Raw genomic sequence first — 56,624 nt, forward strand, 5'->3', positions numbered from 1 at the left:
AGTTTCTAAAGCTTCTTGATTTATTTTAATATTTTCTTTTTGTAAAACAATGATATCCTCTATTCCAATATCTTCCTTAATTTCCTCTTGATTAGAAAAAGGTTTTTCCATAAAAAGTGCAATAACTTTAAGTAAAATAGCAAAAAAAACAGCTTCCACAGAAACTAAAAAAGCTGTTTTAATACCTTCTATAAGCTGCGGTAAATTTTCTTCAATATTATTGGCATCAAAATTAGCAAGTCCTTTGGAAATACCATAAAAAGTGAAACATATACCTATGGTAATAAGCAGACTTGTGGAGGATTTATGAAGACTTTTTCTTTTATACAAAAGAAATAAAAATAGCAAGAAGAAAAAGATGATAATTATCGTTCCTTCTAAAATATGTCCTGATAAATTTTTATAGATGAGTATTGGTAATTCATACATAATCATACCTTATTACATTGAAAAACATAATTTGTTTGTTTTCCTAATTGCTTTAATTCCATATGCAACCTTTTAAATTTTACAGAATCTTTATTTATTTCATACATTTTAATTTAACTTTACAAAACTACCCAAAAAATGGATAACTTCTAAAAATTAAAAAAATGGAAATTTTAGTGTTCCACTAATTACAAATGCATTAATCAAATCAATAAAAAATGCTCCTACTAAAGGAACGATGATAAATGCCATATGGCTTGGTCCATAGTGTTGAGTAACTGTTTGCATATTTACCATTGCTGTTGGAGTTGCACCTAATCCAAAGCCACAATGTCCAGCTGCTAAAACAGCTGCATCATAATCTTTACCACAATATCTAAAAGTAATAAAAACCGCATAAAATACCATAATGACTACTTGAATAAGTAAAATTACTAACATTGGCAATGCCAAAGAAACAAGTTCCATAAGATTAATTGTCATTAAAGCAAATGCAAGGAATAAAGAAAGTGAAACATTTCCAAGCACTGCTACTTCTCTATCAAAAACTTGATGAATCTTAGTAGCTTGTAAAACATTTCGCAAAACTGCCCCTACAAGCAAACACCAAACAAAAGTTGGTAAAGTAAAAGAACTTCCTTGAAAGAATTTTGCCACCATTGTTCCTATAAGCAATGAAATTGCAATCAATGCTAGTGATTCAACAAAGGAAGTCGCTGTGATTAAGCGTTCTTTTCCAGGCTTTTCAAAAGCAATTTCTATTTCATCTTGTGAATGTTCATTAGGAAGTTTTAAATTGTATCTTTTTACCAAATAATGTGCCACAGGACCACCGATAATTCCACCTGCAATTAATCCAAAAGTCGCACAAGCCATCGCTACTTCTAAAGCAGCTGTGAAATTATAAGGTGAATTTTTAAATACCTCTGCCCAAGCAGCACCTGTCCCATGCCCACCACTCATTGTAATAGAACCGCCTAAAAGTCCTATAAGTGGATTAACACCCATAATTTTAGCCACTACAATTCCAGCAATGTTTTGTAAAATCAAAAGTCCTGCTACGATAAATAAAAATCCAAAAAGAATCTTTCCACCCTTTTTAAAAGAAGCAAAATCTGCACTTAATCCAATACTTGCATAAAAAGCTAACATTAAAGGATCTTTTAGAGAATTATCAAATTGAAATTTAATTCCACCATATTTTAAAAGAAAGAAAATAGCAATTGCAACGATAATTCCCCCTACAACAGGTTCAGGAATATTATAATCTTGCAAAAATTTACTCCGCGAAATAATCCATCTTCCAAGTAACAATACTGCTACTAATGCCACCAAAGTCGCATAAAAATTCAATGAAATTTCCATGATAAACCTTATTTGTATAAAATTAGTTAAACATTTTAATTAAAATAATATTATGCTTTTATAAATTTAAAAAATAATATTTTTAAAATTAATTTTTTAGATTTTTAAAAATATTTTCTAAACAATCTATAACATAACAAACTTGTTCTTTTGTAATAATATAAGGAGGCATAAAATAAATTGTATTCCCTAAAGGTCGTAATAATAAGCCTTTTTTTAATGCCAAATTAAAAATTTCCAAACCCTTTCTTTGTCCCTCAAAGCCTACTAAATCAAAGGCAAAAACCATACCACAATGCCTTAAATTTTTTACAAAAGTAAAGGATTCTAAAATTTGCATTTTTTCCCAAATAAATTGTGAGAGAATCTTATTTTTTGCAATGACATTTTCTTTTTCAAAAAGATCCAATACAGCATTTGCACAAGCACAAGCAAGGGGATTACCCGTATAAGAATGGGAATGCAAAAAAGACTTATTTTCTTCATAAGGAGCATAAAAAAGCTCATAAATTTCATTTGTTGTTACTACCACTGACAATGGTAAATATCCTCCAGTAATGCCTTTACTTAAACATAAAAAATCTGGCACCACATCACATTGTTCATAAGCAAACATACTTCCACTTCGTCCAAAACCAACTGCAATCTCATCAAAAATCACATAAATACCATTTTCTTGACATAATGTAATCGCCTCTTTGATAAATTTACTAGAATACATATTCATATTCCCTGCACATTGAATCAAAGGTTCTAACACAAAAGCTACAATTTCATCTTTTTTATCTGTTAAAACTTCTTTTAATTCTTTTAAAGATTCTTTATAATCTTCTCCAACAGGAGCTTTAATCTTTAGAGTTTGAAGTAAAATTGGCTGATAAACTTCTGTATAAATCCCAACATCTCCTATGCTTAAAGCACCAATAGTTTCGCCGTGATAGGCATTTTGCAAACATAAAAATTTATTTTTTGTTTTACCTTTAATCGCTTGAGCGTGAAATGCCATTTTTAAGGCTACTTCAATCGCACTAGAACCATTATCTGCATAAAAACATTTATTTAATTTAGAATCTAAAAGTTTAACCAAGCGATTTGATAAATCTATAATAGGTTTATGTGTGAATCCAGAAAAAATAATATGTTCTAAATTTTCTAATTGTTCTTTTAATTTTTGATTAATGTAAGGATTACAATGTCCAAAAAGATTAACCCACCAACTTGAAATACAATCTAAATATTGATTGCCATCAAAATCATACAAATACACACCTTTTGCAGATTGAATAGGGATTAGGGGAATGTTTTTTTCATGATCTTGCATTTGTGTGCAAGGATGCCAAATGTGTTTTAAATCTTGTTGTATGAGTGTTTGAGAATCCATAAAATACCTTTAGAAATTTTTGGTATTTTACCGCAAATTTTAAAGGTATAAAAAAATTTGAAGTTATTAAAAATTAATACGCCCTAGGCATACAATTCCATTCAATCTCTTTTGCAATGAGTTGCCCATCTTTTGGTAACCCTGTTGCAGGATTGATTGCTTGAGCATTATTAGCACTATAAGCATTATATCCACCATAAGGCACTGCTTCTACTTTAACATATTTACCTGGAGTTAAATCCTTAAAACTTCCATAGATATCTTGTCCAAATGGACCGCAATCATCACCCTTAATTTCTGTGTAAGGTAAAACTTTAATCACTAATTGTCCACCTGGTCCTGCTAAAGTAATAGTTTTATTTTTATCATCTACAGCTGAAATTTGTCCTTGCACATCAAAGTCAAAATCTGCCATTGCTGAAGTTGAAAATAACGCTGCTAAAGCTAAAGTTCCAAATAATTTTAAAGTTTTCATTTTTGCTCCTTTTAAAAATGAGTTTTAAATTTTAGATTCAAGTTTCCTTTCATCTGTAAGTGAAATTATAAAATTCATTTATCAAGAAAATGTGAAGATATTGCCAAATTTATATGAAGAGTTAAAATTAAAAAATAAATCTAATTATCAAAGAAAAACAAAAAATTAAAGAATTTTTTGCTCTTTTCTTTGAAATAAGCGAATAATATTGGGTATATGCTTATAAAAAATTATAAACATAATTAAAAGAAGAGGTGCATGTGTGTGAATATGTGGAATTTCTGGATGCAAAACAAAAGACATTAATCCAACAAATAAAACACCAATTAAAGAAGCTAAAGAAGAGATTTTTAGAATCTTTCCAACTAATCCCCAAACAACTAAACCTAAAATCGCTTCAATGGGTAAAAATACTGCAACAACGCCCACTCCTGTAGCTACTCCCTTACCTCCTTCAAACTTTAAAAAAGGACTAAAACAATGCCCAACTACTGCCAAAAAAGCTATCATCCATTGAGCTTCATAAGTAAGGTTAAAAAACTTTGCTATTAAAATAACTAAAGCTCCTTTTAGAGCATCACTTATCATTGTTAAAATCGCTACTTTTTTTGCAATTTTTGGATTTATTTCTTTTAAAGTTCTCAAAACATTTGTTGCACCAATACTGCCACTTCCAGTTTCTCGGATATTAACACCACCAAAAATTTTACCATAAATTAATCCAAAGGGGATTCCACCGACTAAATAAGCTAACAAATAAAAAAATCCATTAAGACTTGTAAAAAAATCAATTATTCCTGCTATTATCACCATTTTAAACCTTAAACATCTAAATGCTTAACATCTTTTGCGTGTGCTTGGATATATTCACGCCTTGGCTCTACCTCATCACCCATAAAAAGAGAAAAGACTTCACTTGCTTCTTCAATATCTTTAATTTCTACACGAATCAAACGACGATTTTCTGGTGTCATTGTTGTTTCCCAAAGTTGTTCTGGATTCATTTCTCCTAAACCTTTATACCTTTGGATATCCGCACCTTTTTTGCTACTTTCTTCTATTTTTTCTAGCATTTCTAAAGGATCGCTACCATTTAAAAATCCTAAATCTCTTTCTTTTAATTTACTGAATACAAAATGAGCTTCTTCAAAGAGTGGATGAGTAAATAAATCTTCATCAATCTTAATATCCACTAATCCAGAATCTGTTTGCACATAAAGGTGAATCCTTTGCTCTTCAATCACTTCATTTAAAATATTAAAATTTAAGCTTTGAATTTTCTCCTTAATTTTTGCATATAAATCTTGATTTTGCATACCAATTAAATCAGGATTTTCAATCAAATAACGCACAATTTCAATAAGTTGGAATCGCTTTTCTAATTCATTTAAAGTAGAACGATAATGAGCCACAATTTTAAAAAATTCCATTAAATCTTTTGTTCCAATGCCTTGAAACTCAAAATTTTCAATTCCATTTTCAATTAAATATTCACTTAAAGCCTTTTCATCTTTAAGATAAATTTCTTTTTTTCCTTTTTTAAAGCGATAAAGTGGAGGTTGTGCAATATATAAATAACCTGATTCAATAATGCCACGCAAATAACGAAAGAAAAAAGTCATTAAGAGAGTTTGAATATGACTACCATCTACATCCGCATCTGTCATAATAATAATTTTGTTATAACGAATTTTAGTAATATCAAAATCTTCTCCGATTCCACAGCCAAGAGCAGTGATAAGATTCTTAATTTCTTCACTTTTTAAAATCTTATCCAAACGGCTTTTTTCAACATTTAAAATTTTACCCCTTAAAGGTAAAATCGCTTGATAAACCCTATCACGCCCTTGTTTAGCACTACCTCCAGCTGAATCACCCTCCACAAGGTAAATTTCTGAAATGCTTGGATCTTTGCTTTGACAATCAGCAAGCTTACCAGGTAATGTTCCAACACTAAAAGTTTCTTTCTTGCGTGTTAATTCTCGTGCCTTTTTAGCTGCTTCTCTTCCTCTTGCTGCTAATAGAGCTTTTTGCATAATTGCTTTAGCTTCATTAGGATTTTCTTCAAAAAATTTAGCAAGTTTTTCATAAGTGAGTTTTTGGACAACTGGACGAACAAAAGCACTTCCTAATTTACCTTTTGTTTGTCCTTCAAATTGTGGATCAATAACTTTAACAGAAACAATGGCTACTAAGCCTTCTCTAATATCTTCTCCTGTGATTTTAGAATCTTTTTCTCTTGCATTAGCATTAGCTTCAATATAATTAGTAATTACCCTAGTTAATCCCATTCTAAAGCCTGATTCGTGAGTTCCCCCATCAATAGTCCGAATATTATTAACAAAGCTTAAAACCTTTTCTTCAAAACCTTCATTATAGGCTAGGGCAATTTGTATTTCTACATCGTTTTCAGTGCCTTCAAAATTAATAATTGTTGAGATTAATGGTTTTTTATTTAAATCACTCACAAATTGATTTAAACCACCTTCAAAATGATAAATTTCATTAAACCCATCGCGTTCATCTTTAAAGTGAATCGTAACTTGTTTATTCAAATAGGCAAGTTCTTTAAAGCGTTTTGATAAGATTTCTCTTTGAAATTCTGTGATTTCAAAAATGCTATCATCTGGAATAAATTCAATAATTGTTCCATTGTCTTTGCATTCTCCAATGACATTTAATTCATCTTGAGGAATTCCTTGAGCGAAGTTTTGGCGATAAATTTTTCCATTTTTATGAATTGTCATTTGAAGGGATTTAGAGAGAGCATTAACAACAGAAATACCAACTCCATGCAAACCACCTGAAACTTTATAAGAATCTTGATCAAACTTTCCACCAGCGTGAAGCACAGTTAAAACAACAGTTGCAGCAGGAATATTTTCTGTAGGGTGAATATCTACTGGGATTCCACGACCATTATCTTTAATAATCGCACTGCCTTGTTTTGTTAAAATAATAGAAATTTCATTACAATACCCAGCCATAGCCTCATCAATAGAGTTATCAACTACTTCATAAATTAAATGATGCAAACCATTTGTATTAGTGTCGCCAATATACATTCCTGGGCGTTTTCTAACGGCTTCTAAGCCTTTTAAAACTTTAATACTGCTACCTGAATATTGTTTGTTTTCCATTCTTTTCCTTGATATTTATAAAAATTTAAAGAATAATTGGCATCACGACTGTGGAGAAATTTTCACTTTTTAAAATAAAAGGTGCATTTTTTCCATTTAATCCCCAGATAAAATCTGTTGTTTCAATTTGACTTAAAAAGTCTAAAACATGTCGTGAATTGATTCCTATTTCAATTTCCTCTGTGATAGGTAAGTCTATTTCAATTTGTGTTTGTGCTTCAGAATTATCTTGACTTAAAGATTCAAATAGAATCTCACTAGGTCTAAAAGTAATTTTAACATCATTAGTAACAGAATTGATAACTTTGATTCCCTCAATGATTTTTGTTTTTGGAATAGTTAGTTTAGTTTGAATCTCTTTTGGTAAAATTTTCTCATAATCTGGAAATTTTCCATTAATAAGATGAGAGAAAAAGACATAATTTTGAGATTTAATGACAACATTTTTTTCATTATAGAAAAGTTCAATATGATCAAAAAACAATCTTTGAATTTCCGTAATTGCTTTTTTGGGAAAAATTAGGGCAAGATTATTTCCTGATGGATTCTCAAATTTAACCATTGCAAGGCGTTTAGTATCTGTTGCAACAAAGTTATAAGAATATTCTTTAATATCTAATAATGCACCATTAAGCTCTCGTTTTTGATTATTTGTATCAATAACAGGAAATATTTTTTTCATTGAATTAATGAGTTCTAAGGAATTAATTTCTAGTTTAGGCAGAGTTTCATATTCTGGAAAACTAGGAAATTCTTGTGCATTAAACATTGGAAGTTTAAAAGAGCTCTTATTTTGTTTAATATGGAGATTTTCATTATTTGTGTAAAGATTAATCTCACCTTCTTTTAATCTTTTAATAATGTCTAAAATTTGTTTTCCATTGACTGTGGCGATTCCTTGTTCATTAATTGTTAGAGAATTTGTAGTTGAACATAATCCCATTTCAAAATCAGTTGCTTTGCAGATTAATTGATTTTCTTTTGTTTCTAAATAGATATGAGAAGTGATTTGACTAGAATCTTTTTTATCTAAGAAAGGTTGTAGAGCAGTAAAGATATTATCTAAGACACTATTTTGAATGATGATGTTCATAAAATCTCCTTTTAATATAAATAAAATTTAGAAGTATTAGTAGAGAGATTGAAAAGTTGAATAACTACTAAAAATTCCTAAATTATCGTTGTTTTTGATGTGAATATTGAGTGCATTTATTTTCACATAATTTCACAATTTTATCAAAACTTTGTTTTAAAATAGATTATTTGATTTTGTTTTTTAGCTCTTCAATGATAGTTTTGAAGTTTGGATTCTTGTTGATTTCTTCTTGGATACTTTTCATTGCTTTACTAACAGTGCTGTGATCTTTCATATCAAAATAATCTGCTAAAGAAAGCATAGAATTTGGAGTAAGTGTGCGTGCTAAATAAATAACGATTTTTCTAGCTGTTACGATATTTTTGGAGCGACTTTTACTGCGAATTTCTGAAGGTTTGATATTGTAGTATTTTGCGACATTTTCTATGATTCTATCCATATTAATATTTTCTTTTGATTCTTTAATATATTCTTTGAGAATATCTCTTACAAAATCAATGGTTATTTCTTGAATATTTGTTACATTAATTGAAAAGTTAAGTTTAACCAAAACCCCTTCAATTTCACGGATATTATCATTAATATTTGCAGCAATAAAGTCAATGATTTTTGGGCTTAGGTGAATCCCATCTAATTCACATTTGGCATTAATAATATTGATTTTTGTTTCTAACTCTGGAGGTTGAATGTCTGCTAAAAGCCCTGAAGTGAATCGCGTTTTTAATCTTTCTTCTAATCCATTCATATCTTTTGGTGGTCTATCAGAAGTTAGCACAATTTGTTTGTCATTTTTTTTGAGTTCATTAAAGGTGTGAAAAAATTCTTCTTGGATTTGGTTTTTACCACTTAAAAATTGTATATCATCAATAAGTAAATAATCACAAGCGCGATATTTTTCTCGGAATCTATCCATAGTATTGTTGCGTATGTGAAGTAAATAATCATTTAAAAATTGTTCACTAGTAGTATAAATTACAGATTTTCCAACATTAGCATTTGCATTTCCAATGGCATTGAGTAAATGCGTTTTACCTAGTCCAGTGTTACCATAGATCACTAAGGGATTATAAATTGTGCTTTGATTTTGTGCCACAGCTTTTGCGACATTAAAAGCAAAACTATTAGAATTTCCAACAATAAAAGAATTAAAAGTTAAGGAAGGATTGAGATTAGTGGCATTTTGGATTTTTTTTATATTATTTTTACTTTCTTTTCTTTTATTAGGATTAAAAACTTCAATAATAATTTCGGGCTTATAACCACTTTGTTTTTCAAAAAGTTGGGCAATTTTACTAGAATATTTTGTTTTAATCCAGCTTGCAATGATATTATTTGGAGCATTAAAGATGATTCTATCATCGCGAGAATATTTTTCATTGAAATTAAGTTGAGTAATATAATTATCAAATTCAAAAGGCGTAATTTCTTTTTTTAGTTGTAATAAAACAGGATGCAAACTAACCTCACTTTTTATTTTTTAATTATTCACATTATGTGAATAGTATGTGAATAATAAATTTTGATTAATTTTATCCAAGAATTACTAAAATTTTTATATGATTACATTTTCTTAATTCATTAGAAGGAAAATTTTGAATATTTTAGGGATTGATCCAGGAAGTCGAAATTGCGGATATGCCATTATTCAAATAAATAAACAATCATTAATTTTATTAGAAGCAGGGTTAATAAAAATTAAAGAAAGAATTTTACAGCACCAAATTTTAGAATTTGTAGAGGGAATTGATTTGGTTTTAAAAAATCATCAGATTGATTCTGTGGCTATTGAAGATATTTTTTATGCTTATAATCCCAAAACGGTGATAAAGTTGGCTCAATTTCGTGGGGCTTTGAGTTTGAAAATTTTACAAGAGTTAGGTAATTTTACAGAATACACACCTTTGCAAGTTAAAAAGGCATTAACAGGAAATGGAAAAGCACAAAAAGAACAGGTTGCTTTTATGGTGAAGCGAATTTTAGGAATCAAGGGCGAAATTAAACCTTTAGATATTACTGATGCCATTGCTATTGCCATAACTCACGCCCAAAGGCTAAAGTTACAACATAAGGAATAAAATGAATATTACTTTATTAAACTATACTAATTTAAACATTTGCTCTCAAGCGATTCGAACTTGTTGGCAAAGTTTTGATAAAAGTGATAATGGTGGTGAAAAAGATAGAGAACTCATTGATAGGGTAGGGAATAAATATAAACATTCTAGCACTTTAGAACACCTTAGCTATACTTTTTATATTCAAGGTATTTCAAGAGCTTGTTTGCAAGAGTTAGCTAGACATAGAATGGCTTCTTTAAGTGTTAAGAGTAGTCGATATACATTAAAGGAATTAAAAGTAGAGGAAAGCTTTCTTCCTATAGATGAAACAAATTTACAAAGAGCAGAGAAATTTTTAGTTTTTACAGAAAATTTTCAAGTAAATGAATCTTCTATCAAAGCATTAGAAAATCTTAGGATTCTTTTAAAAGATAATATCAGTAATGATTTGGCAAAATTTGCAATGCCTGAATCTTACAAAACTGAATTAACTTGGAGTATTAATGCTAGAAGTTTGCAAAATTTCTTGCATTTAAGAAGTTCTAAAAGTGCATTATGGGAGATTAGGAATCTTGCTTTGGAAGTTTATAATCATATTCCTGAAGAACACAAGTTTATTTTTGAATCAATTTATAAAAACAAAGGAGAATTATGAAAATTTTTAAACTTTGGTTGATTGGAATTTGTTTGTTTAGTTTGCAAGCTTTGGCAAATGATTTAAAAGAAAATGTGGATTATATTGTTTTAAAAAAACCCATTTCTAATATGCAAAATAAGGTGATTGAAATTTTTAATATCGGTTGTCCGCATTGTGCATACTATAATACAAATTTTGTCCCTAATCTTTTAGAATTTTTACCAAAAGATGTAGAATTTTTACCTTATCATGTGGCAGCTGCGATTCCAATTCATGAAGAAACTTCTAATATTTTAGTTGTGGCATTAGCTAAAGATAAGGAAAAAAGTTTGGAATTAAAAGATAATGATTCTTTGTATAAAAAAATATTAAATCATTATTTCAACGCCATTCACAAAGAAAGGAAAAATTGGTCAAATAGACAAGAATTTTTAAAAGAGGGTTTAGAAATACTAGGAATTTCTGAAGCAGAATATAAAGAAGTTTTGAAGGCAAAAAATTCTAGAGAAGCTTTAAAGCAATGGCAAAGTATGTTAGAATACACAGAGATTCAAGGAGTTCCAAGTTTTATTATCAATGGAAAATATATGATTTTATCTAGTGGGATAAAGGGCGTGGAAGATTTTATTTATAAAGTTGATTATTTACTTACAAAATAACTAAATTTAAAAATTTAGTTATTTTAAAAATTCTTGGAATCTAATCTATAAAATCTTCTATAATTTCTTCTTGTAAAACAAATTGAATTTCTAAATTAAATTCCCCAGTAATTTTTTCTTTGATAATAAGAATAGGGGAAGTTAAAAATCCTTGTGGATATATTTTTTGTCGTAGGGATAATTGATAGGATTCATCTAAACCATTTTTTAGGAGCGATTCAAAATTGTCTTGTTGAATAAATTCTTTAAATTTTTCAAATTCTAAAAATAAAATTCCTTCTTTTGAAGCATAGCCAATTCCATCTTTCCAAAATTCAATTTTTGCTTTTGTGGGTTTATTAATTATAGAGTGATTACAAATAAAGCTAGGAATAGTTTTTGAATCTTGGGTTAAGATTCCTTTAAGAAGACAATATTTTTGAACTTTTCTTTTGATAATGTTATAGGGTTTATTGTTATTTTCTAAAGATTCTCGTATTTGAAAATTTCTTAGGCGCAAAAGGGGAAGATTTCTAGAATCTTTTGGGAGATTGAGTGCAGAAACAAGCTCTAATGGAATCTTTTGAGCTTTTTCTCGTTGCTTAGTGAGTGCAAAGAGGCAACCACAATAATTTTGGCGGTAAAGATTAGCTTCTTTGGCAAGTTCATTTTGAATTTTAGTTCCGCCATTTCCTCTCACATCTATGGGTAGAAAATCAAGTGAATGTTTTTTCGCCATCATTTCACCTTGTGAAAAGAGTTCATTTTGAGATTTCATAGGACTTGCAAGTAGAGTAGTAGTGAATTCCACACAATGTGTTTCTTTCGCAATTTGTGCTGTTCTCTCTAAACGATAATCAAAGCAATATGAACATCGTTCACCTTTTTCTGGCTCATCTTCTAATCCTCTTGTGCCACAAAGCCACGAATCTAAATCATATTCCCCTTCAATTAATGGAATTTTTAACATTTCACAGCTTCTTTTGACATCATTAAGACGCATAAGATATTCTTCATAGGGATGAATATTAGGATTATAAAAAAAGCCACAAAATTGTTTTTGTGGGTAGAGTTTTTGAAGTTGGGTTAGAAAATGATGACTATCCACGCTGCAACAAATATGCACTAAAGTAGTTTTTTGATTTGAAAAATTGTGGGGAATTTGAGACATTATAAACCTTTGAATCTTTGATTATTTTTTGTAGGCATAATACAAAAAAGTACCCATACCAATGATAAAAACAATAATCAAAAAAATAAGTAAAATAATATCCAAACTAGGCATTTGCAATTTCCTTTTCTCTTAATTGTCCACAAGCAGCGCTAATATCTAAGCCTTTAGATTCACGAATCGTGCATAAAAGTCCTTTTTTGAGTAAAAATTCTCTAAAAGCTTCAACTTTTTCTTTACTTGGTCGTTTGTAAGGACTTCCTTCGTGAGGATTAAAATAAATGAGATTGACTTTAGCTTTGATTTTATTAAGAAGCGCTACAAGTTTTTTAGCACATTCTAAACTATCATTGATTCCATCAATCATTAGATATTCAAACATTACTCTTTTGCGTGAATCAATAGGAAAAGCTGCCACTTCATCAATAATATTTTGAATATTATAGGCTTTGTTAATAGGCATTAATTTCGTGCGGAGTTCATCATCAACTGCATGGAGTGATATGGCTAGCTGCACTCCTAAATCTAATGCTCCAAGTTTTTTGATTTTAGGTGCAATTCCACTTGTAGAGATAGTTTGCCTTCTGCGAGAAATGCTTAATCCATCAAGTTCTGATAAGATTTGAATACATTTTGTAACATTTTCTAAATTATCAAGTGGTTCGCCCATTCCCATATACACTATATTTACAGCCTTATTATTTGGGATATTTTGATCTTTTTTGATAGCAAAAACTTGATACACCATTTCTCCTGCACTAAGGTTCCTTACAAATCCACCTTTAGCCGTAAGACAGAAACTACAACCCACTTTGCAACCCACTTGAGATGAAAGACAAAGTGTAAATTTATCTTCTTTCATTTTTAAAAAAACAGCTTCATAAGTGAGATTATCAGCGGTTTTAAAAAGATATTTCACACTACCATCGCTACTTTGTTCTTTTCTTGCGATTTCTACTGCATTGCTTGTAAAATTTTCTTTTAAAAATTCACGCAAATTTTTTGGGAGATTTTCCATTTGATTAAAATCATTTTCATAATGAACATAAAGCCAATGGTAGATTTGTTTGGCTCGGAATTTTGGAAAATCTTTTAGAGAATCACTTAAAGAATCTAGCGTGAATCCAAAGATATTTTGTTTATCCATTTTTTCTTGTCCTAATATAATCTTCTAAATTTTGCATCGCTTTTTTATGGTTAGAAAAAAATTCTTTTTGACTTTCTTTGTGAATATGATTTGTGCTACAAAAGATTCCTAAAGCGGGTATTTCATAATGTTTTGCAACTTGCAATACACTAAAAAATTCCATATTTTCGTATAAGATTCCAAGTTTTGTTAGTTTTTGCGCAAGACTAGAATTAGTCGTAATATAATTACTAGAATTAACAATATTTTTTAATGTTTCATGTGAAACATTTTCTAAAGAAATACAATTATCTAAGGGAGTATAAGAATCTTGCTGCAAAAAAGAAAGCTCAATATTAGTCGCACTTTGTGATTCAAAGATTTCTAATAAGGGTTTGGAATCATCATAACATCCACAAGTTCCTACAAAAACTATTTCATTTGGTTTTTCATAAAAAATAAGTTGTGTGAGATTCATTGCACTTTCTATGAGACCAACCCCAATACTTTTAGCAAAAGAAAAACTTTCAATTTTTCCAGCACAGCAAATCATCATAAAGCCTTATTTAATAATTTCTTTATAATACAAATGAGATTCATCTTTTTTGATTGTTTTTTGAGTGGGAATCTGCAGGACTTCAAAGAATCTTGATTTTTCTAAAAAGGCAATCTCAATAATATCTCCCACTTTCACATCTCGACTTGCTTTGACGCTAATTCCAGCGATTTTGACAACTCCATTTTCAATCATATCTTGAGCAATAGTGCGTCTTTTTGTAATATTAACAGCATTTAGGAATTTATCGATTCTCATTAGTTTAAGCCTAAAAATTTTTGTGAGTATTGTATCTAAAACTATATTAATTTATCATACTATATAATTGTAAAAATTAAAAGGAGTAAATTATGGAAAAAACAAAAGACATTAAAAAAGTAGTATTAGCCTATAGCGGTGGGCTTGATACAAGCGTGATTCTCAAATGGCTTGGGGATACTTATAATTGTGAAGTGGTAACCTTTACAGCAGACATTGGGCAAGGCGAAGAAGTAGAACCTGCACGAGCAAAAGCCTTGAAATTAGGCATAAAACCGCAAAATATTTTTATTGATGATTTGCGTGAAGAATTTATACGCGATTTTGTATTTCCTATGTTTAGGGCAAATACAATCTATGAAGGAGAATATCTCCTTGGCACGAGCATCGCAAGACCACTTATTGCTAAGCGACTTGTAGAGATCGCTAGAGAAGTGGGCGCTGATGCCATAGCACACGGCGCAACTGGCAAGGGCAATGACCAAGTGCGATTTGAGCTTGGAGCTTATGCGCTAAATCCTGATATAAAAGTCATCGCGCCTTGGAGAGAGTGGGATTTAAATAGTCGCGAAAAATTACTTGCTTACGCAGAATCTGCAGGCATTGAGATTGAAAAAAAGCAAAATAAATCGCCTTATTCAATGGACGCAAATCTCTTACATATAAGCTATGAAGGACAGATTCTAGAAGATCCAAATGTTGCACCTGAAGAGGATATGTGGCGATGGAGTGTAAGCCCCAAAAATGCCCCTGATAACCCAACTATCATTACCATTAGTTTTGAAAAAGGCGATGGCGTAGCAATCAATGGCGAGAAGCTAAGCCCTGCAGAGTTTTGGGCAAAACTTAACAAGCTTGGCGGAGAGAATGGCATTGGGCGACTTGATTTGGTAGAAAATCGCTATGTGGGTATGAAATCGCGTGGGTGCTATGAAACTCCGGGTGGAACAATCTATCTAAAAGCACATCGTGCTATAGAATCTCTATGTCTTGATAGAGAAGCAGCGCACCTAAAAGATTCGATAATGCCAAAATATGCCGAGCTTATTTATAATGGCTATTGGTTTAGCCCAGAGCGTGAGGCGTTGCAAGCATTGATTGATAAGACACAAGAAAAAGTCGAGGGTGTCGTGAGGCTAGAGCTATATAAAGGCAATGTAACCGTGTTGGGTAGAGAATCCAAAAACTCTCTCTTTAATGCGGCTTATAGTACCTTTGAAGAAGATTCTGTATATAACCAAAAAGATGCCGCAGGGTTTATTAAGCTCAATGCATTAAGATTTATCATCGCAGGGAAAGCAAGGAAGTAAAATTTTAATGAGCACGGAATTACTTAATGCAAAGATAAAGAATTTTTCTTATCAAAAGTGCTTACGAAAGGAATTAGAAAATCATATCTTTATAGATATTAATGATTTACCTAGTTCGAGCATTGTTTCATTTAGTGGTAAAGAGTTTGCTTTGAGTAAATGGGTTAGCCCAAAACGCACGTGATCCTATCCTTATGCAAGAGTGTATGATACTTTTGATTGTGATGTTTCTAAAGTTGTTACTATAATTCCCATCATTAAAGATGAGGGAAGTAGTGGCAATATGGATTACTTGCAGTGGGATACACTCTCTTTGATGAGCTTACTGAATGTTTATGTTATTTTGGCTTTTTATGATAAAGCAGAAATACATCGCATAAAACAAAATAAGATTACTAATCAAAAATTTCATAATGGATATATCAAACAAGAATTAGAAAAACTTTGTAATTATCATCAATCTGCTTTACATTGGAATCTTAATTAACTCAAACAAGAAAATCTATCATTGCTCATAGAATCTGCAAAACAATCTTATACAAATATTTCTAGAAGTCTAGGTTGCACTTTACATAATCCACAAAATATTGATAAATTTGTAACCAAAATAACACAAAGTAAAGATTCCTTTATGGAATTTTCACGAAGCAAAGCAAAAATGGCACAAAATAGAGAAATACATACCACACAACCCAAAGAATTTATTGGTATAGGGAAAAAGACAAAAATTATGATACAAAATTATTTGGGTGGGTAATACTTTTTTGCCATTGATGATGTATTATTTAAGGACAAATGTTTATATCTTTGTGAAAGCAAACATAGTAAAAATACAATTTTACCAAGTGAAGATGATATCAAAGATGGCTTACTTAAGCTTATGCTTTATAACAATATAGATTCTATACAAGGTTACAAGAATTTTAAAGTTGTTTTGCGCTTAACTTCTAATATTTTACAAGATAGTATTGCTCTGCCAAACAATAATCTAGAATTATTTCTAAACAGCAATCCATTTTCACCCAAAGAAAAGCAAATGCTTCTTTATCTTAATCTAGAATCTAACAAAAATCATTTTAGTGTATGGATTAATTATGACCTATAGTAAATCTCCATTAAGGTATCCTGGTGGAAAATCAAGAGCAATCAAGCTTTTAAGAGATTATTTTTTTAAACATTTTAAGGAATATAGAGAACCATTTTTTGGTGGTGGTAGTGTAGGTTTGTATTTATTGCAAAATACAAGTTACAAAGATGCTATGTACTATGCCAATGATTTGAATTATGATCTATATTGTTTTTGGCAGACTTTAAAAACTAGAAGTGCAGAGTTAATACAAGAAATTCAGAATATCAAGAATAGTTATGAATGTGGCAGGAATCTTTATGAAACACTAATAAAGCGCAGAGATAGCATAGATGACTTCCAAAGAGCAATTGATTTTTTCATACTTAATCGCATTACATTCTCTGGAGTTGTAGATAGTGGAGGATATTCACAAAAAGCATTTCAATCACGCTTTACACAAAGTTCTATAGAGAGATTAAAAGAAGCTGCTCGAGTGATTCAAGGTTTTCAATTTTCAAATAGCGATTATGCAGATCTAATTTTAAAAAATGGTAAAGATGTGTTTATATTTTTAGATCCGCCTTATTTTAGCGCCACAAAATCAAAGCTTTATGGTAAAAAAGGTAATTTGCATACAAGTTTTGATCACAAGAGATTGTGTGAAACCTTAAAAAGTACTTCACACACTTTTTTACTTACATATGACGATAATGAATTTATACGAGAGCTTTATCAAGATTTTTATATACAAGAGTTACAGATACAATATGGAATGAACAATTATAAACAAAAATATGCACCAAAGGGTAATGAAATTTTAATTAGCAACAGGAAAATTTGTAATTCTTTGTTTGATGAATTATAAAAAATCCTGTATTGTATGTCAAATATATTTTACAGATCTCATCACGCACAATTTGTGTGCTAAGACTTTCAAAAAACTCTAAAAAATTAATGTAATTTACTAACAAAAATTGATGAAATGTGTTTGCTTTAACAAAAGGTTTAATGGATTATATTTTGAAGACTAAAGGAAGCAGTTAAGGGGCAAAAGCCCCCCAAAAGTCCTAGAGGCTTATTTAGAGATTTTTTCCAAAGTAGCGTTGAAAGTTGCACTTGGGCGCATAATCGCATTGCATTTTGCATCATCAAATTTATAATAACCACCTAAATCTACTTTTACACCTTGAGCTTCTAGATATTCTTGGTGAATCTTACTTTCATTAGCATTGAATTCTTCGGCTATTCCTTTAAAGAAGTCTTGTAGATTTGTATCTTTATTTTGATTGGCTAGTGCATTTGCAAAATACATTGCCAAATAAAAATGACTAGTGCGGTTGTCATCTTCTTTGACTTTTCTCGATGGAGCTTTGTTGTTATCAAGCCATTTGGCGATTGCTTCATCAAGGCAGTTTGCTAGAATTTGAGCTTTAGCATTGTTAGTTTTTTGAGCAAAAAATTCTAGGCTTGCTTGCAAGGCTAAGAATTCTCCCAAGCTATCCCAACGCAAGTGATTCTCTTCAATAAGTTGTTCTACTTGTTTTGGAGCACTTCCTCCTGCTCCTGTCTCAAACATAGCTCCACCATTTAGCATTGGCACTACAGAGAGCATTTTCGCACTTGTTCCAAGCTCTAAAATAGGGAATAAATCTGTCAAATAATCTCGCAATACATTACCTGTAATTGAAATGCAGTCTTTTCCTGCGCGAATGAGTTTAAGTGATTCTAAACAAGCTTCTTTAGGAGCTAAAATCGCGATTTCTTTACCTTTTTCTTGCAATCTTTGTTTGACTAAGTCAATCATAATTTTGTTGCTAGGGCGTTTTTCATCAAGCCAAAAGATTGCAGTATTTCCAGTGATATCTGCTCTTTGGATTCCTAAATCAATCCAATTTGAAACGGCATCGTATTTAGCTTGATTAGCTCTATAAATATCACCTTTTTGCACTTTGTGTTCTAGGAGTGTGTTGCCATTTTCATCGGCAATTCTAAAGACACCATCTTCTTTTGCAACGAAAGTTTTGTCGTGAGAACCATATTCTTGAGCTTTTTTTGCCATTAAACCTACATTAGAAACACTTCCTAGAGTTTTTGGGTCAAGTGTGCCATTTTGGTGCAGATCTTCAATTACAGCTTCATAAATAGTTGCATAAGTTTTATCAGGAATTAGCGCATTAGTATCGCGTTCTTTGCCTTCTTTATCCCAAAGTTTTGCGCCATTTTTTAGCATTGCAGGCATAGAAGCATCTACAATCACATCGCTAGGAACATGTAGATTTGTTATCCCTTTGTCAGAATTAACCATAGAAAGTGGAGCATTTTTGGCAAGAATCTCATTGTATTTAGCAAGTATTTCTGCCTTTTTACTAGAATTTTCTATTTTGCTTAGAAGTTCTGAAATACCATTATTTGGGTTGATTCCAAGTGCTTCAAATTCCTCTTTAAAACTTTCAAACAATTCTTTAAAATATGCTTTGAGAGCATAGCCAAAGATAATAGGATCGCTTACTTTCATCATAGTGGCTTTTAAGTGCAAAGAAAGCAATAAATTTTTGTTTTTGCAGACTTCTATTTGTTCTTCATAAAATTTACTCAAATCTGCTACACTCATAAAGGTTGCATCTAGAATCTCATTTTTTTCTAGTTTTAAATTATCTTTTAAGATTTCAGTTCCTTTGCTTCCTGTGAATTCAATTTTTGCAGTAGTAGGGGCTTGGATTAGAATGGCTTTTTCATTATCAAAAAAGTCTCCTTTTTGCATATAAGAAACGCAACTTTTAGAATCTTTATTAAAAGGCACCACTTTGTAAGGATTTTTTTTGGCATATTCTTTAACAGCCTTGGTGCTTCTTCTATCAGAGTTTCCTTGGCGTAAAACTGGATTTACAGCACTTCCTAATACCTTTTGATATTTTTCTTTGATAGTTTTTTCTGCATCATTTTTTGGATCATCAGGGAAGTTTGGAATCTTAAATCCTTTTTGTTGCAATTCGGCAATAGCAGCTTTTAGCTGTGGAATGGAAGCAGAAATATTAGGCGTTTTGATGAGATTTGCATCAGGTTTTTCTACAAGATTGCCAAGTAAAGCTAGTTCATCTTTATAGCCATTTTCTGGAAATTGAGCTAGAATTCTAGCAGCCAGTGAAATATCAGAAGTTTCAACTTCAATTCCTGCCTTTTTTAAAAAGGCTTTAACGATTGGTAAAAAAGAATAAGTCGCTAATGCTGGGGATTCATCTGTAAGAGTGTAGGTAATTTTCATAAATGTCCTTTGCTAGAAATAATTTATTAGAGTATAGCAAAGAATTGCACATATTAAAATAATTTTAGGTAAGAATCTTTTTACTTTTTTATAGGCGTGAAATTCTGTGATACTTTTTGTCTCTAAAATCTCTACAAAAGACTTTTTATAAAGAATTTACAAGGGCAAATCCTAAATGATAGGGGCTTCTATTTGATTATTTTCTGGTGGTGTGAAATGCGTTTGTGTAGTTTGTGCGGTGGATTCATAGATGATTTCTAAGGCATTGCTTGAATCAGCAGAATCAACAAATCGTGTGCAATGTTTGTGAAAAGTAAGCTTAACAACACCTGTTGGTCCATTTCTTTGTTTTCCGATAATAATCTCTGCTTCCTCTTCGTTTTTAGGCACAAATGTAGATTTATAATCCTTACCTTCTTTTCTAGCTGCTTCTTCTTTTTCTTTTTCATCTTTTTGTTTATATACAGCATCACGATAAACAAACAAAATAATATCCGCATCTTGTTCAATAGATCCAGATTCACGCAAATCCGAAAGCATAGGGCGCCTATCACTTCGGGATTCTAAACTTCTATTAAGTTGAGAGAGTGCGATGATTGGAATTTCTAATTCTCTTGCAATCATTTTTAATCCCCTGCTTATCTCGCTTACTTCTTGGTGGCGATCTTTTTTGCCATCAGCACTACTCATTAGTTGCAAATAGTCAATTACAGCTAGTCCAATTTCGGGGTGCTTTGATTTTATTTTTCGCATTTTAGTGCGGAATTGATGGATAGTTAGGATACTATTATCATCAATAAAAAGTGGCGCATTTGCCATAATATCGGCTGCATGAGAGAGTTGTTCCCATTCTTCATCTTGTAAATTTCCTACGCGCAAATGTTGTAAGGCAATAGAAGTTTTAGCCGAAAGCATTCTTAGCATTAGTTGTTCAGCGGGCATTTCAAGACTAAAAAACGCAACTCCTCTGCCTGTATCGAGAGCTTTTTGTGCCATATTCAAAACAAGTGTGGTTTTACCCATTGCAGGACGTGCTGCGACAATAATCAAATCTCCTTTTCCAAAACCAGTGGTTTTTTCATTAAGCGAATGAAAGCCTGTATCTACACCAATAAGCACAGAATTTCCGCGTTTTTTTATTTCTTCAATGTAATGCAAAGTAGCGGTTGTTACTTCTCTAGAATCGCGAAATTCCTTATTTTCGTGAATATTGGTGATTTTATAAAGTTCGCTTTGAAGGTAATCTATAATATCTTTTGCGGGATTATCCGAATCATTACTAGCCTCATTGATTTTCATAGCCAAAGAGTGTAGCTTTCTTCTTGTAGAATCTTCTTTAATTTCTTGTGTATAGGCATGAATATCACTAATAGGGCTTGTGCTTAGAATATTTAGGATTTCTTCTTGGTCTATGGGGCGTGATTTTGTGGATTTTTTGAGAATAAACTCTTCATCAAGAGGCATATCAAGTCGCCTAAGTTCTAGCATGGCAGCAAAAATATTTTGATTAGGTGCGTATGAAAAATCTTCGGGTGCAAGTGTCTCAGAGACAAAATCTAGCTGTTCTGGATCAAAGAAAATAGAGCTTAAAACAGCGCGTTCAATTTGAATTTCCATTTTTTAAATCCCCCTTGATATGAAAAAATAAATGTGTAAGAGCCACAGAAGAAAAAAGAGGCACAAAAAAGCCAACAAAAGGAATAAGGCTTAAAAGGAACAGAGGTATTATTAAGCTTCTTATGGCATTTTTATGAGTTTGTTTAGTAGGAGCAAATTCTTGTTGGCTAAAAATATTTTCACCAACATCTTGGACTTGTCTTTTGGAAAATAGCCAATAATTTAAAAGTGTGATTCCAATAATCCAAATGGGGGGAATAAAATAAAAAGGAAGCAAACATAAAAAAAGCATTGCATAAATCACATAGGGGATAATTAAAAGTAAAAGAGAAACAAAAAAGTTTGTATCAGGCTGAATCAAAATAGAAGAATAATGTTGCTTGTGAATGAATTTAACAACAAAAGGAGTTAAAAAAGCATTAATTAACATAAGTGTTAAAAATTGTGATAACCAAAAAACTATCACTATGATGACAAACAAAAAGGTGTGAGTAAGTATTTCTAGTGGAGCTTGAATCCAAGAAAGCCAAGAAGTTTCAATGGTTATGTATGGCTGAATTAACTCAAATAAGTTTGCCATCACATTCTTGCTAAAAAAATAAAAAATAGTAATCCAAAAAACTAAAGAAATAATAAATGGAAGAAGTGCGAGTTTGAGAATAAAAGGCTTAAAAAAATCCTTAATAGCTTTTTGTAAATAATAGGGGGTTTGGGTGATTGATTTTCCCATTTTTGATCCTAGAAATGTTTTGTGGAGTTATATCATTGTTTTTCTAAGATTCTACTTTTTTTGCGCCAAAATATAGAGTGGCTCATAAGTGAGATTATTTTTAAAGCGTTCTTCATAGGATTTTAGATGAGTTTTTGTGAGTGTAAGGGAGCTAGTATAGACATTCACGCCAGTGTTTTTAAGATGTTTAAAAACTTCCAAAGGATTACTAAAGTGCAAAGTCTGCAATATGCTAAAACATTCTAAAATCTCCCAGTCTTTTTCTAAGATTTCTTTGTATTTGAAAGTATCAAGGTATTCTAGTCCAGAGCCTAAAAACTCTCGCATTTCCCATAGATTATTTTTGCCAAAGATTCCTAGAAGCAAAAGAGAGTTTTTGTTTGAAAGTTGGTTAAATTTAGGTAGAAGTTTAAATTGATTAGTCCATTGTAAGGCAGCATTAGAAGCAATCAAATCAAAAGTAATATTTTGATAAATATTTTTTATCATTTCTAAATTTTCAATATCAAATTTTAAGAATTCTATATTTTTGTCTAAAAAGCTTTGAGAGAAGTCTATCAAATCCAATGCTATAAAATTATCATATATTAATTTATTGCTTATTTTTTCTGAAAAACCACCTCTTCCACAGCCTAATTCTAGGATATTTTGGAAATGAGAGTTTTTTTGATGATGTGTAAGAATCTCTAGTAAAATATCCTGCATTTTATTTTGGATTGTTGCTGCTTTGCTGTAAGTGTTTTGCGCTTTTAAAAAAGTCTTTTGTAAAGTGGCTTTTAGCATAGAATTTTCCAATCAAAAAAAGCAAAATGAGGGGCATTGATTTCTAAAATTTGCTGTTTGTAAGCTTGATGGCTCCAAAAATTTTTTTGTGCTTGTGTGGGAAAAATAAGGTCATTAGACGAAATAATGATTCTGTCCCATTTAGAGGAATTTTCTATATGATGTTGATAATCTAAAAAAAATTTTAATTCATCTTTGAGTAGGGATTCTTCTAAAAATAAAAAATCTTTGGGGGGCGGATAGTGAATGCCAAAAAGATTTTGTTTAAATGATTCTAGGTTAAATTTTTTTTGCGTGAGCACAAAGAGTTTGGGGTGGATTCCATAAGTTTCATGGATACCATATTCTGTGCCATTTACTGCTGTTTTGGATTTGAAATCAAAAGCAATAGAGTCTCGATTTAAAAACAAATGAGCCACCCAAACTCCCATAGAAAATCCAAGCAAATGGAGATTTTTACTTCGTAAAGGAAGTAACAAATTTTCTAGTGCAGAAAAATTTAAATGTTGGTAATGTGAGAGTAAAATCCAATCATAATTGCTAGGGATAAAGCTTTGAAAATGACTGAAATGTGATGCAAAACCACCAAATAACAATAGAATATCTTTATTATTATTAATATTATGATAAATATTCATAATCAATTTCTTTTAGAGAATCACATAAGGATTCAAGCTGGTGAAATGGAATCTTTTGGGTTAGAGAAAAACGCAAACAAGATCGATTCTGCGGAATGGTTGGAGGTCTAATGGCAGGTGCAAAAAATCCTTTTTTTTCTAGTTCTTTTTGAAAAAATATTGCTTTTTGATTGTCTTTTAAAACAAGACTTAAAATATTATATTCTCCTAAAATTTCATAATCAAGATTATTTTGCAAAAGTATTTTAAAATCTTGACTAATGTTAGAAAGCCTTTCTCTTTGTTTTTCTAAATTAGGTAAATGCAAAAAGGAAAAATAACTCATTGCAATATTAATAGGTGGTAGTGCTGTTGAGTAAATTAGGCTTCTTGAGAAGTTGATAAAATAATTTCTGAAATCACTTTGGCATAGCACGCACGCACCCATAGAAGCCATAGCCTTGCCAAAAGTCAAAACAAGAAAATCAATTTCTTTTAAAACAGGATAGCAAAGCCCTAAACCATTTTGCCCAAAACTCCCTATACTATGAGCCTCATCAATATATAAATAGACATTTTTAAATTGCTTTTTTAGTGCAATAAGAGATTGTATTTTTGCAAAATCACCCTCCATACTAAAAAGCCCCTCAGTTAAAATAAAAATAGCTTCAAAATTATTGGCATTTTGCTCTAGCAGTTTTTTTAAATCTTGCATATCATTGTGCAAAAAGCGTCTAAAAGCGACTTTTTCAAAGGATTTTAAACCATCAATGTGGCTTGCATGAATACTTCTATCAGCTATAAAAAGGATATTTTTAAGTCTGCTAAGTGCGCTAAGAGCACCTATATTTGCGTGATAACCACTATTAAAAAGCAGAGCTTTTTTGTTAAAAAGTGATTCCAAATAAGTCTCAAAAGCTTCATAAATTTCAAAGTTTCCGCTTAAACTACGAGAAGAAGAGGCGCTAAAAAAGCAATTTTCTCTAAAAAGCTTTGAATCTAAAAATTCTGCGATGAAATCTTGATTGCTTGCAAGGTTTAGATAGTCGTTGCTTGCAAGATTTAAAAGCCATTTACCATTTTTTTGGATTTCCAAATCCTTGTGCTTTTGCGGGAAAAGGGTTCGGAGATTTGAGGATTGTTTTAGTTGATTAAGGATTGTTTGAATGGCATTTGTCAATTTAAAGCCCTCTTAGGCTTTAGATTCTTCTATTAGTTTTGCAAATTCGCTAAAAAGTGCTGTAGATTCAGAAGGTCCAGGTCCTGCTTCTGGGTGGTGTTGAAGAGAGCAAATAAGCGCAGTTTTGTATCTTAAGCCTTCAATTGTCCCATCAAAGAGATTGCGATGAGTAACTTCTGCGATTTCTTGAATGGATTCTGGAACAGAATAATTGTGGTTTTGAGCTGTAATTTCTACTTGATTAGTAAGCAGATTTTTAACAGGGTGATTGCCGCCGTGATGTCCAAACTTTAGCTTGTGTGTAGGATAGCCTTGGGCTAAAGAGAGCAGTTGATGCCCTAGGCAAATGGCAAAAATTGGGATTTTTGCTTCAATAAGTTTTTTGATTTGAGTAACTTCTTGATTTAGAACTTGTGGATCCCCTGGTCCATTAGATAAAAATATCCCATCAAACTCTTTATTGCTGTGGCGTTTGATAAGAGATTCTGCATCAAAGCAGTGTGGAATCACTTCTACGCTAAAACCTGCATTTACAAGTTCTCTTAAAATGCTTTTTTTGATTCCAAAGTCAATAGCAAGAATCTTTTTATTAGTTTTTGGTCTTGCAAAATCCATAAGCCCAAAGTCAAATCGACCCTCATCGTGTGTATAGTTTTCTTTGGTGCTTACTTCTTTGATATAGTTAATAGCTTCGATTCTTGGGGAAGATTCAAGGATTTTTTTGAGTTCATTTTTGTCTGAAATTTCTGTGGAAGCCACCATCATCATAGCTCCCTGTTTTCTTATAGTTTGTGTGAGCATTCTTGTATCTAATCCACAAATCCCCATACAATCGTGTTGTTGTAAAAATTCACTCAAGCTCTCTGTGGCACGAAAGTTGGAATAAAAGGCATTGTAATTGCGACACAAAATACCCTTGGCAAAGATACTATGACTTTCTGTGTCTTTTGGATTTGCCCCAACAATCCCAATTTCTGGCATTGTAAAGCAAATAAACTGCCCTGCATAACTTGGATCAGTTGTAATCTCTTGATAACCAGTCATTGAAGTATTAAAAACAAGTTCGCCTGTTGCAGTTTTGTTTGCTCCAAAGCTTTTTGCTTCAAAAAACATTCCATTTTCTAAATAAACCCAAGCATTTTTTAAAGTTTGCATTATAGGAATCCTTTCTTTTTAAGCTCTTCTTGATAGAGTCTATCAAAAATCAAATCATATTCTTCAGAGCCAAAAACAATTTTGCGTTTATAGTTGCTAATTTTTTCATTAACAATATTTTCTATTTCATTGTAGATTTTAACATAACCATCAATGGCTTTGAAAATGACATTTTTTACGCGTGTTTCAGAGGTAGAATATTCAATCAAATCTTCTTCGTAAAGTTCATCAAGTATTTTGTGTGCAAGGTGATTATAACGATCTTCCCAATTTAAAATAAAGCCTTCATTTTCAGCAAGCTTATGTTTGATTTTCCAAAAAAGCTGGTGTTCATCTGCTTGCATAAATTCAATTTCATCAAGATTTTCTTCCAAGATTTCTCTTGCTTTTTCTTCGATTTTTATTTCTTCTTTAATGTCTGCTTCAATGAAGTTTTGTGCTATTTTGCTAATACCTTCTATTCCATGCAAAAGACTAACAAATCCGCAGGTTGATAAATCAAGTGCTATTTTATTTCCAATATAAGGTGCGTGTGGGAGTCTAAGCTTCATTATATAACCTTAAATAATTTTTCTATAATTTTAGCGTTTTATCTCTTAAAATATTACTTTAAGTTTAGGATTCCATTTTTTTTGAGCGAATCTTTGAGGTTTTGGGCTTTGGTTTGGAAATCATTGGTGTAGGTGGGAAAATGAGCGATTTTAATTGAGCTATAATTTTGAATAAAGCTGTCCATTTGGGGATTTTGTTCTCCAGAGATAATAAGTCCTAGAATTTCAATATTTCTTTGCCTTAAGGCGTCAATGCTAAGTAAAATGTGATTGATTCCGCCTAGATAATAGCTTCCTACTAAAAGTGTTGAAAAACGATATTTTTGGAGAAAATCAATCATACACACACAAGAATCCAAAGGTGTAAAAAGCCCACCAGCACTTTCAATCAAAAGGTGATTAGAAAGAGGTAAGGGGATTTCTAACCCATTGTATTGTATGTTTTCTTTTTGCATTGCAATATGTGGGCTTGCAGGGGTTTGAAGGAGAATGCCTTGTGGGTGGATTTTGGTGTGAGGGCTTAGAGCTTGAATCTTTTGGCTATCTGTTGGGATTCCAGCTTGGACTAATTTAAAATATTCAAACCCAAAAGCATAGCACAGCGCTGCACTTACAGAAGTTTTACCTACATCAGTGTGGCTACCACAAATAAAAAGTTGCATTAGCACACGCTTTTACTAAGTGTTTTGGCAAGTCCGCCAAGAGCGGTTTCTTTGTATTTTGCATTCATATCTTTGCCAGTTTGATACATGGTTGCAATCACATTATCTAAGCTAACTACAGGATGGCTTTTGCGTGTCATTGCCATTCGTGCAGCACTAATAGCTTTAATCGCACCAAAGGCATTGCGCTCAATGCAAGGAATTTGCACAAGCCCAAAAGCAGGATCGCAAGTTAGCCCTAAATGATGTTCCATAGCAATTTCAGCAGCATTACAAGCTTGTTGTATGTTGCCACCTAGAATCGTAGTCATTGCAGCAGCTGCCATAGAGCTAGCTGAACCAATTTCTGCTTGACAACCCGCTTCAGCACCGCTAATACTTGCATTTTTCTTATAAAGTGAGCCAATCATCATCGCAGAGAGTAAAAAATCCACAGCCAAGGTATCACTAAAGCCAACGCTATGATTTTTAAGATAGAGCATCACACTGGGGATAACCGCACAAGCCCCATTTGTTGGAGCAGTTACTACTCTGCCTCCCCCTGCATTTTCTTCAGCAATAGCAATGGCATAAAGGCTAATGTAGTCTAAAATCCCAAAAGGATCTGTGGTGGGACAAATTCGCTCATAAAGCCCCTTTGCGCGTCTGTGTAAATGTAAAGGACCTGGTAAAATCAAGCTTTTTGGGTGGCAACCTTGATAAAATGATTCTTGCATTACTTCCCATATTTCCATGCAATATTCTCTAATTTCTTCTTTGGTGTGGAATTGTTTTTCATAAAGCATAGAAATTTCAGCAAGATTTTTTCTGCGCTTATTGGCTTCTTGAATGAGTTCTTTGGCATTATTGATTTGAAGTTTTAGTTGTGTTGTTTTAGTTGTGTTGCGATTTTGTATTTGTTCTTGGGTTTTAATGAAGCCTCCGCCTATGGAATAATACCTTTCTTTAAAGAGAATCTTTCCTTTTTCATCAAGGGCAGAAAACTCCATTGCATTTTCATGCAAAGGTAGAAACTCATTGCAAAAGTGAATATTTTTTTCATAGACAAAAGAAATTTTTCTCTCTCCGCCTAATTTGAGTGTTTTGTTTTCCATAACTTCTTTGAGAATCTCTTCTTGCAAAGAAGGATTTATGGCTTTTGGATTAAGTCCGCTTAACCCCCAAATCAGAGCTTTATCGCTTAAATGTCCCCTGCCTGTTAAGCTTAGAGAGCCAAAAAGTGTGGCATTAACTTGAGTAGTTTCTTGAAAAAGTTTTTTTTCCTTTAGGGTTTTGCAAAAAGCATTGGCGGCTAAGATAGGTCCAAGTGTGTGTGAAGATGAAGGACCTATGCCGATTTTAAAAATACTTAAATTACTCATTTATTTTAAAAAAGGGTATAAACAACACTAGAGATTGTCAAAATACCTGTAATAGTTACAAAAAGATCCAAGGCAGGATTCTTGTATTTTTTGAGTTTGCTTACACTCCAAATAGCAATCATTGGCATCATAAATAAAATCATCGCAATAATAGGACCGCCTAAGCTCTCAATAAAATTTAGAATACTAGGATTAAGATAAGCAACAGCGATGATAGTAACATACATAAAGAGTGTGCTAAAGATTTTGATTGCTTTAAGGTTTGGATTCTCATTGCCAGACATTTTGATGGCTTTGCGTAAAATACCATTTAAGCCTTCATAAGCACCAAAATAATGACCAAAAAATGAAGTTACAATGGCTAAAAAAGCTACAACTGGCGCACCATAAGCAATAAAAGGCACATCAAGTTTATTGGCAAAATAGGAAAGAATGGGAATGTTAGCATCTCTTGCGGCTTGAAAATCAGTCGCATCTAAACATAAAATACAAGAAAAAACAAAAAACATTACAAAAATCAAGAGCATTGCAGAAGTTCTAAAAAGAATTTGATTGGCTTTTTGTTCGGAATTTTCTCCATATTCTCTACGCACACTTAGGGTGAAAGTGGAGATGGCTGGGGAATGATTAAAAGAGAAAACAAGCACAGGAAGTGTTAGCCAAACAATCTCAATAAAATCTTTTAGGCTTGGAGTAGTTTGAATAATCTCTAATTTCCAATGCGGAATTAAATAAAAAGAAAAGGCAAAAAGCACGAGACAAAGTGGATAAACTAAGAAATTACAAGCTTTGGTTATGGTCTTTTCTTTAAGTAGCATAATTACCATCATAGCACTTGCTAAAATAATAGCCAAAATCAACCTTACAGAGGGGTAAAGTTGCATAGTCTGAGAATCATAAAGATTTGTGAGTTGTAATTGATTGACAAAGAAACTAGCAAAAGTATTGGTAATCCCAACACCATAAGCAAGACAAATAGGGTAAATGGCAAAGAAATACAAAATTGTAATCAAAAAGCTTGTATTTCTTCCCCAATATTCTTCAGCAGCGTGAGTAATGTCGTGATCAACGCTACTTGTTTCATTGACAAAGCGACTTAAAGCGCGGTGTGAAAGCCATACCATAGGAAAAATAAGCAATGTCATTACTACAACAGGCCAAAACCCACCCATTCCTGCGCGTATAGGTAAAAATAAGATTCCTGCTCCAACAGCTGTCCCAAAAAGAGAGAGCATCCACCTTGTATCAAATTCTGTCCATTTCACAAGGAATTCCTTAAGATTTTAATTTAATTTTTCAATCAAGCCAACTTTATTAAAAAGTATCTAAATATAAAATAAAATCTTTCCGTAATGAGCAAGGCTGTATAGAAAAGAGACACTGACCAAAAACATCTACAAAATAAATGGAGTTTTTTTCTAGTTTAGAGTCAAACTTTTTGATAATAGCTTGATAATGAAATTTTTCATGAATCGTCATTGAAAATTCTGTGAAATCTGAAATTATAAGGCTTTTATCTTGAATCTTACTTTTAATAATTTCTTTAAAAGAAATGAAGTGTAGTGCTAGATGCTTTGTTTGTGTGTGTTGGGTTTGTAGGTCTTCTTGTAAGGTTTCTTGCTTGAGTGAAAGCCACAGAATCATCGCACCTAAAATAATAAAAATAATAAGTGGAAGCAATACAAAAGCTCTCATAATGTCTCTTTTATAATAAAGTCTTCTAAGCAGAGTTTTTGGTTGTCTGCGTCTTTGGTGCAGAGTTTTAAAAGGATTCCAAAATTATTTGTGGAGATGAAAAAGGAATCAAGATTTTCAAAGATAATATGGGTTTTGTCTTTGGTTTGTAGGGAAATTTTGTCTTCAAACTCTAAAATATAGGGTGTCTGTAAAAAATAAACTTTGGGCAATAAAGTGAGATTGGGTGTAGTAGATTCTAAGAATTTTGGGATAGTGGTTTGCAGAAAATTGGCGTTTAGGTTTAGAATTTCTGCGGTGTATTTTTGCGAATAAAAATCCTCTGGGAAAACAAAATTTTCTGTCACAAAAAGGGCGTGTAGCTTGTTGTGATAAATTTTGCAGTTTTGATTTAAAAGATGGATAAAATCAGCCTTGATAGCTAGGAGTTCTAAATTTAAAGTAGAATGAATTTGCAAGGTTTTGGGGTTAAAGATTCCGTGCAAACAAGGCAAACTATAATCCCCAATCAAAAATGATTCTTGTATTTTGGGGTAGAAAATTAAGCTTTTATTTTTGAGATTAAGGGGATTTTGAGTTATTGATTCGTTAGGGATTATTTTGAGGCTTGGTTGGATTGAATCTTGTAGGATTTTTTTGATTTGCAAAAGAGCATTAAGGCTTTGGAGTTTGGTTTCTAATTTATATTGGGAGAGGGTATGGAGTTCATAGATTTTTAGGATAGAAGGAGCGCTTAGCATTGCGATGATTCCTAAGATTCCAAGAGCGATAGTGATTTCAATTAAACTAAAGGCTTTTTTCATTTTGTGGCATTAACTTCATAAAAATAAAGCGATTCGGGGATATTGGATTGAAAAAGACACAAAATACTATCATTGTTACAAAAAGTTACTTTTTGAAGTTCTAGAGTCTGCTTTTGGATTTGGATATTTTTTAATGAAGTGCTCTGGAGTAAGGCGATTATAAGAACGCTTATAACAGAAATAAAAAGAATAATCTCTAATAAGCTAAAGGCTTTTTTTGACATCTGTATCCTTGAAAAATAAAAAGTTAAAAAATTTTTTAATTGTCTTTAAGTATTATTGATAAAATAAATAAAAAAATCAATAAAAAGCGAAAAAGCAATGCGGTTTTTTTCAAATCAGGCAATGGTTTTTTATCCCCTTTTTCTTAAGGAATATGACAAAGAAAATATTCACGACTTTTTAGAAGACAAGATTTGCAAAATCTTAAATCTAAGAAGAGATTGTGAATATTTTTTACACTATTTTTATGATAAAGACTGCTTTTATTGTTTGCTTATTAATAAGGAAATTTTATTACAAGGAATCAAAGATTTTAGAGAGTTTTTAACTCATCCTGCTTTTTTGGCTTATAGATTAGTTAATCAAGAGCAACAATTTATTTTAATGCTCCATTTTTGCGAGAAATTAGAAATCACTCTAGTGGGATATTTTAAGGGGCAAATTACTTTTTTACAAAGCTTTAATGAATTGCAAGATTCTTTGGAAAAATCTCAAGAAATTTTTCATAATTATCCAAACGCAAATTTTTATTTTTGGGACACGCAGGGGCAAACTCAAGAAGAATCTTTGGGGAATTTGATAAAGTGGGAGGTTTTAAATCCAAAACTTGAAGATTTAACTTTAGAAGAATCGTGGAATTTTAACCCCTTAGAAAAACCCATTCCATTTTGGAAGCAAAAGATGGGAATAACTTTGCTTAGTGGTGCTACTGGAGTGATTTGTGGGCTCTTATATCCTTTGTTTTTAAGTCTTTTGATATTTCTTGAAAATAAGAATCATGAGAATTTAAAAGCACAAATTGAAAATCAAAATAAAGCACTACAAACCCAAATGCAAAATTACACAATGTTGCAAAAAGAGAGTGTGGCTTTGCAAGAAAAATATGAAACCTTAAAGCAATCTTTTAAAGATAATGAGCAGTTTTTGCAAAAATTTTTACACACTAATCCTAGAATCACACAATTTTTTGACAAAATTAATCCGCTCTTAGAGTTACAAAAAATCAAAATCGCTTATTTTAATTCCAAGCAAGATGTTTTTGAAATTTTATTTGTAGGTGCTAATGTTATAGAGTTTTTGGAGTTATTAGAACAGAATCATCTTGCACATTTGGAGAGTTTAGAGGAAATTGAGGGATTTTATTTTGTAAGGATTAAGGTGTGAGAGCAATTCTCCAAAAGATAGAGGAATTTTTGTCAAAAAGAACTTTACGCGAGAGAATCTTGGTGGTAATTTTTTTGTTCATAAGCTGCTTTGGGGTGGTGTTTGCGATGAGTTTTGCAAAGATTCAAGAATCCTTTAATCAAGCAAAAGCTAAAACTTTTGCAATGGAGGAAGAATTAGCAAAATTACAAGAAAAGCAGGGGATTCCTATTTTGGATAATGTGAAGCTAAAACAAGAGATTAAAGAGCTAGAGTCATTGATTAAAGAGCAGAATCAAAAAAAAGAAAGACTGCAAGGAAAATTTCAAAACTTCTTTGTTTTAAAGAAATTAGGAAGTGAGTTAGAATCTTTTTTTATTGCAAGAGAAGTGGATAAATTTTTAGTTAGCGGAAGTGGAGACTTTGAGAGCATTTTTTTATTTTTAAGAGAGGCTGAAGCATTACAGACTTTTTTAACAGAGAGTTTTTTGGTTTATCCTAATCAACAGAGATTGGATTTTTTTATGACATTAAAAACCCTTCAAGATGAAAAATGATGAAGCAAGTTTTAGTGGTATTTTGTTTGGGTATGTTTGCTTGGTGTTATGATCCATTTTTTTATGAAGAATTGGATTTAAGGATTTTTGGAATTATGCCTAGCAAGGTTAATTTAAATGGCAAATGGCTGGGGCTTGGAGAGGAATTTGAAGGGTTTGTGGTAAGTGAAATTGGCAAAAAATGTGTGGTGTTAAAAAGCAAAATAAGAAAGGATTTGAGAGAAGTTTGTCTAGCCAAAGAGAGGAAGTTTTTGTGAATTTGTTGAAGCTTATTTTTTGTTTTTGGGGGATGAGTTTTGGGTTTTTGCAGGCTTGTGAGAATCGAGTGTTTGATTTGGAATTGCAAGATTTCGGAGTTAAGATTTATGAAGTTTTAGGAGAGTTTGCAAATGAATGTTCTTTTAGTGTGGTATTAGATGATGAAGCAGCAAAGAGCCATTTAGATAGAGAATTAACAATGGTTAATTTTAAGGGTAAAGATTTGAATTTTGTATTTGATTTGCTTTTTGATCAGGCAGATTTGCATTATATTTATAAGAATGATGTTTTGCTACTTAAAAGCATAGAGACTAAAATTTATAAAATCAATTATGTTAGCACTAATCGAGTAGGCATTAGCAACACTTCAGTATCTATTAATCACGAGGATAGTTCTAGGTATTCTAGCTATGGCAGTGCTACTGATGATTCACAAGCGACAAGTAAATCAGGGATTAATATTACTAGTGAAGATGGATTTAACTTTTGGGAAACTATTGAGGGAGAGATATTAGGGATTTTGGGACAAAAAGAAAATGATTCTAGGGTTGTGCTTAATAAGGGAGCAGGGCTTATTAGTGTGCGAGGAAGCAAAAAGGAATTAGAGAGAGTGGGGGCTTATATTCAGAGTTTGCACCAAAGATTGCAAAAACAAGTCTTAATTGATGTGCATATTTTGAGTATCACTCACAATAACACTAATACCACAGGCATTAATTGGGATGATCTTTATAATCTACAAAATTTAATAATTCCACCATTTGGAGAGGGGGCGAGTTTTGGTGGGAATGGAGAAGTTGGGAATGCGAGTGGGATAAATATTGTGGGACAAAAGGGCGTGAATAATTTGCATTATGGAATCAATATTTTTTCACAAGGTTTAAGCCTTACGCGGATTATTGAATTTTTAGAATCTTATGGTAAGGTGGAATCAATTTCTAATCCAAAAGTTTTAACGCTTAATAATCAACCCGCTATGATTAGCGTAGGAGATATTTTGCGCTATCAAAAAAATACCATTTATCAAAATACGAATGCCCAAACAACGCTTACTAATACAGACAATGAATATCCAAGTCTTTTTGCTGGGGTTTTATTGGATATTACTCCACTCATTTTTGGGGAGGAAATTATGTTAAAAATCAATCCTTCCATTACCAAAACTAAAGAGAATCGCACTGAGATTCCTAATACTGCCTTTGAAACCCCACCAAATTTGATGACTAATCAACTCTCATCAATTGTGAGTGTGAAAAACAATCAAAAAGTGATTTTGGGCGGATTGATTTCTAAAAATTTTGCCACTAAGGAAAATAAAATACCTATTTTGGGGAGTATTCCATTGATTAAGCCACTTTTTTCTTATTCTCAAGAGATAGAAAATACAGAGGAAATTATTTTTATCATTGAGCCAAAAATTATCCAAGCACAAGAAAATGTTAGTCTAGAAACACTTGGATATAGGCTTATTAAGGAGGAATAAATGTTGAAATTTGCCTTGCTTTGTATGGTGGTGGGAGGAGTTTTGATCTTTTTTGCTAAAGATATTAATCCTTATTTAGAATCAAAATCTATCTCAAAGCCTTGTTTTTATGTCCAAGCTAGTGAGCTAAACCTAAGAGAGAAGCCAACGATTGAAGCAGATATTCAAGGGAGGTTGGAATATAATGCAAAGATTTGTGAATACTCTAAGATAGAAAATGGATTTTTGAGAGTTTCTGGTGGTTGGGTGTTTGCAGAATATTTGTCTTTGAATCCTGCAGTTCCTAAAAAGTCTATTTTGCCACCACAAAAAGAAACTATAGTAAAAATATCTCAAGAAACATTGCCCCAAGCCAAATTACCACAAGAAAAAAGCAAAAAAATTATCCTTGCAAGTCGCCCCAAGGATTCAAAAGAGGATTGGTTAGATCAAGCAGAAGCACTTTTAGCTAAAGAAAATTATCAGGCAGCAAAAACTCTTGCACTAAAAGCAAATCAAGAGAATCCGCAGAATCTAGGAAGTTGGGAAGTTTTTGCAAAGGGATTGTATTTGGAGGGCAAAAAAACAGAAGCCATAGAAGTTTTAGAGTATGTTTTGCAAACTTATTATGATGAAAAATTAGTTTTATTATTGACACAAATGCAAGGTAATAAGATTTGAAAAAAATTTTTGAAAGTGATTTGGATTCCCTTTCTTTAGAAGAAGAGGATTTACTTTTTGAAAAGTTGGCAAAAGAGCTTGGCTTGGAGCTATTTAAGCTTGGTGCCATTAAAAAAGAGGTGGCATTTCTCTTAAGCTTAGATCAAATGAGATATTTTGAAGCCATTATTATAAAAAAAGAAGAAAAAACTCTGCTAATTGCCTTAAAAAATCCTTTTGAGAAGTCTTATCAAGAAACTTTGAAAATGATTTTTTCTAACTTTTCTATCGCGTTTGGTTTAATTAAAAATAGGGATTTTAAAGTGGCAATTTCTTGGCTTGAACGAGAGGAATTATTACAGAAACTTTTAGAGAGGATTCCAAATGAAATTACTAAAGATTCTAAAGAGGAAAATTCTAGTATTTTGGAGTTTTTAAAGCTTATTTTGCAAGAAGCTGTTTGTAAAGGCGCAAGTGATGTGCATTTTGAGAGAGACTTTGAGACTATGAGGATTCGCCTTAGAATTGATGGAGTTTTGGTGGAATATTTGAGCTTGGAATCTTGGCTTTTAAATCCGTTAAGTTCGTGCATTAAGTTACTTTCTCATCTTAATATCACAGAGACTAGAATCCCACAAGATGGTAGATTTTCTCTAAGCATAGAGCTAAGAAACCAAATCATAAAAGACTTTGATTTTCGTGTTTCCACACTTCCTTTGATTGAAGGAGAATCCATAGTGCTTCGAATTTTAGATAAGCAAAAAACACTTATGCCTTTAGAGACTTTGGGGTTTTCATCTGATGAGCTAGAAAAAATCACTAATCTTTTTAATTTACCCTATGGTTTAGTTTTTATTACAGGACCAACAGGAAGTGGAAAAAGCACAACAATGTATGGAATCTTAAATATCTTAAAAGAGAGGAATCTTAAAATCATCACACTTGAAGATCCAGTGGAGTATCGGCTAAAGCATATTTCTCAAGTGGCAATAGGAGCTAAGATTAATTTTGCATCGATTTTAAGAAATGTTCTAAGGCAGGATCCTGATGTTATTATTTTGGGTGAAGTGCGAGACAAAGAGACATTGCAAATTGCGATTCAAGCGGCATTTACAGGACATTTAGTTTTTGCGACACTACACACTAATGATTCGCTAGATACGATTGTGCGCTTATTGGATATGGGATTAGAATCTTATTTTATTTCCCAAGCTTTAAGCGGAATCATTGCCCAAAGATTGTTAAGGAAGCTTTGTAGGCATTGTCGAGAATCTCAAGATGGAGTTTTTATTTCAAAAGGTTGTGAAATGTGTAATTACACGGGCTATAGTGGGCGTGAAGTGGTTGCAGAGATTTTGTGTATGGATAAAGATTTAGAAGATTTTATCGCCCAAAAAATCACCAAAACAGAAATTTTAGAAAAAATCCTTGCCAATGATGAAAGCTTTACCCTAGAAAAAAGAGCGCTTAATAAAGCCAAAAATGGTATTACAGATCTTAAAGAAGTGTATAAGGTGATTAAATAATGCCTTCTTTTGTGGTTAAATACAAAAAGAATGGCAAGATTTATGAGCAAAAATTTAGCACCCCTAATAAAAAAGCACTTGAAGAAACCCTGCAAAAGAAGAAAGTTTTAGTTTTGGCGATAGATTATAAAGAGAGTTGGCTGGATTATTTTTTCTTGCAAAAGCCAAAGACAAAAGAAATTTCTAGCGCATTTCATCAGCTAAAATTTGGGTTAAAGGCTAATTTGCCACTTAAAGAAATATTAGAAAATATCCAAAAATATACTAGAAATAATTATCTGAAAATGCAGTTTTTAAAGGTTTCTAATTCGCTTCATCAAGGTAGGGAGTTGGCTGCTTGTTTTAGGGAAGCTGGTTTTTCAGATTTTATTTGCGCGATGATTGGGATAGGGCAAAAAAGTGGGAGATTAGCAGAATCAGTAGAGTTTATTTTGCTGGATTTGCAAAATAGACAAAAAAACCATAAGCTTTTAAGAAAGATTCTGTTTTATCCGCTTTTTGTGGTTTGTGTTATGGTTTTAGTTTTTTTAGGTATCACACTTTTTGTGCTGCCACAATTTGAAAGTTTATTTGCTAGTCTTGATTCATCTCTGCCTTTGGCTAGTCAAAGCTTACTTTTTATGAGAGTTTTGGTTTTAAATTATGGGGTTTTGATTCTAGGAGTGATGATTTTAGGATTATGGCTTTTGAGAAAACTTTATTACATAAACAACAAATTTCAAGCAAAAATATCAAAATGGCTTTTAAAGATACCTTTTTTGGGGAGAGTGTTATATTTTTATCAAACTTCGCAGTTTTTATTGTGTTTTTATTGGCTCTATAAAAGCAATTTAGAGTTGAAAATAGTTTTGGAGATTGCAACAAAATCATTAAGTAATACTTATCTTAAAGAAAGATTGCAAGAGATTTATCCTAGCCTTATGCGTGGAGCTTTGATTGCAGATAGCTTTGAGGGCAGTGGAGTTTGGGATTTGTTAAGTGTGCAATTATTGCATAGCGCTAAGGATCAAGCGGGATTTTTAGAAGCTTTGGAGGTAATTTTGGCGCTGCATCAAGAAGAGCTGCAGAATAAAAGTGAGAGTTTGTTGGCAATGATGGAGCCTTTGATGGTTTTTGTGCTTGGGATTCTTGTGTTGTGGTTAGCGCTTGGTATCTTTTTGCCACTTTGGGAGTTGCCAATGCAAATTAAGGGGTAATTAAATTACTTTTTTAGTGGCTTTTTTGAGTTTTCTTTGTATAATGATTAACAAAAAAACATAAGGAATGTTAATGAAAAAGATTATTGCAATTTTGGCTTGTGGTTTGACTTTTGCAAGTGCTGCTTTAGAAGAGAATTTCAAAAAAAGCATTAAAGCTATGGCAGATGTTGAGGTGGAAGTGGAGTTTAAAAAAGAGCTTGTTAGCTTTCCTTCAATGTATTTTGTAATTGGTAAAACAAAAGGTGGTGATATTTTTCCTGTGATTGTGAGTAAAGAGGGTGAATATTTTATTGGATTAAGCAATGTTTTAAAGCTTAGCAATGTAGATACTCAAATGATGCAAGAAGCTTTAAATCAAGCACAAAAAGAGAAAGAAGCTAGAGATTCTAAGGTTTTAAAGGAGCTTTTTAGCAGTTTTAAAGAGAGTGATTTCTTGTATTTACAAGGAGAAGGTAAGAATCTCCCTACTAAGATTGTGGTCTCAGATCCAGATTGCCCTTATTGTAGAGAGCATTTAAAAAGCATTAATCAAGAGCTAAAGAAAGCTAATATTAAAATGATTTTTGCTCCAATCCACGAAAAAGAAGCCTTTGTCAAATCTCAACTTATTATGAATGAAGCAGCTAAGTTAAAAAAAGATGACACAAAAGGGAAGGTGGCGCTTTTAAATAAATACTTCAAAGACATAACCTTGAGTGATAAGGAATTAAAGACAGATTTTTCACGAATCGCTCAAAATACAAAAAAGATTTTTGAAAGTGGAGTGATTAAAGGCGTTCCTTTTATTTATGAAGAGTAAAATGACACCAACATTAGAAATTACAAAGAGTGATATTTACGTCCTAAAATTAGGCGGTTTTTGGGATTATAAAATCCCAAAAACATTGCTTTTAAGACTTGATTCTATAAAATTAACAAATGTTAAGATTAAGATTGAATTAGCAGAAAATTTTGATTTAGACTTTTGTGGTGGAGAGATTTTGGAGCGTTGGATTCTATCCTTAGAATCAAAAAATATTGTTTTAGAAAATGCTTTGAAAAATCACTCCAAAAGTCAGCAAATTTTTCAAATTCTTGCAACTAGAAAAAATCCCCCAAAACAAGATGTGGTGAAAGATTTTATCAAGCTACATTGGGATAGTTTGCAAATATTAAAGGGTTTTTTTAAAGATTCCATTAGAGTGATTGGATTTTTTGGAGAGATTCTTTATGCTTGGTTTGCAAGCTTTTTAAAGCCCAAAAATATTCGCTTAAAAGCAACTTTGTATTGCATTCAAGAATCATTAATAAAAGCGATTGGAATCGTAGCGTTGGCTTGTTTTTTAATTGGGGTTGTGATTGCCTATCAAGGTTCGATTCAGCTAAAGCAGTTTGGCGCAAGTCTTTTAATTGTTGAAATGAGCTCTATGCTAACTTTGCGAGAAATGGCACCCATTATTACAGCAATTATTATTGCAGGGCGGAGTGCATCAGCTTTTAGCGCAGAGATTGGAATGATGAAAGCAACTCAAGAAATCGATGCAATGCGCGTTATGGGATTTGATCCAATTACCTTTTTAGTTTTGCCTCGTATGTTGGCGCTTTGTTTAGTTTTGCCTTTGGTGGTTTTTATTGCTGATTTATTTGGGCTTTTGGGGGCTATGTTGGTGTGTCAATTGCAGCTTGGAATTGGCACTGAGCAGTTTGTGGAGCGATTTTTGCAAATGGTGGATATGCGGCATTTTTGGGTGGGGATTGCTAAAGCGCCATTTTTTGGTTTAATTATTTCTTTTATTGGTTGTTTTCACGGATTTATTGTGGCTAAGGATACGCGTAGCATTGGAGTGCATACGACTAAAAGTGTTGTAGAATCGATCTTTTTAGTGATTGCCTTTGATGCGATTTGTTCGGTGATTTTTACAGAGATGGGCTGGTAAATGGGGGGTTTGCAAAAAGAAAGCTTAATAGAAGTTAAAAACCTCTACACAGGCTATGGCAAAAACATTATCCACGATGGCGTGAGCTTTGAGGTGTATTCTCGTGATATTTTCGCACTTTTGGGGGGTAGCGGAAGTGGGAAAAGCACTCTTTTAAATACGATGATTTTTCTTAAAAAGCCCATTGGTGGGGAAGTTAGGATTTTGGGTAAAGAAATTTGGGGATTGGATGCTAAAGAAACTTTGGCAATGAAATTAAACTTTGGAGTGTTGTTTCAATTTGGGGCGTTATTTAGCTCTCTTAATGTGCTTGATAATCTTACCTTGCCTTTGTGCGAATACACAAAATTTGACAAACAAGACAGAGAGAATTTGGCATATTTTTGGCTAACAAGAGTGGGGTTAAATCCTGAAGTTGCTAAGCTTTATCCCAGTGAATTAAGTGGAGGAATGGTGAAGCGCGTTGGTTTGGCTAGAGCCCTAAGTCTTAGCCCAAAGATTCTTTTTTTAGATGAACCAACAAGTGGGCTAGATCCTAGGAGTGCAAGACATTTTGATGCACTCATTAAAGAACTTAGAGATTTGCTTGGGATTAGCATTGTGATGGTAACGCACGATATGGAAAGTGTGAAGGGAGTTGTGGATAGAATGGTAGTCTTAAAGGACAAAAAAGTCTTTTTTCAAGGTAGCCTAGAAGAGCTAAGAGCGCAAACAGATTCATTAGATTTATTTTTGCATCAAATATAAGGAAAGAGAATGGAAACACGATTAAATTATGTATTGCTTGGAGTATTTTTTATCGCGGTTCTGTTGGCTTTAGCCGGATTTATTTTTTGGATGGGCAAATATGATAGGAATTTAAGCCAATATAATGAGTATTATATTTATAACAAAGAGCTTCCTAATGGTATTAGAGTAGAAACCCCTGTGAAATATTTGGGTTTGCCTGTTGGGTTTGTTAGGCATTATCAATTAAGTGGAAATGAAGTGGAAATTGTGGTGTGGGTTCAAAAAGAGATTGTATTAAATGAAGGTAGCAAAGTAGCAGTGCAATCACAAGGCTTAACAGGTGGTAATTTTTTAACTCTAATTCAAGGAAAGGGTGAGCCTTTTAAACAATCGCAAAAGGCAATTTTGGGGTTTAAAGAAAATTGGATTGAACAGGTGAGTTCTAAGGCTGAAAATGTAATGGCGCAATTAGAAACTAGTTTGGAGCGATTTAATCGATTGCTTAATGATAAGAATCTTGGAAATATTGAAGCAGGTTTGCAAAACTTTGCTGATGTTTCTGATGAACTTTACTGGGTGTTAAAAGATGCTAAGGCAGAGATTAAACACATTGGAGAAATAAGGGCGCGATTAAATGAGGGTTTAAAGCGTGGAGATTATAATTTAAGATTAATTCTAACACCTTTGTTGTTTGATTTGGAGCAGAATTCCAAGGCTTTGCAAAAAGTCTTGCAGGGGGGCAGTGATACTTTGGAAGATTTTAGAGATTCGCCAAGGAGTTTTTTGTTTGATGTAACTAAACAGAAACTTGGACCTCGTGAGTAAAGGAATGCAATGAAAATGAAAATAAAAAATATCATTTTGGGAATGATTTTGGTGGGGATTTTGAGTGGTTGTGTGGGCAAGGAGGTTTTGCCTGTGAGTTATTATCAATTAGAAATTCCTTATAAAAAGACAGAGTGCAAGAGTGTTCAGACTTATAATTGGTTAGGTGTTGAGGTTGCAGAGAAAATCAATACTAAAAAAATTGCTTACAAAGAGGCTTCTAATGAAGTCGCCTATTTTGCAAAGAATCAATGGATAGAATCTCTACCCAATATGCTTGATTCTTTGATGTTAAAGGCAGCTTATCAAAGTTGTATTGATTTAGTAGAAAGTAGAAATCCCTTAAGAGATTCTCTAAAGCTGTATGTGTTAGATTTTTCTTATGATGAGAGTTCTAATCGTGTATTTTTTGAAGCAAAACTCCAAAAGAGCGCAAAAGATTCAAAGACTTTGTGGATTTATCGCGATGAAGTAGTGCCAGAGGGCGATTTTAAAGAGATTATCAAAACAATGAATGCGGTGATTTTAGATGGATATTTTGAAGCTTTTTCCCAAATATAGGGTGAAATTTATATGGAATATGTAATTTTTTTAGAAGATTGGATTTTGGAGGTTGTGATTGGGATTTTGCCCTTTGAGAGAGAAAAGAAGCAAAAAATTAAGCTAGAAGGGGAGTTTTGCTATTTTAAGAATCAAGGGGAGACTTTTTTGGATTATCGTGAGTTAAGGAAGTTTTTTAAAGAAGCTTTTTTGAATGAATTTGGGCTATTAGAAGAAGCTTTAGAGTATTTTTCTAAAGAGATTCCAAAACGATTTTCACAGATTCAAAGCTATAAAATCACCATCACTAAATTAGAGATTTTTGAAGATTGTAAGGTGGCGATGCAAATTAGTCATAAAATTTGCTAGAATCATAAAAAAATAAAGGAATAGCATGGAATTATCAATTAATGCTCAAGCACCTAATTTTAGTCTGCCCAATCAAGATGATACTGAAATTTCTTTGCAGGATTTTAGTGGAAGTTGGGTAGTTTTGTATTTTTATCCTAAGGATAAGACACCAGGTTGCACCAAAGAAGCTTGTGATTTTCGTGATAACTTATTAGAATTAAATGGTTTAAGTGCGGTTGTTTTAGGAGTTAGTCCTGATAGTGTCAAATCTCATCAAAGTTTTATAGAAAAAGAAAAATTGAATTTTACATTACTAAGTGATTCTAATAAGAATGTATTAAAAGCCTATGGTGCTTGGGGTCTAAAAAAGCTTTATGGTAAAGAATATGAAGGTGTCATACGATCAACTTTTATTATTAATCCGCAAGGAAAAATTGCATTTATGTGGAAAAATGTCAAGGTAAAAGGGCATATTGAAGCAATCAAAGAGAAATTAAAAGAATTGCAAAACTTACCAAGTTAGCACTTCTTTTTTGATTTTATTGAGACTATCAATAGCTTCTTTGAGCTTAGAAACTTCTTCGTCAATTTGTTGGAGATTCCACATATCAAGCGAGGGTGGCATATCTTGAGAGCCACGCTTTATCATCACATAATCTACAAAAGAAATCTTAGCTAATCTTAGGAGAAATTCTATTTCAGCTTGCGCTTCCTCGATTTTTTTTAGCAGAGAATCAATTCGTTCAAACATTGTTGCCTTTCTTCTTTGGTTGATAATTGTATTTTAGCATTTTTTGGTTTATAGAAATTTTAGAATAAGGTAAAATCAATCAATCCCTTTTTTGCTAAAAAGAAGCGAAATTTCTTTGGGATTTTGTTTTTGCGGAAAGTTTCTTTTTGGGATTTGGTTAGCTTATAGTGTGTGTAGGGAAAAATACAGATTTGATTTTGGGATTTTTCTAGAGCGATTTTGCCACCTAAAACGATAGAAAATTCTTGCTTGGTTAAGTGGGTTTGGCATTGCTGTTTTTGGGTTTTACTTAAGCAGTAACCTAGTTTTTTGGAGGCTTTGTCAATATAATAGAGACTAAGAGCGCTGTGTTTAAAAACAAAAAATCCCCCTAAATCTTCTAAATTTATCTTGGAATGCTCTTTTGCTAGGAGTTCTAGGCTAAATTGAATCCCAGTTTGGAAATTTTGAATGAGAGGATTGGCAAAATATTTTCTAAAATAATTTCGCTTATAAGTGGTATCTGCATTGCTAGAATCTTCAAAATAAAAGATTTTATGGGTTTGCAAATACATTTGAAGCGTGATTCTTGGTAGAAAAATCATAGGGCGGAGAATGTAGCAGGTTTTTTGATTTTGTTTCCAAAAGAGGCTTTTGGGGGGTATTTGCATATTTTCTATACTAGTTCCTTTGCAAAATTGCATTAAAAACCATTCTAAATTATCATTGAGTTGGTGGGCTAAAATAAGATTTTGATAGGAATTTTGAGAGACTAAAGAGGTAAAAAAATCATAACGAATCGCCCTTGCATTTGCTTCAAAGTTTTTGTTAATTTTGGGAGCTTTAAGCGTGTAGCATTGTTTGTTATCCCAAAAGCAGAGTGTTTTTGCCCTTGAGATTTCTAGGTGTGATTGCTGTCTTATTCCATAATCCACTATTGCCACATCAAAGGTAATTCCATAGCTTTTTAGCAAAAAATAAAGCGCTGTTGAATCTAATCCTCCCGAAAAAGCAAGGAGATTCTTTGCATCTTTTAATTCTTCTAAAAATTCTAATTTAGGCTTTTCCAATCACGCAACCTAAAATGTCTTCCCCTGCAATTTCAGTGATTTTTACTTTGTAATAACCGCTTGTGATTTCCTCATCAATGGTTTTGTCGTTGATTAAAATCTCCCCATCAATTTCAGGAGCAAATCTTAACTCTCGTCCTGCGTAGAAAAACTCGTGTTCTTTGGATTTGCCCTCAATAAGCGCTGTGATTTCTGCACCTTTTAGTTTTTTTAGATTTTGTTGGTATTGTTGTGTGAATATTTTGTTGATTTTCTTTAGCCTTGAATGGATTGTTTTACTAGGGATTTGCTCCATTGTAGCGCTTTTAGTTCCTTCCTCTTTGGAGTAGGCAAAGAAATTAATGCGATCAAAATAAAAATTTTCTACTAATTGACAAAGCTCATCAAATTCTTCTTCTCCTTCACCGGGATGTCCTAGAATAAAGCTAGTTCTAACAAAGCTATTGGGTGCTTTCCGCATCATTTCTAAAAGCTCCATAAACTCTCCACTTCTGCCCATAGTTTTAAGCACTTTTTGGGAAGCGTGTTGCAGTGGCATATCAAAGTAATTATGAAAAATTGGCGAATCAATAATTTTTTGAATAAGCTTCTTAGAGGTGGTGGAAGGGTAGAGATAAAGGATTCTAGCGCTTTTAATATTTACTCCCTCTTTGGCTAGATCTTCAATGCCACTAATAAGCTCTACAAGTCCATCTTTAATCCCTAAATCACGCAAATAAGAGCTAGAATCTTGAGAGATAAAAGTAAAATCACTATAGCCTTCAGAGGCAAGGTTGCGCACTTCTTTTAGAGTGGATTGAAGTGTGCGCGAATGCAATTTGCCCTTAAAGCTTGGAATAGCACAAAAGCTGCATTTTTGATTACAGCCCTCTGAGAGCTTGATGTAAGCGTGTATTTTTGATCCGCTAATGATTCGCTTATTGGTCTCATTGGCTAAAAAGACTCCCTTTGCATTAGAGAGGATTCTCTCCCCCTTTTTGCGTTCTTCTATCATTTTGTCAATTTTGTCATAATCTCCCACGCCGGTGATAATATCAAGTTCAGGAATCTCCTCTTTTAGTTCTTTGGCATAGCGTTCGCTAAGGCAACCACTAGCTACTAGAATCGCCCCTTGTTTTTTTGTTTCTAGGGCTTCTAGTAGCGTTTGAATGCTTTCTTTTTTTGCTGCTTCAATAAATCCGCAAGTATTGACAATAATCACATCGGCTTCATTGATTTCTTGTGTGTTTTCATAATCACTAAGTTTGCCTAGCATCACCTCGCTATCAACGAGATTTTTAGTGCAACCTAGTGAAATAAGATGAAGTTTTTTTTGCATTTTATAAACCTTGTATTTTTTTGAGTGCGGCTTTAACCATTTGCCCCACCTCATTTTTTTCTAAACCTTTAATGGCTTTTTGAATAATATCATTTTTATAACCTAGCGATTCAAGGGCTAGAATAACTTGATTATAATCTGAATCTTTGTGATTTGTCTCATTTTGGCTTAGCTCTAGCGACCAGCCAGAGAGTTCTACTAGGATTCTCCCTGCACTTTTTGGACCAATTCCAGGCACTCTTTGCATGGATTTAATGTCATTGTTTTCTACTACTTTAGCAAAAGTTTGTGGTGTATAGGTGGAGAGAATTGCCATAGCAACTTTGGGTCCTACGCCATTAATTTTAATGAGCGTATCAAAGAGTTTTTTTTCACTAGATTCTAAAAAGCCAAAGAGATTTTGTGCATCTTCGCGAATAATGTGTGTGGTAAGTAGCGTAATAGAATCGCCTTTGTTTTGAGTGATTTGGTTACTTGTTTGCAGAGAGATAAAAACTTCATAGACAACTCCAGCGCAACTAATAGCTATCTTGGTGGGCTCTTTGGAGAAAATTTTTCCTTCTAGGGCAATAATCATTTTGTCTCCTATAAAACTAAATGGATTTTATCATTTTTAAAAATAACTCTTGAGGGCTCTCCAGCTTTTGGGATTAGCATAAATTCATTTTTGGGAGAATAGAAAACATAATGGATTTCATTGTATCCCACCCAACCACTTTGCACAATAATAGTGCCTTCTTTGGTTGCTAAATCAAGCTTATTTAAAGCATTGTAAGCCTGTTTGGAGAGTTCGCTTAGGGTGTTGATTTCTGCTTTTTTTTCTTTAAGTGCGATCACTCGTGCGTGGTATTCTTGGAATTTAGCAAGTAAGTAGCTTGGTGGATTTGTGTTAGTATTTTTGTAATGGATTAGAATCTTTCGCATTTCATTGGCGGTATTTTTGATTTTTTGCAGCTCTAGGCTTTCAACTTTTAATTCTTTGGTAAGCAAAATGGCTTCTTTAATTGAAGAATCTTTTTGGTCTAAAAGCTTTTGGTATAGCGCTTTGTTCTCTAGGCTATAATTGGCAGCAATGTAGAATCGGTTTTCACCCTTTTGCATAAGAGAAACTTCAATTTTTTTGGTGGCGTATAAAAAGGCATTTGAATGCAGGGTTTGGATAATGATTTCTTCTGCATAAATTTTGCCTCCATACATTTGTTCCACTTCTACCCTTTGGGCTTCAATGATTCCAGTCTCTAGGGTTTTTATTTTGGCGGTTTTGGCTTGGAGATAGCCCTTGTGGTTTTTGATAGTGGCTGTTGTGGCATAGATTTTTGAATCTTGATGTGTAAAACCACCAATAAAAACTTCATTTGCGTTAATTTGTGCATTAGCCCCGACATTGCCTTGGATATTGATTTTAGAGGCTTGGACTTTCATTCCTTGTCCAAGCGCTTCTTTGAGTGAATCAGTTTCGGTAATATTAATCTCTGTCCCACTTTCAATCTTGCCAATAAGTGAGCCGGTTGTTTTGAGATTGACTTCCTTAGTCTCTAGGCTATTTTCTATATAAAGATAATCATCTTCGTATTTTAAAATCCCGCCAATTGCAGCAAGATAGCGAATCTCTAGAGGAGTTTCTTTGAGTTTAATGCTGTTGGGGTCAAATTTAAGTGTGCAGGGCTGATCAAGTGTTTTTGGATTTTCAGGGACTATATATTCACCGCGGATATTTCTACCAGGTTTGCCCTTGGTAGCTTTATGAAAAATGCAGATGATTTCATCGGCTATAAGCGTTTGGAAATTTTGAGTTACTTCTTTTTTGAATTCAAGTGAGCTCTCATTTGGCGGAATGTAGCCAAAGCTTTGAGAGAGTAGGTAATTGACTTCTTTTTTGAGCGGATATTTTAAGATGCTTAAAAAATCTTTTAAAGCTTGTTTTTCTTCTTCTTCTTTAATAAATAAAATACGATTCCATGCTTTGAATTTCTTGATTTGGAGATAGAGATTTTCAAATTCTTGTGCGTTAAACACAAATCCTTCTCGGAATGTTATAAAAGCTTTTGAGAAAAACTTATCAGTAATCATATGGAATCGTGTTTCTTTTTTTTCTTTTTTGAACACAAGAATAGAATAGCGTTGAGAGATGAGAAGGTTGGGTTCTAAGAGATTATTGTAATGGTTAAAAAAAGTATTGGCTTCGCTTTCTTTTAGCGATTGGGGAGAGTAATCATAGGTTTTTTTGACATAGGTTGTGATTCCGCGTAATTCAAAATCAAGCGTATCTAAATTGCAACTTGATTGTGAAGCAATTTGCCTAAAAGCAAATTTAATATCCTCACATTCATTGATATAATAGGGTCTAAATGAGTTTTGCAAATCTTTTTTTAACATATTCTAAAAGCTTTTTATGTAAAAATATTGCCTTATTTTATCAAAAACCCTATAAGAAAAAGATTACATAAAGAGAATGACAAATGTTTTTAAGGGCTTTTTTAACTAATAGTAGCGGAATCTTGGCTTCAAGAATCTTAGGATTTATTCGCGATTTGATGACAGCTAGCATTTTGGGAGCTGGGATTTATAGCGATATTTTTTTTGTGGCTTTTAAATTGCCTAATCTTTTTAGGCGAATTTTTGGGGAAGGAGCGTTTAATCAAGCTTTTTTACCTAGCTTTTTTCAAGCGCGATTCCGCGGTGGATTTGCCTTAAAGATTCTTGCAGTTTTTTGCGGAATCTTGTTTGTTTTATCAATGTTAGTTTGGAGCTTTCAAAAAGAAGTTACTAAGGTTTTGGCTTATGGGTTTAGCGATGAGAATATCACACTTGCAGCGCCCCTAGTGGCGATTAATTTTTGGTATTTACTTTTGGTTTTTGTGGTAACTTTTTTGGGAGCAATGCTACAATATAAGCGAAATTTTACCGCGTGGGCGTATTCTCCGGCACTTTTAAATTTGGCAATGATTGTGGCTTTGTTTTTAGCGCGAAATAGTCCTGCTTATGAGGCGGTTTTGTGGCTTAGTTACGGAGTTTTAGCTGGTGGAGTGGCACAGATTTTATTGCATTTTTATCCGATGTGGAGATTGAAGTTTTTTAGGCTTTTGTGCGTTGGTTTTAAGGAATTAGAGAGCAAAAAAGAAGCGGTAAATGCAAGTGTGAAATCTTTTTATAAACAATTTTTTCCTGCAATGATTGGGAGTTCTAGCGCACAACTAGCTTCCTTTATTGATACGCTTTTGGCATCTTTTTTGACAAGTGGGGCGATTTCGTATTTGTATTATGCAAACAGAATCTTTCAGCTTCCCTTAGCTATTTTTGCGATTGCAACTTCCACGGCGCTTTTTCCCTTGGTTGCTAAATATCTCAAAGAAAAGCAAGAGCTAAAAGCCCTAAAGGAGCTTTCTCGCTCTTTTTGGCTTTTGTGTTTTTTGCTTGGGGCTTGTGTGATTGGTGGGGTTTTGTTACAAAATGAAATTATTTGGCTTTTGTTTGAGAGGGGGCAGTTTGGGCGTGAGGATACGCTAGAGACAGCAGCAGTTTTTAGCGCTTATATGTTTGGGCTTTTACCTTTTGGGCTTTCTAGAATCTTTTCTTTATGGCTTTATTCGCAAAACAAACAAGCTCTGGCAGCAAAAATCACAGCATTTTCTTTGGGTGTTGGGACAATTTGTTCGCTTATGTTAATGCAGTTTTATGGCGCGGTTGGTTTGGCAATAGCAGGAAGTATTAGTGGTTTTTTTGTATTTTTTCTAACCTTGCATTATTTTGGTTGGGGGAGATTTTTTAGCATTTTAAATCACCCCAAATGGCTTTTGATTATTGTTGCTTTGTTAGCTTTGGAGATTGTTTTGATTATGTTTTTTAAACAATATATTTTTACGCTTTAGGTATTATTTGATAGCAAAAAATTCTATGCCATTAATACTTTTTAACAAAATAATCCCTTCTTGCTGTAATTCTAAAAGTCTTTGAATGCTTGTTTTACTCCACAGGCTTTGTATGTCTGCTTTGCTCATAGGGCGTAGGGCTAGGGTTTTTAGAATCTCTTCTTTTGAAAGTTCTAAATTGTCTTTTTTGGAGCTTGTGATTCTCTTGGGTAAAAACACAGGTATGCCATAGCTTTTAAAAATCATTTCAAAGTTTTCTAGTAATTCTTGTGAAATAGGATTAACTTTGTAAGCAGGTGGTCTATCAATGCTGCCTATATCTAGTCTTTTTAGTCGCATTGGTGCTAGGAATCTTGCCATTTTTTGCACTTCTTTTAAATCATCATTCACGCCTTTGACAAAAAGAATTTCTGCATAAAGTTCTCCGCTAAAGTCGGAGCTAAATTGGTAGATTCCTTGCAAGATTTGCTCTAGGGAAATATTTTTAATGGGTCTATCGATTTTTTTAAAGACTTCAGGAGAGATGGCATCAAGAGAGAATTTGACTTTATCAAATAGCAAACAAGCCTTAGAAACACTTAAATCCCAAAGTAAAGAGCCATTGGTTAATAATAGGGTTTGCGTGTCGCCTTTTATGTCTTCTAGTCGTAGCATTAATTCGTATAAATTAGGGTAGAGTGTGGGCTCTCCATTTGCAGTAATGGTTAGGGATTGGATATTTTTAAATTTATTTAGAGCTTCTTTTATGGCAGTTAGGATTGTATCAACTTCTAAGATATTTTGCATAGAATCTTGAGCTTTTTTGCCCTCTAGTTCGCAGTAGAGGCAGTCATAATTGCATTGTTTGGTTTGGGGCGAGAGATCTACACCTAGCGATTCTCCAAACCTTCTTGAAGTAATAGGTCCAAAAATGATATTCATAGCTTTTCCTAATGGTTAAGGGATTTTTTTAAGATTATAACACAAAGGTATTAAAGCAGATTTATAAAGTAGATTCTAAAGCAGAGATAACTTTAGAGAAAACTCTAAAGTTATTGTGGATTAGCAGTGAGCGTGAGTAGGATTTTAACTTCATCGCCTACTAGGCTATCTTTAAGATTAGATTCCCATACCACATCAAAATCAGAACGCTTGATTGTTGCATTAGCTTTGATTTGTAAGGTTGTGCCATTAAGTGTTTCTGTGCTTTGAAGCACGATAGGCTTTGTGATGCCTTTGATGGTTAAATCCCCATAAATTTTACCTGTTTCAAACTTAGTCATTTTAAAAGTCATATTTGGATATTTTTTAGAATCAAAAATATCTGCAGCGTTTAAATGTTCATCGCGTTTGGCATTAGCTGTATCAACAGAGGCAATTTCAACGCTACCTTCTAGCAAATTTAGGACTTTTTTAGCTGCATCATAGTCAATATTGGCACTGAATTTATCAAATTTTCCATCTACTTTGGTGAGTTTGAGATGAGAAATTTCAAAATTTACTTGAGAATTGTTTGGATCTAAGGCATACGGCTCAGCCAAAAGGGGACAGCTAAATAGAGCAACAAAAGCAGAAATAGATAAGATTTTTTTCATAGAACGATCCTTTTTTTTAGATTGAATATGGAGATTATAGCATATATTTTAGAAATTATTTTTATGTGAAGGTGATTGGCTGTTTTGTGGGTGTTTAATTTTGTGTAGAGTAGGGGAGGGGTAGCGCTTGATGGGTTTGATGGTAAAGCGTAATGCAAAAGGTGCTAAGATGTAAATCCAAAAACCATAGCCCAAAAACTCTCATTTCTAATATATCAGGAAGAGGAGATAGGCTTTATATAAGCAAAAGATTTAAATTCTATTGAACAATAGGTTTTAAATTACCTTAATTGGGCTTTTATATTGTCAATAGCTTTTAATGGTATTTTTTGTCATATAAAAAAATGGCATTATAAATAACTTTTCTATATTTATTTTATATGATAAAATTGATGTTATTGTGGGTGGAGTGTGTCAAATGTAGCACTTATAGCTATGATTTGAACTATTTTTTTGCTTTGAGATAAGCTCTTTGTGGGGCAGGATAGCCTTCTATGGTTTTTGTCTTATCGGGGGTTAGAAAATCCTCCAAACTCTCTGCATTACTCCAAGGAGTTTTTCTTTGTTCATCGATGCCTGTTTTTAGGGTCGCAATATGCGTGATTTCTTTAAAACCACAAAATTCTAGCCAGTTTATAAAAGTTTTTAAGGTAGGGATAAAATAGACATTGGGCATTTTGGCATAGCGTTTGTTGCGTGGGCAAAGGGCGATTTCCTCATCCCCTTCTAAAATAATGCTATCAAAAATTGCTTCCCCACCTTGTTTTAGGGAATTGTAGATGGTTTTAATAGAATCGATGGGGCTTTTGCGATGATAAAGCACTCCAAGACAAAGTAAAATATCAAAGTTAATATCTAAAAAAGGCAAATCCTCAATGCCTAAAAGCTCAAAATTAAGCCTTGAATCTTGGATAAAAAACTGCATAAAATCAAATTGTAATTTGCATAAGGGCATAGGATCTAAGCCGATGATTTTTTGGGGATTTTCTTTAAGCATTCTAAACATATAATAGCCATTATTACAACCAATATCCCCTATGATTTTATTTTGTAAATTTAGATGAGGCTCTAGAATATTGTATTTAATGGCACTATTCCACTCGCTAAGAATCTCCAAAGAATTAATCTTAAAAGGTCCTTTTCTCCAAGGAATAAGGGTTTTGGCTACTTCTGTAATGTGGTGGAGTGAAGATTCTGTGAGATTGGGCAAAGAGAGATCAATAAAATCATCAAAGCTAAAAGTAGCATTTCCTAGCTCATTTTGGGGAAGGCTTTGCAAGGAGTTTAGGGATTCAAATAAAGGTGCAATGTGTTTGTGGGTTAATGCTAAATTGCGCTTTGCTTGGATTTCTTTTAGGCTTTGCATTAAAAAACTTCTTCTCTCATTTGGGGTTGTTTGCCATCTTTGTAGATGAGATTATCCGGGCAGGTCTCCACATAATTCCCTTGTGAATCATAATAATAGCCCTTTTCATCCCAATAAGAATTAGAATATCCACATTCATTGCGATAAAGACAACCACTTAAAAAAGCGGAAATAATTAGGCTTTGAAGTATCAAAAGTTTCATTTTTACTCCTTTGTTTTAGATTCTAGCAAATAAGATTCCCAAAAATCTCTCTCCAAGGATTTCTGGATCTATGAGTGTGCGGATTTTTGGTGAGAGGCGCATAAAAGATTCTAAACCAAAGTTTTGAATATACCACTCGCCAACTTGATCTAATCCCATATCCACAAGGATTTTATTTTGTCTGCCAAAGAAAATTTCCTTTGCACCTATTTTTGAAAAAAGTGTTTTAAGGTAAGAAAAATTAACTTCATAAGTCAAATCACTTTTTCCAAAAGATTCTAAAAGATGGGCTTGATAGGCTTTTGAAGTGGGATTTGAGAAGAAATTATCTGTGGTGTGGTTATGATAAAGTCGCAGTGAAAAAGCATTGCGTGGGTGGAGATTCCCATAATCAAAAGTTAAAAATGCAAAAGATTTTGCACATAAGCTAAGTGAGTCTATAAATTCAGGCAATTTGGGTGGAATCTCACCGATTTCTATATTCATTGTTTGAGCGGTTTGTAAAATAATTTCTGGGGCGGGTTTGAAAATGAGTGAATTATTTTGTATGTATGCCATTTCGCCCTTAAAAAATAGCTCACAAGCAAAGGAATCAAAAAGTTCATTGCTTACAAAAAAGATAAAATCATAACCGCATTTTTGCAATTCTTGCAAAGAATTAAAAGTGATTAGGGGAGTATTTTGGGATTTTGCAAAGGTTGATTTTTGAGTATTTTGGAGATTTTTAAGTGGCTCAATTGTGCAAAAATGAAGTTTTTCAAAAAGTGTAAAATGTGCTAGAAAATTTGCAATATCACTAATTAGATACCCCCTATCAGCACCTATTTCTACAATGGCGATTTTATTGGGCAAGAGTTTAAGCGATTGACTTAGAAAATTTTTAATAAAATTAGCAATGCAATAGCCAAAAAAGAAACTCACACTCACGCTAGTGTAAAAATCCCCTTCTTTTCCAACTCTATGGTTTTGATAATAGCCTTTTTCTCCATAAAGCCATTCTTGCATAAATTCTGAAAAAGACTGGAGATTAGAGGTTTTCACGCTGTTCTTCTAATTCAAAATATTGCAAAGTTTTTTCTTCGCAAAGGGCTTGTTTGGATTGGAGCTCCAAAGAGGCTTCTTGGAGTTCAGCTGTGCTTAGAGTGTTTGAATAAAGCTTGGATTCAAGCTCTTTAATTTGGCATTCAAGCTCTTCAATTTCTTGGGGCAGAATCTCTAAAAGGCGCATTTGATGATAAGAAAGCTTTGTCTTTTGTTTTTCGGCTTTAGGCTTATCTTTTGAAACCTGCAAAGAGTTTTCAAAAATTTGATAATCTTTAAGTTCCTTTTCTATTTCAAGGTATTCGCTAAAGTTTTTGTGGGTTTCTTCAATATTTCCATTACCTTTAAAAACAAGTAGTTTTTTGGCAATTTTATCCACAAAATACCGATCGTGGCTCACAAAAATAATCGCTCCATCAAAGCTTTGCAAGTATTCTTCTAAGATGTTAATGGTGGGAATATCCAAATCATTAGTGGGCTCATCTAAAATCAAGCAATCATATTCCTTGGTAAAAAGCAAGGCTAAGGCAACACGATTTTTCTCTCCACCGCTTAGAGTGCCGATTTTTTTGTCTAGGAATTCCTTAGGAAAAAGGAAGTTTTTAAGATAGCCAAAGACATGCATATTTTTTCCTTTGACATCGATTCTATCTCCGCCAAAAGGGCAAAAGGTTTCTAGCAAATCCTTAGAATCATCCAGCATTTCTCTGTGTTGATCAAAATATCCTATTCGCACTTCTCCACATTCTATTTTCCCTTTTTGAGGCTTTAAGCGACCTAGCATTAATTTTAAAAGCGTTGATTTACCTGCACCATTTTTGCCTACAATGGCTATTTTATCGCGTTGTAAAATGCGCGTTGAGAAGTCTTTGATGAGCAGTTTTTTGTCAAGACTAAAGGAAATATTTTGTAAATCAAACAACATTTTTTTGCGATTCACCCCTTCTTCTTGATTGAAATGTTTTTTTTCGCGTTCTAACTCTAAAGTCATTTTTCGGATAATGGAGGGATTGTTTTTGGCGGTTTGTCGCATTTGCATGATGCGCTCTTTTCTGCCTTCATTGCGTTTAACTCTTGCCCTCACTCCACGCGCCAACCATTCTTCTTCTGCTTTTAAGTGCTTAAGTAGCGTTTCATGGCTTTTAGCAAGGCTTTTTAGGAGTTCTTCTTTGGCTTTTAGATAGTCTCCATAACCACCTTTGAAACTTCGAATCTTGCAGTCTTCTACTTCTATAACGCGTGTGGCAATTCTATCAATAAAATACCGATCGTGGCTAATAAAAATAAGCGTCCATTTTTCTCTTAAGAGTAAATCTTCTAAAAATTCTACCATTTCAACATCAAGATGGTTTGTAGGCTCATCAAGCAGTAAAATATCGGGCTTTCTTAGTAGCAAACAAGCTAAAGCCACTCGTTTTTGCTCTCCACCACTTAAGAGATTAGCAAAGTTGCCTTGAAGCTCTTTGAGGGCAAAAGTTTCTAGAATCTGATTGATTTTATTGTCTAAATCCCAAGCATTGTGATGATCAATAAAATTACTTAAAAGAGAATGTTCTTTGATGAGCGATTCATCATCGGGGTGATTTTGGAGTTTTTGAGCGATTTCATCTAGCCTTTTTCTAGCCTGTGTGAGCTCTTCTAAAGAATGCAAAATAACTTCCTTGACACTCTGCCCCTCTTGAAAAACAGGCTTTTGGATTAAATGCTTAATTTCTAAATTGCCTTGGAAGATTCGGCTTCCCTCATCGGCTTCTACTTCCCCACTAAGAATCTTAAGTAGTGTTGATTTCCCTGCACCATTTTTGCCTACAATAGCCATTCTCTCTCCCTCTTGCACACTAAGGGAAACATCACTTAAAATGGGCTTATAGTCGTATTGTTTGGAGATATTTTGTAAAGAAAGATTAGCCATTTTTTTCCTTAGGTTTAAAGAGTAGGGCAAAGCAAAAAATACCGATAATTAATGAGAGAAATTGCCCTTGTGTTAGCCAATTAAAAGCTACAAAGCCAAGCTGTGAATCAGGCTCTCTAAAGAATTCTGCGACAAAGCGCATAAGTGAATAAAGCACGCCATATAAGATTCCAATCTGTCCTATAAAACGCGCCTTTTTTCTCCACAAAAAGAGAATTGTAAAAACAACAATACCCTCCAAAAAGGCTTCATAAAGCTGACTTGGGTGGCGCAAGATTCCATCTACATAAATCCCCAAAGCGCTTGAAGTTTCTCTGCCAATTAGCTCTTGATTAAGAAAGTTTCCGATTCTGCCAAATACATAGCCTAAAGGAATACTAAGTCCAGCTAAATCCATAAAAAGCCAAAAATTAACTTTTTTAATTCTTGCAAAGATTAAAGAGGCAATTAAAAAGCCAATGACTGCCCCATGATAGCTCATTCCGCGAATCCCAACAAAATTTCCATCTTTATCTAAGGGATTGAAAATTTGCCAAGGGTGAGTGAGATAATAAGCGCTAAAAGGATCATAAAAGATAATATATCCAAGTCTAGCACCTAAAATAACACCAATTTCTACCCATAAAAAATAACTTTCCAAAAGCGCACTTGAAATAGGATAAGAATCTTTTTTGGCAATCCATTTTGCCACACCAAGTGCCACAAGTAAAGCTAAAACATACATTATCCCATACCAATGCACACTAATACCAAAAAGATTGAATGCAATAGGATTAAAAGCATTATAAATATTATTCCATTTCTCCATTAATAACCTCAAAAAATTCATGCAACCCTAAGTATAAAAAGCGCTCATACAAAAGATCATCAGAAATGTAAAAATGAAATTTAAAGCCATCGTCTTTGGCAAGTTTTAGCCAATATCCTAAAATATAAAGACTAATATCTTTTGCGTGTGGAATGCCAAAAGAGATTTCGTTTATTTGGGCTTTTCGTATTTTTTCTAAGAGCAATTTTATATCTTGATAA

At 32.9% G+C, this 56,624-nt stretch carries 63 protein-coding genes (2 of these 63 only partly in view); 24 read left to right on the forward strand and 39 right to left on the reverse strand.

The annotated features are described in order from the left end of the window. The 8 genes from CCY98_RS05785 to dnaA all read right to left on the reverse strand — a co-directional run. On the reverse strand, positions 1-429 hold the 5' end (the start) of the coding sequence (locus CCY98_RS05785) for a hypothetical protein (protein ID WP_112057622.1). Its footprint begins 870 nt before the window's first position; 429 of the gene's 1,299 nt are visible here — the first part of the coding sequence; the start codon lies at positions 427-429; its stop codon lies beyond the left edge, outside the window. A 156-nt stretch (positions 430-585) separates the two neighbouring features. Continuing rightward, positions 586-1,794, reverse strand: a complete 1,209-nt coding sequence (gene gltS, locus CCY98_RS05795; protein ID WP_112057623.1) for a sodium/glutamate symporter — start codon at positions 1,792-1,794, stop codon at positions 586-588. Positions 1,795-1,882: 88 nt separating this feature from the next. After that, positions 1,883-3,175, reverse strand: coding sequence for an adenosylmethionine--8-amino-7-oxononanoate transaminase (locus tag CCY98_RS05800; RefSeq protein ID WP_112057624.1), 1,293 nt, complete (start codon positions 3,173-3,175; stop codon positions 1,883-1,885). Positions 3,176-3,248: 73 nt separating this feature from the next. Continuing rightward, a complete protein-coding gene (locus CCY98_RS05805; RefSeq protein WP_112057625.1) occupies positions 3,249-3,650 on the reverse strand; it encodes a DUF5666 domain-containing protein in 402 nt (133 codons plus the stop codon). Between the two features lie 165 nt (positions 3,651-3,815). After that, positions 3,816-4,463, reverse strand: a complete 648-nt coding sequence (plsY, locus tag CCY98_RS05810) for a glycerol-3-phosphate 1-O-acyltransferase PlsY (RefSeq protein ID WP_112057626.1) — start codon at positions 4,461-4,463, stop codon at positions 3,816-3,818. Between the two features lie 8 nt (positions 4,464-4,471). Further along, positions 4,472-6,790, reverse strand: a complete 2,319-nt coding sequence (gene gyrB, locus CCY98_RS05815; protein ID WP_112057627.1) for a DNA topoisomerase (ATP-hydrolyzing) subunit B — start codon at positions 6,788-6,790, stop codon at positions 4,472-4,474. Positions 6,791-6,815: 25 nt separating this feature from the next. Continuing rightward, positions 6,816-7,883 (reverse strand): DNA polymerase III subunit beta, encoded by a 1,068-nt coding sequence (gene dnaN / locus CCY98_RS05820; RefSeq protein ID WP_112057628.1) that lies wholly within the window; start codon positions 7,881-7,883, stop codon positions 6,816-6,818. Positions 7,884-8,049: 166 nt separating this feature from the next. Then, positions 8,050-9,342, reverse strand: coding sequence for a chromosomal replication initiator protein DnaA (dnaA, locus tag CCY98_RS05825; RefSeq protein ID WP_112057629.1), 1,293 nt, complete (start codon positions 9,340-9,342; stop codon positions 8,050-8,052). 136 nt (positions 9,343-9,478) lie between these two features. Here dnaA and ruvC point away from each other — a divergent pair, with 136 nt between their 5' ends. Genes ruvC through CCY98_RS05840 form a run of 3 tightly spaced genes read left to right on the forward strand, consistent with a single transcriptional unit; the run spans position 9,479 to position 11,239 of the window. After that, positions 9,479-9,961 (forward strand): crossover junction endodeoxyribonuclease RuvC, encoded by a 483-nt coding sequence (ruvC, locus tag CCY98_RS05830; protein WP_112057630.1) that lies wholly within the window; start codon positions 9,479-9,481, stop codon positions 9,959-9,961. Position 9,962: 1 nt separating this feature from the next. Next, a complete protein-coding gene (gene thyX, locus CCY98_RS05835; RefSeq protein WP_112057631.1) occupies positions 9,963-10,598 on the forward strand; it encodes an FAD-dependent thymidylate synthase in 636 nt (211 codons plus the stop codon). Further along, a complete protein-coding gene (locus CCY98_RS05840) occupies positions 10,595-11,239 on the forward strand; it encodes a DsbA family protein (protein ID WP_112057632.1) in 645 nt (214 codons plus the stop codon). The genes thyX and CCY98_RS05840 overlap by 4 nt, the downstream gene beginning before the upstream one ends. 40 nt (positions 11,240-11,279) lie before the next feature. Here CCY98_RS05840 and CCY98_RS05845 read toward each other — a convergent pair whose 3' ends face one another. The 4 genes from CCY98_RS05845 to CCY98_RS05860 all read right to left on the reverse strand — a co-directional run bounded on the left by CCY98_RS05845 (position 11,280) and on the right by CCY98_RS05860 (position 14,329). Further along, the gene (locus CCY98_RS05845; protein ID WP_112057633.1) at positions 11,280-12,389 is read right to left on the reverse strand and encodes an epoxyqueuosine reductase QueH; all 1,110 of its coding nucleotides are present in this window, start codon (positions 12,387-12,389) and stop codon (positions 11,280-11,282) included. Between the two features lie 106 nt (positions 12,390-12,495). Next, entirely contained in the window at positions 12,496-13,536 is a 1,041-nt protein-coding gene (gene rlmN / locus CCY98_RS05850; protein WP_112057634.1) for a 23S rRNA (adenine(2503)-C(2))-methyltransferase RlmN, read from the reverse strand. Beyond that, positions 13,529-14,068: a purine-nucleoside phosphorylase gene (locus CCY98_RS05855; RefSeq protein WP_112057635.1), complete on the reverse strand. Its 540-nt coding sequence runs from the start codon at positions 14,066-14,068 to the stop codon at positions 13,529-13,531. Before CCY98_RS05855 ends, rlmN begins: the two co-directional genes overlap by 8 nt. 9 nt (positions 14,069-14,077) lie before the next feature. Continuing rightward, on the reverse strand, positions 14,078-14,329 hold the full coding sequence (locus tag CCY98_RS05860) for an RNA-binding S4 domain-containing protein (RefSeq protein ID WP_112057636.1): 252 nt from the start codon (positions 14,327-14,329) through the stop codon (positions 14,078-14,080). Positions 14,330-14,421: 92 nt separating this feature from the next. Here CCY98_RS05860 and CCY98_RS05865 point away from each other — a divergent pair, with 92 nt between their 5' ends. The 6 genes from CCY98_RS05865 (at position 14,422) to CCY98_RS05885 (ending at position 17,573) form a co-directional block, all read left to right on the forward strand. Next, positions 14,422-15,639 (forward strand): argininosuccinate synthase, encoded by a 1,218-nt coding sequence (locus tag CCY98_RS05865; RefSeq protein WP_112057637.1) that lies wholly within the window; start codon positions 14,422-14,424, stop codon positions 15,637-15,639. 7 nt (positions 15,640-15,646) lie between these two features. Further along, the gene (locus CCY98_RS08440) at positions 15,647-15,823 is read left to right on the forward strand and encodes a hypothetical protein (protein WP_181566552.1); all 177 of its coding nucleotides are present in this window, start codon (positions 15,647-15,649) and stop codon (positions 15,821-15,823) included. 18 nt (positions 15,824-15,841) lie between these two features. Next, positions 15,842-16,126 carry a hypothetical protein gene (locus CCY98_RS05870; protein ID WP_112057638.1) on the forward strand — a complete coding sequence of 95 codons (285 nt, stop codon included), beginning with the start codon at positions 15,842-15,844 and terminating at the stop codon, positions 16,124-16,126. Between the two features lie 21 nt (positions 16,127-16,147). After that, positions 16,148-16,396 carry a hypothetical protein gene (locus CCY98_RS05875; RefSeq protein WP_112057639.1) on the forward strand — a complete coding sequence of 83 codons (249 nt, stop codon included), beginning with the start codon at positions 16,148-16,150 and terminating at the stop codon, positions 16,394-16,396. 123 nt (positions 16,397-16,519) lie between these two features. After that, positions 16,520-16,744: a hypothetical protein gene (locus CCY98_RS05880; RefSeq protein ID WP_112057640.1), complete on the forward strand. Its 225-nt coding sequence runs from the start codon at positions 16,520-16,522 to the stop codon at positions 16,742-16,744. Next, positions 16,734-17,573 carry a DNA adenine methylase gene (locus tag CCY98_RS05885; protein ID WP_112057641.1) on the forward strand — a complete coding sequence of 280 codons (840 nt, stop codon included), beginning with the start codon at positions 16,734-16,736 and terminating at the stop codon, positions 17,571-17,573. Before CCY98_RS05880 ends, CCY98_RS05885 begins: the two co-directional genes overlap by 11 nt. A 210-nt stretch (positions 17,574-17,783) precedes the next feature. Here the strand turns inward: CCY98_RS05885 and CCY98_RS05890 are convergent, their stop codons facing one another. The 14 genes from CCY98_RS05890 to CCY98_RS05955 all read right to left on the reverse strand — a co-directional run bounded on the left by CCY98_RS05890 (position 17,784) and on the right by CCY98_RS05955 (position 31,348). Continuing rightward, positions 17,784-19,970 (reverse strand): NADP-dependent isocitrate dehydrogenase, encoded by a 2,187-nt coding sequence (locus CCY98_RS05890; protein ID WP_112057642.1) that lies wholly within the window; start codon positions 19,968-19,970, stop codon positions 17,784-17,786. 171 nt (positions 19,971-20,141) lie between these two features. Beyond that, positions 20,142-21,587: a replicative DNA helicase gene (locus CCY98_RS05895; protein WP_112057643.1), complete on the reverse strand. Its 1,446-nt coding sequence runs from the start codon at positions 21,585-21,587 to the stop codon at positions 20,142-20,144. After that, on the reverse strand, positions 21,571-22,317 hold the full coding sequence (locus CCY98_RS05900) for an EI24 domain-containing protein (RefSeq protein ID WP_112057644.1): 747 nt from the start codon (positions 22,315-22,317) through the stop codon (positions 21,571-21,573). The genes CCY98_RS05895 and CCY98_RS05900 overlap by 17 nt, the downstream gene beginning before the upstream one ends. 51 nt (positions 22,318-22,368) lie before the next feature. Then, complete coding sequence (locus CCY98_RS05905) at positions 22,369-23,100, reverse strand: SAM-dependent methyltransferase (protein ID WP_112057645.1); 732 nt, start codon at positions 23,098-23,100, stop codon at positions 22,369-22,371. After that, positions 23,094-23,738, reverse strand: coding sequence for a pimeloyl-ACP methyl esterase BioG family protein (locus tag CCY98_RS05910; RefSeq protein ID WP_112057646.1), 645 nt, complete (start codon positions 23,736-23,738; stop codon positions 23,094-23,096). The genes CCY98_RS05905 and CCY98_RS05910 overlap by 7 nt, the downstream gene beginning before the upstream one ends. Then, on the reverse strand, positions 23,722-24,897 hold the full coding sequence (locus CCY98_RS05915) for an aminotransferase class I/II-fold pyridoxal phosphate-dependent enzyme (protein ID WP_112057647.1): 1,176 nt from the start codon (positions 24,895-24,897) through the stop codon (positions 23,722-23,724). The genes CCY98_RS05910 and CCY98_RS05915 overlap by 17 nt, the downstream gene beginning before the upstream one ends. 12 nt (positions 24,898-24,909) lie before the next feature. Then, the gene (gene carA / locus CCY98_RS05920) at positions 24,910-26,052 is read right to left on the reverse strand and encodes a glutamine-hydrolyzing carbamoyl-phosphate synthase small subunit (RefSeq protein ID WP_112057648.1); all 1,143 of its coding nucleotides are present in this window, start codon (positions 26,050-26,052) and stop codon (positions 24,910-24,912) included. Next, positions 26,052-26,603 carry a DUF507 family protein gene (locus CCY98_RS05925; protein ID WP_112057649.1) on the reverse strand — a complete coding sequence of 184 codons (552 nt, stop codon included), beginning with the start codon at positions 26,601-26,603 and terminating at the stop codon, positions 26,052-26,054. Before CCY98_RS05925 ends, carA begins: the two co-directional genes overlap by 1 nt. A gap of 53 nt (positions 26,604-26,656) precedes the next feature. After that, positions 26,657-27,265 (reverse strand): dethiobiotin synthase, encoded by a 609-nt coding sequence (gene bioD, locus CCY98_RS05930; RefSeq protein ID WP_112057650.1) that lies wholly within the window; start codon positions 27,263-27,265, stop codon positions 26,657-26,659. Continuing rightward, the gene (locus CCY98_RS05935) at positions 27,265-28,626 is read right to left on the reverse strand and encodes an L-serine ammonia-lyase (protein WP_112057651.1); all 1,362 of its coding nucleotides are present in this window, start codon (positions 28,624-28,626) and stop codon (positions 27,265-27,267) included. Before CCY98_RS05935 ends, bioD begins: the two co-directional genes overlap by 1 nt. 5 nt (positions 28,627-28,631) lie before the next feature. After that, positions 28,632-29,861 carry an aromatic amino acid transport family protein gene (locus tag CCY98_RS05940; RefSeq protein WP_112057689.1) on the reverse strand — a complete coding sequence of 410 codons (1,230 nt, stop codon included), beginning with the start codon at positions 29,859-29,861 and terminating at the stop codon, positions 28,632-28,634. Positions 29,862-29,940: 79 nt separating this feature from the next. Further along, positions 29,941-30,321: a hypothetical protein gene (locus CCY98_RS05945; protein WP_112057652.1), complete on the reverse strand. Its 381-nt coding sequence runs from the start codon at positions 30,319-30,321 to the stop codon at positions 29,941-29,943. Continuing rightward, positions 30,318-31,124, reverse strand: coding sequence for a type II secretion system protein (locus CCY98_RS05950; RefSeq protein WP_112057653.1), 807 nt, complete (start codon positions 31,122-31,124; stop codon positions 30,318-30,320). Before CCY98_RS05950 ends, CCY98_RS05945 begins: the two co-directional genes overlap by 4 nt. Then, positions 31,121-31,348, reverse strand: a complete 228-nt coding sequence (locus CCY98_RS05955) for a type II secretion system protein (RefSeq protein ID WP_112057654.1) — start codon at positions 31,346-31,348, stop codon at positions 31,121-31,123. Before CCY98_RS05955 ends, CCY98_RS05950 begins: the two co-directional genes overlap by 4 nt. Positions 31,349-31,445: 97 nt before the next feature. Between CCY98_RS05955 and CCY98_RS05960 the strand changes: the two genes are divergently transcribed. The 14 genes from CCY98_RS05960 (at position 31,446) to bcp (ending at position 43,035) form a co-directional block, all read left to right on the forward strand. Then, complete coding sequence (locus CCY98_RS05960) at positions 31,446-32,510, forward strand: hypothetical protein (RefSeq protein ID WP_112057655.1); 1,065 nt, start codon at positions 31,446-31,448, stop codon at positions 32,508-32,510. After that, positions 32,507-33,046 (forward strand): hypothetical protein, encoded by a 540-nt coding sequence (locus CCY98_RS05965; protein WP_112057656.1) that lies wholly within the window; start codon positions 32,507-32,509, stop codon positions 33,044-33,046. The genes CCY98_RS05960 and CCY98_RS05965 overlap by 4 nt, the downstream gene beginning before the upstream one ends. Next, complete coding sequence (locus tag CCY98_RS05970) at positions 33,043-33,303, forward strand: hypothetical protein (RefSeq protein WP_258439352.1); 261 nt, start codon at positions 33,043-33,045, stop codon at positions 33,301-33,303. Before CCY98_RS05965 ends, CCY98_RS05970 begins: the two co-directional genes overlap by 4 nt. Further along, positions 33,273-34,787 (forward strand): pilus (MSHA type) biogenesis protein MshL, encoded by a 1,515-nt coding sequence (gene mshL, locus CCY98_RS05975; RefSeq protein ID WP_258439354.1) that lies wholly within the window; start codon positions 33,273-33,275, stop codon positions 34,785-34,787. Before CCY98_RS05970 ends, mshL begins: the two co-directional genes overlap by 31 nt. Next, the gene (locus CCY98_RS05980; protein ID WP_112057659.1) at positions 34,788-35,447 is read left to right on the forward strand and encodes an SH3 domain-containing protein; all 660 of its coding nucleotides are present in this window, start codon (positions 34,788-34,790) and stop codon (positions 35,445-35,447) included. Continuing rightward, on the forward strand, positions 35,444-36,952 hold the full coding sequence (locus tag CCY98_RS05985) for a GspE/PulE family protein (protein WP_112057660.1): 1,509 nt from the start codon (positions 35,444-35,446) through the stop codon (positions 36,950-36,952). The genes CCY98_RS05980 and CCY98_RS05985 overlap by 4 nt, the downstream gene beginning before the upstream one ends. Next, positions 36,952-38,148 (forward strand): type II secretion system F family protein, encoded by a 1,197-nt coding sequence (locus tag CCY98_RS05990; RefSeq protein WP_112057661.1) that lies wholly within the window; start codon positions 36,952-36,954, stop codon positions 38,146-38,148. The genes CCY98_RS05985 and CCY98_RS05990 overlap by 1 nt, the downstream gene beginning before the upstream one ends. A 73-nt stretch (positions 38,149-38,221) precedes the next feature. Next, positions 38,222-38,950, forward strand: a complete 729-nt coding sequence (locus CCY98_RS05995) for a thiol peroxidase (protein ID WP_112057662.1) — start codon at positions 38,222-38,224, stop codon at positions 38,948-38,950. Continuing rightward, on the forward strand, positions 38,940-40,067 hold the full coding sequence (locus CCY98_RS06000; protein WP_258439359.1) for an ABC transporter permease: 1,128 nt from the start codon (positions 38,940-38,942) through the stop codon (positions 40,065-40,067). Before CCY98_RS05995 ends, CCY98_RS06000 begins: the two co-directional genes overlap by 11 nt. Further along, positions 40,068-40,814 (forward strand): ATP-binding cassette domain-containing protein, encoded by a 747-nt coding sequence (locus CCY98_RS06005; protein WP_112057663.1) that lies wholly within the window; start codon positions 40,068-40,070, stop codon positions 40,812-40,814. A gap of 9 nt (positions 40,815-40,823) precedes the next feature. Beyond that, positions 40,824-41,621, forward strand: a complete 798-nt coding sequence (locus CCY98_RS06010; protein ID WP_112057664.1) for an MlaD family protein — start codon at positions 40,824-40,826, stop codon at positions 41,619-41,621. 9 nt (positions 41,622-41,630) lie between these two features. After that, positions 41,631-42,182, forward strand: coding sequence for an ABC-type transport auxiliary lipoprotein family protein (locus tag CCY98_RS06015; RefSeq protein ID WP_112057665.1), 552 nt, complete (start codon positions 41,631-41,633; stop codon positions 42,180-42,182). A 12-nt stretch (positions 42,183-42,194) separates the two neighbouring features. Then, the gene (locus CCY98_RS06020; RefSeq protein ID WP_112057666.1) at positions 42,195-42,530 is read left to right on the forward strand and encodes a dihydroneopterin aldolase; all 336 of its coding nucleotides are present in this window, start codon (positions 42,195-42,197) and stop codon (positions 42,528-42,530) included. Between the two features lie 25 nt (positions 42,531-42,555). Continuing rightward, complete coding sequence (gene bcp, locus CCY98_RS06025) at positions 42,556-43,035, forward strand: thioredoxin-dependent thiol peroxidase (protein ID WP_112057667.1); 480 nt, start codon at positions 42,556-42,558, stop codon at positions 43,033-43,035. Here bcp and CCY98_RS06030 read toward each other — a convergent pair. From CCY98_RS06030 to CCY98_RS06050, 5 genes are read right to left on the reverse strand one after another with little or no spacing between them, the layout of a single operon-like run. Further along, complete coding sequence (locus CCY98_RS06030) at positions 43,024-43,263, reverse strand: DUF2443 domain-containing protein (RefSeq protein ID WP_006656210.1); 240 nt, start codon at positions 43,261-43,263, stop codon at positions 43,024-43,026. The two genes, bcp and CCY98_RS06030, sit on opposite strands and share 12 nt — an antisense overlap. Positions 43,264-43,322: 59 nt before the next feature. After that, complete coding sequence (gene tilS, locus CCY98_RS06035; RefSeq protein WP_112057668.1) at positions 43,323-44,312, reverse strand: tRNA lysidine(34) synthetase TilS; 990 nt, start codon at positions 44,310-44,312, stop codon at positions 43,323-43,325. After that, positions 44,299-45,630: a 30S ribosomal protein S12 methylthiotransferase RimO gene (gene rimO, locus CCY98_RS06040; protein WP_112057669.1), complete on the reverse strand. Its 1,332-nt coding sequence runs from the start codon at positions 45,628-45,630 to the stop codon at positions 44,299-44,301. The genes tilS and rimO overlap by 14 nt, the downstream gene beginning before the upstream one ends. 1 nt (position 45,631) lies before the next feature. Next, positions 45,632-46,207: a Holliday junction branch migration protein RuvA gene (ruvA, locus tag CCY98_RS06045; RefSeq protein ID WP_112057670.1), complete on the reverse strand. Its 576-nt coding sequence runs from the start codon at positions 46,205-46,207 to the stop codon at positions 45,632-45,634. A gap of 8 nt (positions 46,208-46,215) precedes the next feature. Beyond that, positions 46,216-48,006, reverse strand: a complete 1,791-nt coding sequence (locus tag CCY98_RS06050) for a FapA family protein (protein ID WP_112057671.1) — start codon at positions 48,004-48,006, stop codon at positions 46,216-46,218. An 83-nt stretch (positions 48,007-48,089) separates the two neighbouring features. Between CCY98_RS06050 and murJ the strand changes: the two genes are divergently transcribed. Then, positions 48,090-49,499 carry a murein biosynthesis integral membrane protein MurJ gene (murJ, locus tag CCY98_RS06055; RefSeq protein ID WP_112057672.1) on the forward strand — a complete coding sequence of 470 codons (1,410 nt, stop codon included), beginning with the start codon at positions 48,090-48,092 and terminating at the stop codon, positions 49,497-49,499. A 3-nt stretch (positions 49,500-49,502) separates the two neighbouring features. Here the strand turns inward: murJ and CCY98_RS06060 are convergent, their stop codons facing one another. The 8 genes from CCY98_RS06060 to CCY98_RS06095 form a co-directional block, all read right to left on the reverse strand. Then, positions 49,503-50,420 carry a radical SAM protein gene (locus CCY98_RS06060; protein WP_112057673.1) on the reverse strand — a complete coding sequence of 306 codons (918 nt, stop codon included), beginning with the start codon at positions 50,418-50,420 and terminating at the stop codon, positions 49,503-49,505. Between the two features lie 110 nt (positions 50,421-50,530). Further along, entirely contained in the window at positions 50,531-51,073 is a 543-nt protein-coding gene (locus CCY98_RS06065; protein WP_112057674.1) for a YceI family protein, read from the reverse strand. A gap of 445 nt (positions 51,074-51,518) precedes the next feature. Continuing rightward, the gene (gene cmoB, locus CCY98_RS06070; RefSeq protein ID WP_112057675.1) at positions 51,519-52,439 is read right to left on the reverse strand and encodes a tRNA 5-methoxyuridine(34)/uridine 5-oxyacetic acid(34) synthase CmoB; all 921 of its coding nucleotides are present in this window, start codon (positions 52,437-52,439) and stop codon (positions 51,519-51,521) included. Then, positions 52,439-52,642 (reverse strand): hypothetical protein, encoded by a 204-nt coding sequence (locus CCY98_RS06075; protein WP_112057676.1) that lies wholly within the window; start codon positions 52,640-52,642, stop codon positions 52,439-52,441. The genes cmoB and CCY98_RS06075 overlap by 1 nt, the downstream gene beginning before the upstream one ends. A 15-nt stretch (positions 52,643-52,657) precedes the next feature. Next, complete coding sequence (locus CCY98_RS06080) at positions 52,658-53,683, reverse strand: SAM-dependent methyltransferase (RefSeq protein WP_112057677.1); 1,026 nt, start codon at positions 53,681-53,683, stop codon at positions 52,658-52,660. Beyond that, complete coding sequence (gene abc-f, locus CCY98_RS06085; RefSeq protein WP_112057678.1) at positions 53,670-55,595, reverse strand: ribosomal protection-like ABC-F family protein; 1,926 nt, start codon at positions 55,593-55,595, stop codon at positions 53,670-53,672. The genes CCY98_RS06080 and abc-f overlap by 14 nt, the downstream gene beginning before the upstream one ends. Then, positions 55,588-56,403, reverse strand: a complete 816-nt coding sequence (gene lgt, locus CCY98_RS06090) for a prolipoprotein diacylglyceryl transferase (protein ID WP_112057679.1) — start codon at positions 56,401-56,403, stop codon at positions 55,588-55,590. Before lgt ends, abc-f begins: the two co-directional genes overlap by 8 nt. Next, positions 56,387-56,624, reverse strand: the 3' portion of a protein-coding gene (locus tag CCY98_RS06095) for a hypothetical protein (protein WP_112057680.1). 65 nt of this gene lie beyond the right edge of the window; 238 of the gene's 303 nt are visible here — the last part of the coding sequence; its start codon lies off the right edge, out of view; it ends in the stop codon at positions 56,387-56,389. The genes lgt and CCY98_RS06095 overlap by 17 nt, the downstream gene beginning before the upstream one ends.

Origin of the sequence: Helicobacter sp. 11-8110, from assembly GCF_003288905.1 — a bacterium.
In the GTDB taxonomy this organism is placed as follows: Bacteria; Campylobacterota; Campylobacteria; order Campylobacterales; family Helicobacteraceae; genus Helicobacter_D; species Helicobacter_D colisuis.

Bases quoted from the DNA above. Each gene is read 5' to 3' on its own strand.
- gltS (WP_112057623.1), bottom strand. From the start codon at position 1,794: ATGGAAATTTCATTGAATTTTTATGCGACTTTGGTGGCATTAGTAGCA.
- CCY98_RS05800 (WP_112057624.1), bottom strand. From the start codon at position 3,175: ATGGATTCTCAAACACTCATACAACAAGATTTAAAACACATTTGGCAT.
- CCY98_RS05805 (WP_112057625.1), bottom strand. From the start codon at position 3,650: ATGAAAACTTTAAAATTATTTGGAACTTTAGCTTTAGCAGCGTTATTT.
- plsY (WP_112057626.1), bottom strand. From the start codon at position 4,463: ATGGTGATAATAGCAGGAATAATTGATTTTTTTACAAGTCTTAATGGA.
- gyrB (WP_112057627.1), bottom strand. From the start codon at position 6,790: ATGGAAAACAAACAATATTCAGGTAGCAGTATTAAAGTTTTAAAAGGC.
- dnaN (WP_112057628.1), bottom strand. From the start codon at position 7,883: ATGAACATCATCATTCAAAATAGTGTCTTAGATAATATCTTTACTGCT.
- thyX (WP_112057631.1), top strand. From the start codon at position 9,963: ATGAATATTACTTTATTAAACTATACTAATTTAAACATTTGCTCTCAA.
- CCY98_RS05840 (WP_112057632.1), top strand. From the start codon at position 10,595: ATGAAAATTTTTAAACTTTGGTTGATTGGAATTTGTTTGTTTAGTTTG.
- CCY98_RS05845 (WP_112057633.1), bottom strand. From the start codon at position 12,389: ATGTCTCAAATTCCCCACAATTTTTCAAATCAAAAAACTACTTTAGTG.
- rlmN (WP_112057634.1), bottom strand. From the start codon at position 13,536: ATGGATAAACAAAATATCTTTGGATTCACGCTAGATTCTTTAAGTGAT.
- CCY98_RS05855 (WP_112057635.1), bottom strand. From the start codon at position 14,068: ATGATTTGCTGTGCTGGAAAAATTGAAAGTTTTTCTTTTGCTAAAAGT.
- CCY98_RS05860 (WP_112057636.1), bottom strand. From the start codon at position 14,329: ATGAGAATCGATAAATTCCTAAATGCTGTTAATATTACAAAAAGACGC.
- CCY98_RS05865 (WP_112057637.1), top strand. From the start codon at position 14,422: ATGGAAAAAACAAAAGACATTAAAAAAGTAGTATTAGCCTATAGCGGT.
- CCY98_RS08440 (WP_181566552.1), top strand. From the start codon at position 15,647: ATGAGCACGGAATTACTTAATGCAAAGATAAAGAATTTTTCTTATCAA.
- CCY98_RS05880 (WP_112057640.1), top strand. From the start codon at position 16,520: ATGCTTTATAACAATATAGATTCTATACAAGGTTACAAGAATTTTAAA.
- CCY98_RS05885 (WP_112057641.1), top strand. From the start codon at position 16,734: ATGACCTATAGTAAATCTCCATTAAGGTATCCTGGTGGAAAATCAAGA.
- CCY98_RS05890 (WP_112057642.1), bottom strand. From the start codon at position 19,970: ATGAAAATTACCTACACTCTTACAGATGAATCCCCAGCATTAGCGACT.
- CCY98_RS05895 (WP_112057643.1), bottom strand. From the start codon at position 21,587: ATGGAAATTCAAATTGAACGCGCTGTTTTAAGCTCTATTTTCTTTGAT.
- CCY98_RS05900 (WP_112057644.1), bottom strand. From the start codon at position 22,317: ATGGGAAAATCAATCACCCAAACCCCCTATTATTTACAAAAAGCTATT.
- CCY98_RS05905 (WP_112057645.1), bottom strand. From the start codon at position 23,100: ATGCTAAAAGCCACTTTACAAAAGACTTTTTTAAAAGCGCAAAACACT.
- CCY98_RS05910 (WP_112057646.1), bottom strand. From the start codon at position 23,738: ATGAATATTTATCATAATATTAATAATAATAAAGATATTCTATTGTTA.
- carA (WP_112057648.1), bottom strand. From the start codon at position 26,052: ATGCAAACTTTAAAAAATGCTTGGGTTTATTTAGAAAATGGAATGTTT.
- CCY98_RS05925 (WP_112057649.1), bottom strand. From the start codon at position 26,603: ATGAAGCTTAGACTCCCACACGCACCTTATATTGGAAATAAAATAGCA.
- bioD (WP_112057650.1), bottom strand. From the start codon at position 27,265: ATGCAACTTTTTATTTGTGGTAGCCACACTGATGTAGGTAAAACTTCT.
- CCY98_RS05935 (WP_112057651.1), bottom strand. From the start codon at position 28,626: ATGAGTAATTTAAGTATTTTTAAAATCGGCATAGGTCCTTCATCTTCA.
- CCY98_RS05940 (WP_112057689.1), bottom strand. From the start codon at position 29,861: ATGCTCTCTCTTTTTGGGACAGCTGTTGGAGCAGGAATCTTATTTTTA.
- CCY98_RS05945 (WP_112057652.1), bottom strand. From the start codon at position 30,321: ATGAGAGCTTTTGTATTGCTTCCACTTATTATTTTTATTATTTTAGGT.
- CCY98_RS05950 (WP_112057653.1), bottom strand. From the start codon at position 31,124: ATGAAAAAAGCCTTTAGTTTAATTGAAATCACTATCGCTCTTGGAATC.
- CCY98_RS05955 (WP_112057654.1), bottom strand. From the start codon at position 31,348: ATGTCAAAAAAAGCCTTTAGCTTATTAGAGATTATTCTTTTTATTTCT.
- CCY98_RS05960 (WP_112057655.1), top strand. From the start codon at position 31,446: ATGCGGTTTTTTTCAAATCAGGCAATGGTTTTTTATCCCCTTTTTCTT.
- CCY98_RS05970 (WP_258439352.1), top strand. From the start codon at position 33,043: ATGATGAAGCAAGTTTTAGTGGTATTTTGTTTGGGTATGTTTGCTTGG.
- CCY98_RS05980 (WP_112057659.1), top strand. From the start codon at position 34,788: ATGTTGAAATTTGCCTTGCTTTGTATGGTGGTGGGAGGAGTTTTGATC.
- CCY98_RS05990 (WP_112057661.1), top strand. From the start codon at position 36,952: ATGCCTTCTTTTGTGGTTAAATACAAAAAGAATGGCAAGATTTATGAG.
- CCY98_RS05995 (WP_112057662.1), top strand. From the start codon at position 38,222: ATGAAAAAGATTATTGCAATTTTGGCTTGTGGTTTGACTTTTGCAAGT.
- CCY98_RS06000 (WP_258439359.1), top strand. From the start codon at position 38,940: ATGAAGAGTAAAATGACACCAACATTAGAAATTACAAAGAGTGATATT.
- CCY98_RS06005 (WP_112057663.1), top strand. From the start codon at position 40,068: ATGGGGGGTTTGCAAAAAGAAAGCTTAATAGAAGTTAAAAACCTCTAC.
- CCY98_RS06010 (WP_112057664.1), top strand. From the start codon at position 40,824: ATGGAAACACGATTAAATTATGTATTGCTTGGAGTATTTTTTATCGCG.
- CCY98_RS06015 (WP_112057665.1), top strand. From the start codon at position 41,631: ATGAAAATGAAAATAAAAAATATCATTTTGGGAATGATTTTGGTGGGG.
- CCY98_RS06020 (WP_112057666.1), top strand. From the start codon at position 42,195: ATGGAATATGTAATTTTTTTAGAAGATTGGATTTTGGAGGTTGTGATT.
- bcp (WP_112057667.1), top strand. From the start codon at position 42,556: ATGGAATTATCAATTAATGCTCAAGCACCTAATTTTAGTCTGCCCAAT.
- CCY98_RS06030 (WP_006656210.1), bottom strand. From the start codon at position 43,263: ATGTTTGAACGAATTGATTCTCTGCTAAAAAAAATCGAGGAAGCGCAA.
- rimO (WP_112057669.1), bottom strand. From the start codon at position 45,630: ATGCAAAAAAAACTTCATCTTATTTCACTAGGTTGCACTAAAAATCTC.
- ruvA (WP_112057670.1), bottom strand. From the start codon at position 46,207: ATGATTATTGCCCTAGAAGGAAAAATTTTCTCCAAAGAGCCCACCAAG.
- CCY98_RS06050 (WP_112057671.1), bottom strand. From the start codon at position 48,006: ATGTTAAAAAAAGATTTGCAAAACTCATTTAGACCCTATTATATCAAT.
- murJ (WP_112057672.1), top strand. From the start codon at position 48,090: ATGTTTTTAAGGGCTTTTTTAACTAATAGTAGCGGAATCTTGGCTTCA.
- CCY98_RS06060 (WP_112057673.1), bottom strand. From the start codon at position 50,420: ATGAATATCATTTTTGGACCTATTACTTCAAGAAGGTTTGGAGAATCG.
- CCY98_RS06065 (WP_112057674.1), bottom strand. From the start codon at position 51,073: ATGAAAAAAATCTTATCTATTTCTGCTTTTGTTGCTCTATTTAGCTGT.
- cmoB (WP_112057675.1), bottom strand. From the start codon at position 52,439: ATGCAAAGCCTAAAAGAAATCCAAGCAAAGCGCAATTTAGCATTAACC.
- CCY98_RS06075 (WP_112057676.1), bottom strand. From the start codon at position 52,642: ATGAAACTTTTGATACTTCAAAGCCTAATTATTTCCGCTTTTTTAAGT.
- abc-f (WP_112057678.1), bottom strand. From the start codon at position 55,595: ATGGCTAATCTTTCTTTACAAAATATCTCCAAACAATACGACTATAAG.
- lgt (WP_112057679.1), bottom strand. From the start codon at position 56,403: ATGGAGAAATGGAATAATATTTATAATGCTTTTAATCCTATTGCATTC.